The 51,799-nt window shown below is 71.4% G+C and carries 63 protein-coding genes and 1 riboswitch; of the genes, 28 read left to right on the top strand and 35 right to left on the bottom strand.

Going from position 1 to position 51,799, the window contains the following annotated elements; genetic code table 11:
• Window positions 1–2 precede the first annotated feature (2 nt).
• The 3 genes from ACFWXC_RS37260 to ACFWXC_RS37250 all read right to left on the bottom strand — a co-directional run bounded on the left by ACFWXC_RS37260 (window position 3) and on the right by ACFWXC_RS37250 (window position 3,079).
• Window positions 3–1,160 (bottom strand): ROK family transcriptional regulator, encoded by a 1,158-nt coding sequence (locus tag ACFWXC_RS37260; protein ID WP_384485858.1) that lies wholly within the window; start codon window positions 1,158–1,160, stop codon window positions 3–5.
• Window positions 1,161–1,259: 99 nt separating this feature from the next.
• Window positions 1,260–1,910: a response regulator gene (locus ACFWXC_RS37255; RefSeq protein WP_384485856.1), complete on the bottom strand. Its 651-nt coding sequence runs from the start codon at window positions 1,908–1,910 to the stop codon at window positions 1,260–1,262.
• Window positions 1,911–1,924: 14 nt separating this feature from the next.
• Window positions 1,925–3,079 carry a sensor histidine kinase gene (locus tag ACFWXC_RS37250; protein WP_384485854.1) on the bottom strand — a complete coding sequence of 385 codons (1,155 nt, stop codon included), beginning with the start codon at window positions 3,077–3,079 and terminating at the stop codon, window positions 1,925–1,927.
• 109 nt (window positions 3,080–3,188) lie between these two features.
• Here ACFWXC_RS37250 and ACFWXC_RS37245 point away from each other — a divergent pair, with 109 nt between their 5' ends.
• Window positions 3,189–4,112, top strand: a complete 924-nt coding sequence (locus tag ACFWXC_RS37245) for an ABC transporter ATP-binding protein (protein ID WP_384485852.1) — start codon at window positions 3,189–3,191, stop codon at window positions 4,110–4,112.
• A 2-nt stretch (window positions 4,113–4,114) separates the two neighbouring features.
• Window positions 4,115–4,825 carry an ABC transporter permease gene (locus tag ACFWXC_RS37240; RefSeq protein WP_384485850.1) on the top strand — a complete coding sequence of 237 codons (711 nt, stop codon included), beginning with the start codon at window positions 4,115–4,117 and terminating at the stop codon, window positions 4,823–4,825.
• Between the two features lie 31 nt (window positions 4,826–4,856).
• Here the strand turns inward: ACFWXC_RS37240 and mug are convergent, their stop codons facing one another.
• The 10 genes from mug to ACFWXC_RS37190 all read right to left on the bottom strand — a co-directional run bounded on the left by mug (window position 4,857) and on the right by ACFWXC_RS37190 (window position 15,572).
• The gene (mug, locus tag ACFWXC_RS37235; protein ID WP_384485964.1) at window positions 4,857–5,402 is read right to left on the bottom strand and encodes a G/U mismatch-specific DNA glycosylase; all 546 of its coding nucleotides are present in this window, start codon (window positions 5,400–5,402) and stop codon (window positions 4,857–4,859) included.
• Window positions 5,399–6,844: an adenylosuccinate lyase gene (purB, locus tag ACFWXC_RS37230; RefSeq protein ID WP_384485848.1), complete on the bottom strand. Its 1,446-nt coding sequence runs from the start codon at window positions 6,842–6,844 to the stop codon at window positions 5,399–5,401. The genes mug and purB overlap by 4 nt, the downstream gene beginning before the upstream one ends.
• Window positions 6,845–6,994: 150 nt before the next feature.
• On the bottom strand, window positions 6,995–7,333 hold the full coding sequence (locus ACFWXC_RS37225; protein ID WP_384485846.1) for a DUF4326 domain-containing protein: 339 nt from the start codon (window positions 7,331–7,333) through the stop codon (window positions 6,995–6,997).
• Between the two features lie 21 nt (window positions 7,334–7,354).
• Complete coding sequence (locus ACFWXC_RS37220; RefSeq protein WP_384485844.1) at window positions 7,355–8,146, bottom strand: SGNH/GDSL hydrolase family protein; 792 nt, start codon at window positions 8,144–8,146, stop codon at window positions 7,355–7,357.
• Window positions 8,147–8,205: 59 nt separating this feature from the next.
• Window positions 8,206–9,219 (bottom strand): hemolysin family protein, encoded by a 1,014-nt coding sequence (locus ACFWXC_RS37215; RefSeq protein WP_384485842.1) that lies wholly within the window; start codon window positions 9,217–9,219, stop codon window positions 8,206–8,208.
• Window positions 9,216–10,550, bottom strand: a complete 1,335-nt coding sequence (locus ACFWXC_RS37210; protein WP_384485840.1) for a hemolysin family protein — start codon at window positions 10,548–10,550, stop codon at window positions 9,216–9,218. Before ACFWXC_RS37210 ends, ACFWXC_RS37215 begins: the two co-directional genes overlap by 4 nt.
• 166 nt (window positions 10,551–10,716) lie before the next feature.
• Window positions 10,717–11,136: a GNAT family N-acetyltransferase gene (locus ACFWXC_RS37205; RefSeq protein WP_384485838.1), complete on the bottom strand. Its 420-nt coding sequence runs from the start codon at window positions 11,134–11,136 to the stop codon at window positions 10,717–10,719.
• A 124-nt stretch (window positions 11,137–11,260) separates the two neighbouring features.
• The gene (locus ACFWXC_RS37200) at window positions 11,261–12,115 is read right to left on the bottom strand and encodes an LLM class F420-dependent oxidoreductase (RefSeq protein ID WP_384485836.1); all 855 of its coding nucleotides are present in this window, start codon (window positions 12,113–12,115) and stop codon (window positions 11,261–11,263) included.
• A gap of 42 nt (window positions 12,116–12,157) precedes the next feature.
• Window positions 12,158–14,725 (bottom strand): ABC transporter permease, encoded by a 2,568-nt coding sequence (locus ACFWXC_RS37195; RefSeq protein ID WP_384485834.1) that lies wholly within the window; start codon window positions 14,723–14,725, stop codon window positions 12,158–12,160.
• Between the two features lie 4 nt (window positions 14,726–14,729).
• On the bottom strand, window positions 14,730–15,572 hold the full coding sequence (locus ACFWXC_RS37190; protein WP_384485832.1) for an ABC transporter ATP-binding protein: 843 nt from the start codon (window positions 15,570–15,572) through the stop codon (window positions 14,730–14,732).
• A 129-nt stretch (window positions 15,573–15,701) separates the two neighbouring features.
• On the opposite strand from ACFWXC_RS37190, the gene ACFWXC_RS37185 reads away from it, so the two are divergent.
• Together ACFWXC_RS37185 and ACFWXC_RS37180 are read left to right on the top strand one after the other, a co-directional pair.
• Window positions 15,702–15,953, top strand: a complete 252-nt coding sequence (locus tag ACFWXC_RS37185) for a toxin-antitoxin system HicB family antitoxin (protein WP_351698264.1) — start codon at window positions 15,702–15,704, stop codon at window positions 15,951–15,953.
• Between the two features lie 4 nt (window positions 15,954–15,957).
• Window positions 15,958–16,332: a fic family toxin-antitoxin system, toxin component gene (locus tag ACFWXC_RS37180; RefSeq protein WP_384485830.1), complete on the top strand. Its 375-nt coding sequence runs from the start codon at window positions 15,958–15,960 to the stop codon at window positions 16,330–16,332.
• A 12-nt stretch (window positions 16,333–16,344) separates the two neighbouring features.
• Here the strand turns inward: ACFWXC_RS37180 and ACFWXC_RS37175 are convergent, their stop codons facing one another.
• On the bottom strand, window positions 16,345–17,040 hold the full coding sequence (locus ACFWXC_RS37175) for a class I SAM-dependent methyltransferase (protein ID WP_384485828.1): 696 nt from the start codon (window positions 17,038–17,040) through the stop codon (window positions 16,345–16,347).
• Window positions 17,041–17,144: 104 nt separating this feature from the next.
• Complete coding sequence (locus ACFWXC_RS37170) at window positions 17,145–17,831, bottom strand: esterase/lipase family protein (protein ID WP_384485826.1); 687 nt, start codon at window positions 17,829–17,831, stop codon at window positions 17,145–17,147.
• A 116-nt stretch (window positions 17,832–17,947) separates the two neighbouring features.
• Between ACFWXC_RS37170 and ACFWXC_RS37165 the strand changes: the two genes are divergently transcribed.
• Window positions 17,948–20,128: a LuxR C-terminal-related transcriptional regulator gene (locus ACFWXC_RS37165; protein WP_384485824.1), complete on the top strand. Its 2,181-nt coding sequence runs from the start codon at window positions 17,948–17,950 to the stop codon at window positions 20,126–20,128.
• 151 nt (window positions 20,129–20,279) lie between these two features.
• On the opposite strand, the gene bioD is transcribed toward ACFWXC_RS37165, so the two are convergent.
• Genes bioD through bioB form a run of 3 tightly spaced genes read right to left on the bottom strand, consistent with a single transcriptional unit; the run spans window position 20,280 to window position 23,462 of the window.
• Window positions 20,280–20,996 (bottom strand): dethiobiotin synthase, encoded by a 717-nt coding sequence (gene bioD, locus ACFWXC_RS37160; RefSeq protein WP_384485822.1) that lies wholly within the window; start codon window positions 20,994–20,996, stop codon window positions 20,280–20,282.
• Between the two features lie 2 nt (window positions 20,997–20,998).
• Window positions 20,999–22,279, bottom strand: coding sequence for an adenosylmethionine--8-amino-7-oxononanoate transaminase (locus tag ACFWXC_RS37155; RefSeq protein WP_384485820.1), 1,281 nt, complete (start codon window positions 22,277–22,279; stop codon window positions 20,999–21,001).
• The gene (gene bioB, locus ACFWXC_RS37150; RefSeq protein WP_384485818.1) at window positions 22,272–23,462 is read right to left on the bottom strand and encodes a biotin synthase BioB; all 1,191 of its coding nucleotides are present in this window, start codon (window positions 23,460–23,462) and stop codon (window positions 22,272–22,274) included. Before bioB ends, ACFWXC_RS37155 begins: the two co-directional genes overlap by 8 nt.
• Window positions 23,463–23,609: 147 nt before the next feature.
• Here bioB and ACFWXC_RS37145 point away from each other — a divergent pair, with 147 nt between their 5' ends.
• Window positions 23,610–24,737: an 8-amino-7-oxononanoate synthase gene (locus ACFWXC_RS37145; protein WP_384485816.1), complete on the top strand. Its 1,128-nt coding sequence runs from the start codon at window positions 23,610–23,612 to the stop codon at window positions 24,735–24,737.
• 59 nt (window positions 24,738–24,796) lie between these two features.
• Here ACFWXC_RS37145 and ACFWXC_RS37140 read toward each other — a convergent pair whose 3' ends face one another.
• A complete protein-coding gene (locus ACFWXC_RS37140) occupies window positions 24,797–25,024 on the bottom strand; it encodes a DUF397 domain-containing protein (protein WP_351733794.1) in 228 nt (75 codons plus the stop codon).
• Between the two features lie 9 nt (window positions 25,025–25,033).
• Window positions 25,034–25,894, bottom strand: coding sequence for a helix-turn-helix transcriptional regulator (locus ACFWXC_RS37135; protein ID WP_351733792.1), 861 nt, complete (start codon window positions 25,892–25,894; stop codon window positions 25,034–25,036).
• Window positions 25,895–26,106: 212 nt separating this feature from the next.
• Between ACFWXC_RS37135 and ACFWXC_RS37130 the strand changes: the two genes are divergently transcribed.
• On the top strand, window positions 26,107–26,565 hold the full coding sequence (locus ACFWXC_RS37130) for an ATP-binding protein (protein WP_384485813.1): 459 nt from the start codon (window positions 26,107–26,109) through the stop codon (window positions 26,563–26,565).
• Between the two features lie 32 nt (window positions 26,566–26,597).
• Here ACFWXC_RS37130 and ACFWXC_RS37125 read toward each other — a convergent pair whose 3' ends face one another.
• From ACFWXC_RS37125 to ACFWXC_RS37115, 3 genes are all read right to left on the bottom strand, one after another.
• Window positions 26,598–27,071, bottom strand: a complete 474-nt coding sequence (locus tag ACFWXC_RS37125) for a C40 family peptidase (RefSeq protein ID WP_384485811.1) — start codon at window positions 27,069–27,071, stop codon at window positions 26,598–26,600.
• Window positions 27,072–27,074: 3 nt separating this feature from the next.
• Window positions 27,075–27,288: riboswitch (cyclic di-AMP (ydaO/yuaA leader) on the bottom strand.
• A 331-nt stretch (window positions 27,289–27,619) separates the two neighbouring features.
• Complete coding sequence (locus tag ACFWXC_RS37120) at window positions 27,620–27,928, bottom strand: hypothetical protein (RefSeq protein ID WP_046730013.1); 309 nt, start codon at window positions 27,926–27,928, stop codon at window positions 27,620–27,622.
• Between the two features lie 7 nt (window positions 27,929–27,935).
• Window positions 27,936–28,571 carry an ATP-dependent Clp protease proteolytic subunit gene (locus tag ACFWXC_RS37115; protein ID WP_384485809.1) on the bottom strand — a complete coding sequence of 212 codons (636 nt, stop codon included), beginning with the start codon at window positions 28,569–28,571 and terminating at the stop codon, window positions 27,936–27,938.
• A 151-nt stretch (window positions 28,572–28,722) separates the two neighbouring features.
• On the opposite strand from ACFWXC_RS37115, the gene ACFWXC_RS37110 reads away from it, so the two are divergent.
• The 8 genes from ACFWXC_RS37110 (at window position 28,723) to ACFWXC_RS37075 (ending at window position 35,814) form a co-directional block, all read left to right on the top strand.
• Window positions 28,723–29,001, top strand: coding sequence for a type II toxin-antitoxin system Phd/YefM family antitoxin (locus ACFWXC_RS37110; protein ID WP_362562004.1), 279 nt, complete (start codon window positions 28,723–28,725; stop codon window positions 28,999–29,001).
• A gap of 550 nt (window positions 29,002–29,551) precedes the next feature.
• A complete protein-coding gene (locus ACFWXC_RS37105) occupies window positions 29,552–29,854 on the top strand; it encodes an urease subunit gamma (RefSeq protein WP_010355509.1) in 303 nt (100 codons plus the stop codon).
• 11 nt (window positions 29,855–29,865) lie between these two features.
• On the top strand, window positions 29,866–30,177 hold the full coding sequence (locus ACFWXC_RS37100; RefSeq protein WP_384485806.1) for an urease subunit beta: 312 nt from the start codon (window positions 29,866–29,868) through the stop codon (window positions 30,175–30,177).
• Window positions 30,170–31,891 carry an urease subunit alpha gene (locus ACFWXC_RS37095; RefSeq protein WP_384485804.1) on the top strand — a complete coding sequence of 574 codons (1,722 nt, stop codon included), beginning with the start codon at window positions 30,170–30,172 and terminating at the stop codon, window positions 31,889–31,891. Before ACFWXC_RS37100 ends, ACFWXC_RS37095 begins: the two co-directional genes overlap by 8 nt.
• Window positions 31,892–31,908: 17 nt before the next feature.
• Complete coding sequence (locus ACFWXC_RS37090) at window positions 31,909–32,586, top strand: urease accessory protein UreF (RefSeq protein WP_384485802.1); 678 nt, start codon at window positions 31,909–31,911, stop codon at window positions 32,584–32,586.
• Between the two features lie 56 nt (window positions 32,587–32,642).
• Window positions 32,643–33,323: an urease accessory protein UreG gene (ureG, locus tag ACFWXC_RS37085; protein ID WP_384485800.1), complete on the top strand. Its 681-nt coding sequence runs from the start codon at window positions 32,643–32,645 to the stop codon at window positions 33,321–33,323.
• Window positions 33,320–34,081 (top strand): urease accessory protein UreD, encoded by a 762-nt coding sequence (locus tag ACFWXC_RS37080; protein WP_384485798.1) that lies wholly within the window; start codon window positions 33,320–33,322, stop codon window positions 34,079–34,081. Before ureG ends, ACFWXC_RS37080 begins: the two co-directional genes overlap by 4 nt.
• Before the next feature lie 164 nt (window positions 34,082–34,245).
• A complete protein-coding gene (locus ACFWXC_RS37075; RefSeq protein WP_384485962.1) occupies window positions 34,246–35,814 on the top strand; it encodes an alpha/beta hydrolase in 1,569 nt (522 codons plus the stop codon).
• A gap of 62 nt (window positions 35,815–35,876) precedes the next feature.
• On the opposite strand, the gene ACFWXC_RS37070 is transcribed toward ACFWXC_RS37075, so the two are convergent.
• Window positions 35,877–36,602: a lysophospholipid acyltransferase family protein gene (locus ACFWXC_RS37070; protein ID WP_384485796.1), complete on the bottom strand. Its 726-nt coding sequence runs from the start codon at window positions 36,600–36,602 to the stop codon at window positions 35,877–35,879.
• 1,059 nt (window positions 36,603–37,661) lie between these two features.
• Window positions 37,662–37,835 (bottom strand): CsbD family protein, encoded by a 174-nt coding sequence (locus tag ACFWXC_RS37065; RefSeq protein WP_384485794.1) that lies wholly within the window; start codon window positions 37,833–37,835, stop codon window positions 37,662–37,664.
• Window positions 37,836–38,218: 383 nt separating this feature from the next.
• Here ACFWXC_RS37065 and ACFWXC_RS37060 point away from each other — a divergent pair, with 383 nt between their 5' ends.
• Together ACFWXC_RS37060 and ACFWXC_RS37055 are read left to right on the top strand one after the other, a co-directional pair.
• Window positions 38,219–38,704 (top strand): SRPBCC family protein, encoded by a 486-nt coding sequence (locus ACFWXC_RS37060; RefSeq protein WP_384485792.1) that lies wholly within the window; start codon window positions 38,219–38,221, stop codon window positions 38,702–38,704.
• A complete protein-coding gene (locus tag ACFWXC_RS37055; RefSeq protein ID WP_384485790.1) occupies window positions 38,697–40,301 on the top strand; it encodes a phytoene desaturase family protein in 1,605 nt (534 codons plus the stop codon). The genes ACFWXC_RS37060 and ACFWXC_RS37055 overlap by 8 nt, the downstream gene beginning before the upstream one ends.
• A 6-nt stretch (window positions 40,302–40,307) precedes the next feature.
• Here the strand turns inward: ACFWXC_RS37055 and ACFWXC_RS37050 are convergent, their stop codons facing one another.
• Both ACFWXC_RS37050 and ACFWXC_RS37045 read right to left on the bottom strand, forming a co-directional pair.
• Entirely contained in the window at window positions 40,308–41,297 is a 990-nt protein-coding gene (locus tag ACFWXC_RS37050) for an SRPBCC family protein (protein WP_384485788.1), read from the bottom strand.
• A 3-nt stretch (window positions 41,298–41,300) separates the two neighbouring features.
• Window positions 41,301–42,149: a histone protein gene (locus ACFWXC_RS37045; RefSeq protein ID WP_384485786.1), complete on the bottom strand. Its 849-nt coding sequence runs from the start codon at window positions 42,147–42,149 to the stop codon at window positions 41,301–41,303.
• Between the two features lie 259 nt (window positions 42,150–42,408).
• Between ACFWXC_RS37045 and ACFWXC_RS37040 the strand changes: the two genes are divergently transcribed.
• Genes ACFWXC_RS37040 through ACFWXC_RS37005 form a run of 8 tightly spaced genes read left to right on the top strand, consistent with a single transcriptional unit; the run spans window position 42,409 to window position 46,200 of the window.
• A complete protein-coding gene (locus ACFWXC_RS37040) occupies window positions 42,409–42,759 on the top strand; it encodes a gas vesicle protein (protein WP_384485784.1) in 351 nt (116 codons plus the stop codon).
• A gap of 28 nt (window positions 42,760–42,787) precedes the next feature.
• Entirely contained in the window at window positions 42,788–43,270 is a 483-nt protein-coding gene (locus ACFWXC_RS37035) for a gas vesicle structural protein GvpA (RefSeq protein WP_384485782.1), read from the top strand.
• A gap of 27 nt (window positions 43,271–43,297) precedes the next feature.
• Window positions 43,298–44,011 (top strand): GvpL/GvpF family gas vesicle protein, encoded by a 714-nt coding sequence (locus ACFWXC_RS37030; RefSeq protein WP_384485780.1) that lies wholly within the window; start codon window positions 43,298–43,300, stop codon window positions 44,009–44,011.
• 10 nt (window positions 44,012–44,021) lie between these two features.
• The gene (locus tag ACFWXC_RS37025) at window positions 44,022–44,264 is read left to right on the top strand and encodes a gas vesicle protein GvpG (RefSeq protein WP_351698326.1); all 243 of its coding nucleotides are present in this window, start codon (window positions 44,022–44,024) and stop codon (window positions 44,262–44,264) included.
• A gap of 39 nt (window positions 44,265–44,303) precedes the next feature.
• Entirely contained in the window at window positions 44,304–44,711 is a 408-nt protein-coding gene (locus tag ACFWXC_RS37020; protein WP_384485778.1) for a gas vesicle protein, read from the top strand.
• Complete coding sequence (locus tag ACFWXC_RS37015) at window positions 44,704–45,561, top strand: GvpL/GvpF family gas vesicle protein (RefSeq protein WP_384485776.1); 858 nt, start codon at window positions 44,704–44,706, stop codon at window positions 45,559–45,561. Before ACFWXC_RS37020 ends, ACFWXC_RS37015 begins: the two co-directional genes overlap by 8 nt.
• Window positions 45,558–45,800, top strand: coding sequence for a gas vesicle protein (locus tag ACFWXC_RS37010; protein WP_384485774.1), 243 nt, complete (start codon window positions 45,558–45,560; stop codon window positions 45,798–45,800). The genes ACFWXC_RS37015 and ACFWXC_RS37010 overlap by 4 nt, the downstream gene beginning before the upstream one ends.
• Window positions 45,790–46,200, top strand: coding sequence for a gas vesicle protein K (locus tag ACFWXC_RS37005; protein ID WP_384485772.1), 411 nt, complete (start codon window positions 45,790–45,792; stop codon window positions 46,198–46,200). Before ACFWXC_RS37010 ends, ACFWXC_RS37005 begins: the two co-directional genes overlap by 11 nt.
• 102 nt (window positions 46,201–46,302) lie before the next feature.
• On the opposite strand, the gene ACFWXC_RS37000 is transcribed toward ACFWXC_RS37005, so the two are convergent.
• From ACFWXC_RS37000 to ACFWXC_RS36975, 6 genes are all read right to left on the bottom strand, one after another.
• Complete coding sequence (locus tag ACFWXC_RS37000; protein WP_185149093.1) at window positions 46,303–46,458, bottom strand: DUF6131 family protein; 156 nt, start codon at window positions 46,456–46,458, stop codon at window positions 46,303–46,305.
• An 88-nt stretch (window positions 46,459–46,546) separates the two neighbouring features.
• A complete protein-coding gene (locus tag ACFWXC_RS36995) occupies window positions 46,547–47,155 on the bottom strand; it encodes an alkaline shock response membrane anchor protein AmaP (RefSeq protein ID WP_384485770.1) in 609 nt (202 codons plus the stop codon).
• 31 nt (window positions 47,156–47,186) lie between these two features.
• Window positions 47,187–47,894: a DUF6286 domain-containing protein gene (locus tag ACFWXC_RS36990; RefSeq protein ID WP_384485768.1), complete on the bottom strand. Its 708-nt coding sequence runs from the start codon at window positions 47,892–47,894 to the stop codon at window positions 47,187–47,189.
• A 52-nt stretch (window positions 47,895–47,946) separates the two neighbouring features.
• Complete coding sequence (locus tag ACFWXC_RS36985) at window positions 47,947–48,360, bottom strand: Asp23/Gls24 family envelope stress response protein (protein WP_384485766.1); 414 nt, start codon at window positions 48,358–48,360, stop codon at window positions 47,947–47,949.
• Window positions 48,357–48,527 carry a hypothetical protein gene (locus tag ACFWXC_RS36980; RefSeq protein ID WP_384485764.1) on the bottom strand — a complete coding sequence of 57 codons (171 nt, stop codon included), beginning with the start codon at window positions 48,525–48,527 and terminating at the stop codon, window positions 48,357–48,359. The genes ACFWXC_RS36985 and ACFWXC_RS36980 overlap by 4 nt, the downstream gene beginning before the upstream one ends.
• An 81-nt stretch (window positions 48,528–48,608) precedes the next feature.
• Window positions 48,609–49,094 (bottom strand): Asp23/Gls24 family envelope stress response protein, encoded by a 486-nt coding sequence (locus ACFWXC_RS36975; RefSeq protein WP_384485762.1) that lies wholly within the window; start codon window positions 49,092–49,094, stop codon window positions 48,609–48,611.
• 157 nt (window positions 49,095–49,251) lie between these two features.
• On the opposite strand from ACFWXC_RS36975, the gene ACFWXC_RS36970 reads away from it, so the two are divergent.
• Entirely contained in the window at window positions 49,252–49,827 is a 576-nt protein-coding gene (locus tag ACFWXC_RS36970) for an RNA polymerase sigma factor (RefSeq protein WP_384485760.1), read from the top strand.
• Here the strand turns inward: ACFWXC_RS36970 and ACFWXC_RS36965 are convergent.
• Both ACFWXC_RS36965 and ACFWXC_RS36960 read right to left on the bottom strand, forming a co-directional pair.
• Complete coding sequence (locus tag ACFWXC_RS36965; protein ID WP_384485758.1) at window positions 49,824–50,084, bottom strand: hypothetical protein; 261 nt, start codon at window positions 50,082–50,084, stop codon at window positions 49,824–49,826. The two genes, ACFWXC_RS36970 and ACFWXC_RS36965, sit on opposite strands and share 4 nt — an antisense overlap.
• 32 nt (window positions 50,085–50,116) lie before the next feature.
• Window positions 50,117–50,287 carry a hypothetical protein gene (locus ACFWXC_RS36960; protein ID WP_384485756.1) on the bottom strand — a complete coding sequence of 57 codons (171 nt, stop codon included), beginning with the start codon at window positions 50,285–50,287 and terminating at the stop codon, window positions 50,117–50,119.
• 284 nt (window positions 50,288–50,571) lie between these two features.
• Here ACFWXC_RS36960 and ACFWXC_RS36955 point away from each other — a divergent pair, with 284 nt between their 5' ends.
• Entirely contained in the window at window positions 50,572–50,982 is a 411-nt protein-coding gene (locus ACFWXC_RS36955; RefSeq protein WP_384485754.1) for a DUF6153 family protein, read from the top strand.
• A gap of 82 nt (window positions 50,983–51,064) precedes the next feature.
• The gene (locus tag ACFWXC_RS36950; RefSeq protein WP_384485752.1) at window positions 51,065–51,679 is read left to right on the top strand and encodes a DUF305 domain-containing protein; all 615 of its coding nucleotides are present in this window, start codon (window positions 51,065–51,067) and stop codon (window positions 51,677–51,679) included.
• Window positions 51,680–51,799: the final 120 nt, after the last annotated feature.

Raw genomic sequence — 51,799 nt, 5'->3', positions numbered from 1 at the left:
GTTCAGCGGCGCGCGGTGACCGTCCCGTCCACCGCGAACAACTGCTCCTCCACATGGTCGAGGGCGAGCCGCAGCGCACCGGTCGCCACCGCCGCCTCGCCGAGGAGGGAGAGAGCCACCCTCGGCGGGCGCAGACAGTAGCGGGCGAGTTCGCGGCGCAGCGGCTCCAGGACACCGTCGAGCCCCGCCGCCCAGCCGCCTATCACCACCAGCTCCGGATCAAGGGCCAGCGCGAGCGCGGCCACGTCGTGGACCAGCCGCTGGATGAACCGGTCGACCGCGTCCCGCGCCCGCGTGTCCCCCTTCCGGGCCAGCGCGAACACTTCGGCGACCGCCTGCTCGTCCAGCGGGTGCAGCGGTTCGTCGGTGGTGGACAGCAGCGTCTCCGGGGTCACCTCCCGGCCCAGCAGATGCAGCGCGCCGATCTCCCCGGCCGCCCCGCCGTAGCCCCGGTGCAGTCGTCCGCCGATCAGCGAACCGGCGCCCGGGCTGAGCCCGGCCATCACCATCACCACGTCGTCGGACTCGGTGGCGGCGCCCTTCCAGTGCTCGGCCACGGCCGCCGCGTTGGCGTCGTTCTCCACCAGCACCGGGCACTTGAAGGACCGGCTCAGCCGCTCGCCGAGGCGCAGTCCCGTCCACTGGGGCAGTGCGGTGCCCAGCCGCACCCGGCCGTCCGCCTCGACGATGCCCGGCGTGCCGACCCCGACGGCCCGCAGCGAACTGCGCGGCACCCCGGCCCGGCGCAGCAGTTCGGCGACCGCGGTGCGCAGCCGCTCCAGCCGCTCGTCCGCGTCGGCCGTCTCGTCCACGTCCTTGGCCTGCGCCCCGAGTACCCGGCCGTCCAGATCGGCCAGCAGCGCCGCGACACGGTGCGCGCCGATCTCCAGACCCAGCAGATGCCCGGCCTCGGCCCGGAACCGGAACCGCCGCGCGGGCCGCCCCTGCCGCCGGGTGGCACCCTCCTCGGCCGCCTTCTCGACGACCAGACCGGCCTCGATGAGCCCCTCGACGACCCCCTCGACGGTCGGCCGGGACAGTCCGGTCACCCGGGTGATCTCGGTCAGGGTCGCGCAGTCCGTGGCACGCAGCGCGTGCAGCACCACCGCGGAATTGATCCTCCGCAGCAGCGACGGATCACCGCCGGTCAGTCCCGCCAACGTCCGTCCTCCCAGCCAGCCCTGCGTGTTGGGCGGATCGTACTTCGGTAGCGACGACCCCGGCGAGTGCCTGGCGCCCCCTATGTCGAGGATCCGCGATCAGCGGGGCACGACGAACCCCGACTCGTACGCCGCGATCACCGCCTGCGTACGGTCCCGCGTCCCGAGTTTCGCCAGGACGGCACCCACATGGGACTTCACGGTCTCGGTGCCGACGACCAGCCGCCCGGCGATCTCGGCGTTGGACAGTCCCTGCGTCATGAGCCGCAGCACCTCGGCCTCGCGCTCGGTCAGCCGCGCCCACCGGAGCGCGTCCCGCTCGTCGGCCCCGCCGTACCGGGCGGCGAGTTGCCGTACCGAGGCCGGGAAGAGCAGCGACTCGCCCTCGGCGACCAGCCGCACCGCGTGCACGATCTCGGCCGGCCGGGCCCGCTTCAGCAGAAACCCGTCGGCACCCGCGCGGAGCGCCTCGTACACGTACTCGTCGTCCTCGAACGTCGTCACCACCAGGATCTTCGGCGGTTCGGCGACCGTGCGCAGCACCGCGCGTGTGGCCTCGATCCCGTCCAGCAGCGGCATCCGCACGTCCATCGCCACCACGTCCGGCCGCAACTGCCGTACCAGCGGGATGACCGCCGCCCCGTCGGCGGCCTCGCCGACCACCTCGATGTCGGGCTGCGCCTCCAGCACGGCGCGCAGACCCGCCCGTACGAGGGGTTCGTCGTCGACGAGGAGAACGGTGACCGGCATCCGGCCAGGGTAGATCAGCGCACCGGCAGTTCGGCGTGCACCTGCCAGTCGCCCTCGTCCGGTCCGGTGCGTGCGCTGCCCCCGAGCAGGGCCGCGCGTTCGCGTATCCCACGCAGCCCACTGCCCCGCCCGGGCCCGGGTATCCGGCCCGGCAGCGGATTGCGCACCTCCAGCCCGAGCACCCCGTCGCCCACGGTCACGCGGACCCGTACGGGCACGGCTCCCGCGTGCCGCAGCACGTTGGTGAGCGCCTCCTGGAGGATGCGGTAGCCCTCCCTGGAGACCGGACCCGGCACCGTCTCCAGCGGACCCGTGACCTCCGCGTCCACCTTCGCACCCGAGGCCCGCGCCGACTCCAGGAGCCGGCCGGCGTCGGTGAGCGTGGGCCGTGCGTGCACCGGCTGCCGGGACTCGCGCAGTACACCCAGCACGCGCTCCAGATCCTCCAGCGCGCTCCGGCCGGTCTCCTCGATGGCCGCCAGCGCCCGGTCGGTGAACTCCGCGTTCCCTGCCGCCCGGGCCGCACCGGCCTGCACGACCGCCACCGTCAGAGCGTGCCCGATGGAGTCGTGCAGCTCGCGCGCGATACGGGTGCGCTCCAGCAGTTGCTCGGTGCGCTCCTCCAGGGCCGCGAGCCGCTCGGCGGCGGACGGGCCGAGCAGCCGCCGGGCCAGCGCGGTGACCAATTCGCCGAACCCGACGACGGCCCCGTACAGGGTGATCAGAGGGAGCGGGACCAGCAGGGCGTAGGCCCAGTGCGGCCGTGCCGTGTCGAGGAGCGGGAATCCGCCGGGCGCCTGTCCCGCCGCGAGCCGGCCGAGGTCGAACGCGATGGCCGGAAGCCACACCGAGGCCAACGCCCCCGCCGAGCCGAGGACCATCCGAGTCTCCAGCCACAGCACCGTGCGCCACCGGTCCCGCCAGGTCGCCGACGGCGCCTCGGAGATCCCCGAATCCTCCTCGCCGGGCGTGAGCAGCAGCCGCGCCTGCACGCCCTCGCCCCGGCGCACCGCGGGGATCAGCCCCACCGGAACCAGCACCAGCGCGGGCACCCACGGGGTCGACGGGTCGATGAAGAGCCACAGGCTGACGACGAGCAACGGCACCCACAGATGCAGCAGCCGCGTGTACGTCGTCCCCCGCAGCAGCGGGCGTAGAAAGCGGGCCATGCGGACATCCTGACAGCGCCCACTGACAACGGTCCTCCCCCGAGCGGGGGAGGGACTCCCCACCGGCGGGGGAGGAGCCCAACCCCATTGACCCGCCAGGGTGTTGGCCATGACCAGTATCGACGTGCACGAACTCACCAAGGAGTACGGCGGTCGCCGGGCCGTGGACCATCTCACCTTCACCGTCCGCCCGGGCCGTGTCACCGGCTTCCTCGGCCCCAACGGCGCCGGCAAGTCCACCACCCTGCGACTCGTCCTCGGCCTCGACCGCCCCACCTCCGGGACCGCCACGGTCGGCGGCCTGCCCTACCCCGAACTCCGCGAGCCACTGCGCCGGGTGGGCGCGCTGCTCGACGCCGACGCCGCGCACGGCTCCCGCACCGGACACGACCATCTGCGTGCCCTCGCGGTGAGCAACCGCATCCCGGCCGGCCGGGTCGAGCGGATGCTGGCGGAGACGGGTCTCGCCCCGGTCGCCCGGCGCCGGATACGGACGTACTCCCTGGGCATGCGACAGCGGCTGGGGATCGCCGCCGCCCTCCTCGGCGATCCCGAGGTGGTCCTCCTGGACGAGCCCGCCAACGGCCTCGACCCCGAAGGCATCGTCTGGATCCGCGAGTTGCTGCGCCGGCTGGCGGCGGACGGGCGCACGGTCCTGGTCTCCAGCCACCTGATGAACGAGACGGCGTCCTACGCGGACCACCTGATCGTCCTCGGCCGCGGCCGGCTCCTCGCCGACACCCCGATCCGGGACTTCATCCACGCGCGCGTACGGCCCGCGACGAAGGTCCGCACCACCGACGACGAACGACTCGGCGACCTTCTCGCCCGGCACGGCCACGAAGCGGAGCGCGGCCCGGACGGGACCTGGACCGTACGGCACGCGCGCGTGGAGGACATCGGCCACCTGCTGGCCGACGCGCGCCTGCCCGTCCTCGAACTCACCCAGGAGGAGGCCACGCTGGAGCAGGCCTACCTCGATCTGACGTCGGCGGAAGCCGAGTTCACCGCCGCCCGTCATCAGGAGGCCTGACCATGGCGTTCCAGCCCGTACTGCACGCCGAGTGGATCAAGATCCGTACGCTTCGCTCACTCGTGGGCGGTCTCTGCGCGGTGCCGCTCGCCACCGCCGTGTTCTCCGGCCTCACGGCCGCCGGCTCCCCCGGCTCCGACCCGCTGTTCTCCGCGTTCGCCGGCGTGTCCTTCGGGCAGATCGCCGCGGTCGCCTTCGGCGCGACGGCCGTCTCGTCCGAGTTCCAGGGCGGCGCGCTACGGCTGACCCTGTCCGCCGTGCCCGACCGGCGGCGCTGGTTCGCGGCGAAGGCCACGGCGATCGCGCTGCCGGTGCTCGCCGTCGGTCTGCTCACCGGAGTCGTCACCCTCGTCCTGGGCAAATCCCTGCTCGGGGCCGACGGGCCGACCTGGGCCGAAGGACTGCGCGGAGCCCTGGGCTGCGGCGTCTACCTGACGCTGATGGCCCTGCTCGCGGCGGGACTGGCGGCCGTCCTGCGCAGCGGGACCGCGACGCTCGGCATCCTGATCCCGTTCCTGCTGATCGTGTCCTTCGTGATCGGCGACCTCGCCGCCGGCGGCGCCGACCTGCTGCCCGACCGGGCCGGCCAGCTCGTCCTGCACAGCGCCCGGGACGGGGCCCTGGGCCCGTGGACCGGGCTGGCGGTGACCGCGCTGTGGACGGCGGGCGCCCTGCTCGCCGGAGCCCGGAGCGTGCGCCGACGGGACGCCTGAAGCCCGTAACCGCCCTTCCACCGGTGAGCGGCTAGCCCTCGGCCGCCTCCCGCAGCCGTCCGAACTCCTCCGCCATCGTCGCCGCCGTCCAGTGCGCGTTCAGCCCGCTGGGGTTGGGCAGTACCCACACCCGGGTGTCCCCGATCAGCCGCTCCTGCGGCCCCACCTGAGCCGTGCGGTCGCCGAACGCGGCCCGGTAGGCCGTGACGCCCACCACCGCCAGCCATCCGGGCCGCACCCGGGTCACCTTCGCCGTCAGCAGCCGCCCGCCCTCGGTGTACTCCGCCGCCGTCAGTTCGTCGGCGCGCGCGGTCGCCCGCGCCACCACGTTCGTGATGCCGAGCCCGTACGACAGCAACTCGCCCTGTTCCGCGGGCTTCAGCAGCCTCGGGGTGAACCCGGACAGGTGCAGCACCGGCCAGAATCGGTTGCCGGGACGGGCGAAGTGGTGGCCCGTGGCCGCCGTCATCAGGCCGGGGTTGATGCCGCAGAAAAGGACGTGCAGGCCGTCCGCGATCACGTCCGGGACGAGACGGTCGCGGGCGGCCTCCAGCTCCGCCGCTGTGAAGCGGCTCAGAGGATCGCTCCGGGGGTGTAGCCGGCGGCCTCCGGGTGCTGCTTGGCGATCTCCTCGATCCGGCCGACGACGGCACCGACCTGCGCGGCGGCCGCGCCCGTGAAGGACAGCTTGTCGGCCATCAGGGCCGTCAGCTGCGCACGGTCGAGCGGCAGCCGCTCGTCGGAGGCCAGCTTGTCGAGCAGGTCGTTGCGTTCGGCACCCTGCTCACGCATCGCCAGCGCGGTGGCGACGGCGTTCTCCTTGATCGCCTCGTGCGCGACCTCACGTCCGACACCCGCCCGCACCGCGCCCATCAGCACCTTGGTGGTGGCGAGGAAGGGCAGGTAGCGGTCCAGCTCGCGGGCGATGACGGCGGGGAACGCGCCGAACTCGTCGAGGACCGTCAGGAAGGTCTCCAGCAGACCGTCCAGCGCGAAGAACGCGTCCGGCAGGGCCACCCGGCGCACCACCGAGCAGGACACGTCGCCCTCGTTCCACTGGTCGCCCGCCAGCTCGCCGGTCATCGAGGCGTAGCCGCGCAGGATCACCATCAGGCCGTTGACGCGCTCGCAGGACCGCGTGTTCATCTTGTGCGGCATCGCCGAGGAACCGACCTGGCCCGGCTTGAAGCCCTCGGTGACCAGCTCGTGCCCGGCCATCAGCCGGATGGTCTTGGCCAGCGAGGACGGCGCGGCCGCCAGCTGCACCAGCGCGGTCACCACCTCGTAGTCCAGCGAGCGCGGGTACACCTGGCCGACCGACGTGAACGCCTGCGAGAAGCCCAGGTGCCGCGCGATCCGGTCCTCCAGCTCGGCCAGCTTCGCCGCGTCCCCGCCCAGCAGGTCCAGCATGTCCTGGGCCGTACCGACCGGGCCCTTGATGCCACGCAGCGGGTAGCGGCCGAGCAACTCCTCGACCCGGCCGTACGCCACCAGCAGCTCGTCGGCGGCGGTCGCGAAGCGCTTGCCGAGGGTGGTGGCCTGCGCGGCCACGTTGTGGGAGCGGCCGGCCATGACCAGCTCCGCGTACTCACCGGCCAGCTTGCCCAGCCGCGTCAGGACGGCCACCGCACGGTCGCGCACCAGCTCCAGCGAGAGCCGGATCTGCAGCTGCTCGACGTTCTCCGTCAGGTCGCGGGAGGTCATGCCCTTGTGCACGTGCTCATGCCCGGCGAGGTCGTTGAACTCCTCGATCCGCGCCTTCACGTCGTGCCGCGTGACCTTCTCGCGCTCGGCGATGGAGGCCAGGTCGACGGTGTCGAGGACCCGCTCGTAGTCGGCGATCGCCGCGTCCGGCACCTCGATCCCGAGGTCCTTCTGGGCCCGCAGCACGGCGAGCCAGAGCTGCCGCTCCAGCTTCACCTTCTGCTCGGGAGACCAGAGCGTGGCGAGTTCGGCGGAGGCGTAGCGTCCGGCGAGGACGTTCGGGATGCGGGGCTTGGCGGGGGCGGCAGAAGTCACGTGTACGGATTCTACTGGCGGTTCCTGCAGGCCAACGCCACAGGTCCGCTCGTGCGAAGCTACGAGAGCCGTGTCACGGCCAGGCCGTGTCCTCCGGACCGGCCGGGCGGCACGGGCCGGCGGCACCGGCCCTGCCCGGCGGCACGGGCCCTAGGAGACCTCGGCCAGCTCCGCCAGGACGTCCGCGTGGCACAGCTCGGGCGCGCACCAGCACGCCAGGGTCTTCCCCCGCAGCTCGGCCACCAGCTCCAGCAGTTCGGGTCGCTCCAGCAGATACGCCCGGTACATCGCCATCACCTCGGCCCGGGTGCCGTCCCGCTTCTTCCTCGGGGTGTCGTAGGCGAAGGGGTTGCGGAGCGGGTGGCGGGGCAGGTCCCAGCCGCCCATGGTCCAGCGGCGGCCGACGTAGACGACGTCTGCGGGGGCGTGTTCCAGCCGGGGGCCGAACTCATGGATCCGGCCCCTGACACTGATCACCCGCGTGGACACGGGACCCATGCCATGCCCCCGCTACGCCTCGTACGGCAGCAGCTCCGGCCGCTTCGGCGCGCGGCCGTCGCCGGAGGAGCGGCCGGTCAGGCGGCGGCCTATCCACGGCAGCAGGTACTGCCTGGTGAAGCGGGCGTCCTCGACCCGGCGCGCGACCCAGCCCGGCGGCGGTGTGGCCGGCATCGGCGTGTGCCACTCGCTGTCCTCGGCCTCGTAGCCGAGGGTCTGCCAGACCGCCTCGGCGACCCGGCGGTGCCCCTCGGCCGTCAGGTGCAGCCGGTCCACGTCCCACATCCGGGGGTCGGCCAGCGAGGGGGCGCCGTACAGGTCGACCACGAGGGCGCCGTGCTGCCCGGCGAGGTCCTCGACGCAGGCGAACAGCTCCTCCATGCGCGGCCGGAACCGTTCCAGGACCGGGCCCTGGCGGCCGGGGCTGCGCATCAGCACCAGCTGCTCGCAGGCCGGCGCCAGCCGCTCCACCGCCTCGGTCAGCAGGTCCCGGACCCGGACCATGTCGCACTTGGGGCGCAGGGTGTCGTTGAGACCGCCGACCAGCGTGATCACGTCCGGCCGCATCGCGACCGCCACGTCGACCTGCTCCTCGACGATCTGCCCGATCAGCTTGCCGCGCACCGCGAGGTTGGCGTAGCGGAAGCCGGGGGTGCGGGCGGCCATCCGGGTGGCGAGGACATCGGCCCAGCCCCGGTACGAGCCGTCGGGTTGCAGGTCCGACATGCCCTCGGTGAAGGAGTCGCCGACCGCGACCAGGCTGGAGTGGGTGGGAAGCGCAGGGTGCACAGGGTTCTTCTGCATGGCGACAGAGATGGTATCCCGAGGCGCATACCCGTCAGTCGGTCCCTCCTCGAAGAGGGCTACGCGTGCTGCCCGAACAGCTCCCGGAGCACGTCCTCCATCGTCACCAGCCCCGCCAGCCGTCCGTCGTCGCCGAGTACGCCCGCCAGATGGGTGCGGCTGCCGCGCATCGCGGTGAGCACGTCGTCCAGCGGGGTGTCCTCCCGCACCCGCGCGATGGGCCGCATGTCCCGCAGCCGGAACGCCTCGTCCCGGGGCGAGGCGTCCAGCGCGTCCTTGACATGCAGATAGCCGACGATCCGCCGCCCCTCGTCGACCACCGGGAACCGGGAGAACCCCGACTCCGCCGACAGCCGCTCCAGCTCCTCCGGGGTGACGCCCACGCGCGCGTAGACGACACGTTCCAGCGGCACCACCACGTCCCGGACCGGCCGGCGGCCCAGCTCCAGGGCGTCGTGCAGGCGTTCCTGGGCCCGGTCGTCGATCAGGCCCGCCTCGCTTGCGTCCCTGACGATCTCGGCGAGTTCGGTGTCCGTGAAGGTCGCCGCGACCTCGTCCCTGGTCTCCACCCGCAACAGCTTGAGCAGCCCGTTCGCGAAGGCGTTCACCGTGAAGATCACCGGACGCAGCGCCCGGGAGAGCGTGACCAGGGGCGGTCCGAGCAGCAGCGCGCTGCGCACGGGCTCGGCGAGCGCCACGTTCTTCGGCACCATCTCGCCGAGCAGCATGTGCAGATAGGTCGCCAGGGCCAGCGCGATCACGAAGGACACGGCATGGCCGGCCCCCTTGGCCACGCCGACCGCGTGGAACACCGGCTCCAGCAGATGGGCGATGGCCGGCTCGGCGACCACACCCAGGACCAGCGTGCACAGGGTGATGCCGAGCTGGGCGGCGGCCAGGAGCGCGGACACGTGCTCCAGGCCCCACAGCACGCTTTTGGCGCGCCGGTCGCCCGCCTCGGCGTGCGGCTCGATCTGGGAGCGGCGCACGGAGATCAGTGCGAACTCGGCGCCCACGAAGAAGGCGTTGACGACCAGCGTCGCGAAGCCGATCAGCAGCTGTACGACGGTCACCGGCGCCCCTCCTGCTCCTGCGCGTCGGCGAGCGGCGCGTGCAGCAGCACCCGGGCCGCCCGTCGCCCCGACGCGTCCACCACGTCGAGCCGCCACCCGGCGACCTCGACGCCGTCCCCGGTCTCGGGTATCCGCCCCAGCTCGGTCGCGACCAGCCCGGCCAGCGTCTCGTACGGCCCCTCGGGCGGCCTCAGGCCGACGCGCGCGAGCTGGTCCATACGGGCCGCGCCGTCCGCCGAGTAGAGCGTGCGGCCCTGCTCGTCGGCGCCCGCGGGGGCGAGATCGGGCGTCTCGTGCGGGTCGTGCTCGTCGCGGACCTCGCCGACGACCTCCTCGACGATGTCCTCCAGGGTGGCGACCCCGGCCGTACCGCCGTACTCGTCGATGACGACGGCCATGGTGCGCCGGCCGCCGAGGCGGTCCAGCAGGCGGTCGACGGTGAGGGACTCGGGGACCAGTAGCGGCTCGCGCATCACCTCGGCCACCCGGACACGCGCCCGCTCCGCCACGGGCAGGGCGACGATGTCCTTGATGTGGGCGGTGCCGACGACCGAGTCCAGGCTGTCGCGGTAGACCGGGAAGCGGGACAGCCCGGTCGCCCGGGTCGCGTTCGCCACGTCCTCGCAGGTCGCCCGGACCTCCAGGGCGACGACCTGGACGCGCGGGGTCATCACGTTCTCCGCGGTGAGGTCGGCGAGGTTCAGCGTGCGTACGAACAGCTCTGCGGTGTCCGCCTCCAGCGCGCCCGCCTTGGCGGAGTGCCGGGCCAGCGCGGCCAGCTCCTGGGGCCCGCGCGCGGAGGCCAGCTCCTCGGCGGGCTCCACGCCGAACCGTCGTACCGTCCGGTTCGCGGTGTTGTTCAGGTGCGTGATGAACGGGCGGAAGGCAGCGCTGAACCAGCGCTGGGCGTTGCCCACCCGCTTCGCCACGGCCAGCGGCGAGGAGATCGCCCAGTTCTTGGGCACCAGCTCGCCGACGACCATCAGGAACACCGTGGACAGCGCGGTGCCGATCACCAGCGCGAGCGAACTCGCCGCCGACCGCGCGATGCCCACCGCCTCCAGCGGACCGGCCAGCAGCTTGGCGATCGACGGCTCGGCGAGCATGCCGACCACCAGATTGGTGACCGTGATGCCGAGCTGCGCCCCCGACAGCTGGAAGGTCAGCTGCCGTACGGCCTTGAGGGCGCCCGCCGCCCCGCGCTCGCCGCGCTCCGCGGCCCGCTCCAGTTCACCGCGACCCACCGTGGTCAGCGAGAACTCGGCCGCGACGAAGGCACCGCAGGCGAGCGAGAGCAGGATCGCCACCAGCAGGAGGAGCACTTCGGTCATCGGGTCACCTCCGTCCCATGATCGGACAGGGTGGCCGGGACCGCGCGGTAGTGCCGGGACAGAGGATCGGGAGGCTCGCCCATGGGCGGACGCTCACGCACCTTTCATCGGGGAACGGGACGACCCCTCAATAGTAAAGGATCGGCAAAGCGTGCCCACTCGGAAGCTACAGGGGCTTCACCCAGCGTCGCCAGTGGTCCTCGCGGTGGTAGCCGGCGGCGGCCCAGGCGTGGTGTGCCTGTTCGTTGGCTTCCAGGACCATGGCGTCGACGCGTCGCCCGCCCAGGGCGGCGAAGCGTTGTTCCGCGGCTTCCAGCAGGGCGGTGGCGATGCCTTGCCGGCGGTGGTCGGGGTGTACGGCGAGTCGGTAGGCGGAGCAGCGCCATCCGTCGAAGCCGGCTATGACGGTTCCGGCGAGGAGGCCGTCGCGCTCGGCGAGGAGCAGGGCTTCGGGGTCTCGGGTGAGGAGCCGGGTCACTCCTGCGTGGTCGTCGCTGATGCTCGTTCCTTCCGCGGCTTCGCGCCAGAACCGCAGCACGGTGTCGATGTCCGAGAGGGTGGCGCGGCGGATGTGCAGATCGGTCATGGGGTGAGCCAATCAGGGCGCTCGTCCGACTGGCGAACGGGTTTTGGGGACCTGCCTCTGGAGCCGCGAACCGTGAGCCGCGAACCCGTCGGCCGAATCCTCCCGGTGGCCCGGGTGGATTCCCCTATGCCGACAGTTCCGCCAGCACCGGCGCGAACGCCTCCATGTACGGCTCCAGGACGGTCAGATAGGAGAACCCGTACCGCTCGCGCAGCCCCCGCACCCGCCCGGCGACCTCCTCCACGGTGCCGACGAGGACCGTGGGCAGGGCGAGGGCCTGTGCCAGGGTCAGTTCGGGCCGCCGCTCCAGGAGCGGGCCGAGCGCGGACTGCGGGTCGTCGGTGATCGCCACGATCTGGATGAGCAGGTTCCGTTCAGCGGGTTCCCCGCGGTCCGTCGCCAACTCCCCGTAGCGGGCCACCCGTTCGTCGAGCTCCGCCGCGGTGACCGGCTCCAGGCGGCCCTCCGTGTTTCCCGGTACCAGGCGGGCCCCGGCGAAGGCCGCGATGTCCGCGTGTTCGGCGGTCAGCCGCAGCATCCGGTCGCCGTTGCCGCCGATCAGCAAGGGCACCCGGGCCTCGTCCGACTTCAGCAACTCCTCGACCGTGCGCCGCAGATGGTCCACCCGCTCGCGCGGCGAGCCGAACGGCAGCCCGGCTCGGTCGTGCTCCGCCTGCACATAGCCGGTGCCGAGACCGAGTTCGAGACGGCCGCCGGTCAGCGCGGCGGTCGTCGCCACCTCGCGGGCCAGCAACACCGGGTTCCAGAAACCCGCGTTGAGCACGAACGTGCCGAGGCGGGCCCGCTCGGTCGCGTCGGCCGCCGCGACCAGCGCCGGGAAGGGCGCCGGCATGCCGAGATGGTCGGGGACGAGGAGCACGTCGTACCCGAGTTCCTCGGCGCGCCGGCACTTCGTGCGCCACTGGCCGGCCGATGCGGGCGTGAGCAGGTTGACTCCGAAGCGGAACGGACGCGACATGAACTCTCCTCGGCGGTCCGGGACGTGAGAGCCACGATTCCATCACTCGTGCGCGATGGCCGCCAGCACATTCATGCGCGATGCACGCAACGCCGGCAGCAGCGCCGCCACGATGCCCACGACCGCCGAGCCGATCACCACCGCGACGATCGTGCCCCACGGGATCGCCAGCGCCTTCATGCCCTGGAGGGCCAGCACCTGCTGGGTGCACACGCCCCACACCAGGCCGAGCGCGAGCCCCAGCACCGCGCCGAACACCGCGATCACCACCGACTCCAGCCGGATCATCCGGCGCAGCTGCCGCCGGCCCAGCCCGATCGCGCGCAGCAGCCCGATCTCCCGGGTGCGCTCCACGACCGACAGGGCAAGGGTGTTGACCACGCCGAGCACGGCGATCACGATCGCCAGCCCCAGCAGCGCGTACACCAGGTAGAGCAGCACGGCGATCTGGTCGTGGACGAGTTTCTTGTAGTCGGCCTGGTCGCGGACCTGCACCTGCGGGAACGGTGCGAGGGTTTTCTCCAGGTTCGCGCGGAGCCGGTCCGCACTCGTGCCCGCGGCGTGGTTGACGTACAGCGAGGAGTCCTGGCCGCCGGGGACGTACTTCTCCACGGTGGCGATGCCGAAGAACAGCCCGCCCTGGGTGCCGAAGCCGCTGCCGCTGTCCTGGTCGGTGAGGGCGCCCACCTTCATCTCGGCGCTCTTCCCGCCCTGGAACTCGACCGGGAGCACGCTGCCGAGGCGCACCTTGTGGTCCGCGGCGAAGGTGGCGTCCATGCCGATACTGCCGTCGGCCAGCGCGGCCGCGGTGTCGCCGCCCTTGTAGGCGACATGGGCGACCTCGTCGACCTGCCGGTCGTACCCGGCGGCGGTCGTGGTGACCCGCTTGCCGTCCGGCAGCCGTACCGCCACCGGCGCGAACCGCTGCCGTACGACGAGACCGACGCCCTCGGTGCCGCGCACCTTGTCGGTGACCTCCTGGGTGAACGGGAGGAAGTTGCCGTTCTGGACGATGAAGTCGGCGCCCAGCGTCTTGTCGATCTGCTGGTCGAAGGACTTGGACATGGAGGCGCTGGCCACCGACATCCCGCCGACCAGGGCGAGCCCCACCATGAGCGCGGCGGCGGTGGCACCGGTGCGGCGCGGGTTGCGCAGGGCGTTGCGCTGGCTCATCCGGCCCACCGAGCCGAAGAGCGCGGGGAAGGCCCCGCCGAGGACACGGATCACCGGGCGTACCAGCAGCGGGCCCGCGATGACCGTCGCGAGCAGCGTCAGCACCACCCCGAGGCCCAGCAGCGAGGCGGCCGAGGCGGTCTTCGTGGCCGTCGCACAGCCCGCGAGGGCCGCCGCCCCGAGCGCCCCGACGACCGCGCCGACGATCGCGCGCGTCCTCAACGGCTTGCCCACGCCGGCGATCTCGGCGTCCGCGAGCGCCGCCATCGGCGACACCGTGGCCGCCCGCCGGGCGGGCAGATAGGCGGCGACGAAGGTGACGCCGACCCCTACGACGTAGGCGGCGACGGGGGTGCCCCAGCCGATGACCATCTCGGTGGTCTTGAGGTTCATCCCGAACGCGCTCATCAGCTTGATCAGCCCGAGCGCCAGCCCGATGCCGGCGCCCAGACCCAGCGTCGAACCGACCAGCCCCAGCAGCATCGCCTCGGTGAGCACGGACCGCCGCACCTGACGCCGGTCGGCGCCGAGCGCGCGCAAGAGGCCCAGCTCGCGGGTGCGCTGGGCGATCAGCATGGAGAAGGTGTTGACGATCAGGAAGACGCCCACGAGCGTGGCGATGCCGGCGAATCCCAGCATCACGTACTTGATGACGTCGAGGAAGCCGCCGAGGTCCGCCGCCGAGGACTTCGCCTGCTCGTCGGCGGTCTTCAGGTCGTACGTCCCGGTCCCGATCGCCGCGCCGATACGGCCCTTCAGCTCCGCGTCGGTCACGCCCTGCGCCGCGTCCACCGAGATGCTGGTGGCCCGGTCGGCGGAGCCCAGCAGTTCCTTCGCGGCGACCGACGGGTCGAGGAAGACCAGGGCGGCACCGGGGTTGGTGGTGGTGAAGGTGGCGATGCCGACGATCTCCACCTCGAAGGTGCCGGGCTGGGCCTGCACGGTCAGGGTGTCGCCGATCGCCACGTGCTTCTTGTCGGCGGTGTCCGCGTCGAGCAGCGCCTGGCCCGCACCCTGCGGGGCGTGCCCCGAGGTGAGCTTCACGGGGCTGCGGTCGGTGAGGTACCAGTCGGTGGCGATGGTCGGGGCGCCGGTGGTCGGGCCGACCGACTTGTTGTGGCTGTCGACCACCACGATGTTCTCCACGGAGACGTCCGCGTGGGTGTCCGCGACCCCGTCGACCTTGGCGACCTGTGCCTTCAGCGCGGCCGGCACGGTCTGGACGGCGCCGGTCGGCACCGACGACTTGAGGTCCTCCTTCGGCTCCACGGTCACGTCGGCGGAGGTGGAGGCGAAGAGCCGGTCGAAGGTACGGGTGACGGTGTCGGAGAAGATCAGGCTGCCCGCGACGAACGCCACGGACAGGACGATGGCCAGCGCGGACAGCAGCAGCCGTCCCTTGTGGGCCAGGAAGCTCCGCAGGGTTGCCTTGAGCACCGGGTCAGTCCTCCTCGGGCCCCGAGGACCCGCTTCCCGCGTCGGAACCGGGGGGCTCGGGCCGCGCGGCGGAGCCGCCGGTGTCACCGCTCCCGGGGAAAAGGCGCATGCGCTCGAGTACGGCGTTCGCCGTCGGTCCCTCCATCCGGTCCACCACCCGGCCGTCCGCGAGGAAGAGCACCAGGTCGGAGTGGGCGGCGGCGCCCGGGTCGTGGGTCACCATGACGACCGTCTGCCCGAGCTGGTCGACCGCGTCCCGCAGAAAGCCCAGCACCTCGAGACCGGCTCGCGAGTCCAGGTTGCCGGTCGGTTCGTCGGCGAAGATCAGCTCCGGCCGGGAGGCCAGCGCCCGCGCGCAGGCCACCCGCTGCTGCTGCCCGCCGGACAGCTGCGCGGGCCGGTGCTTGAGCCGGTCCCGCAGCCCCAGGGTGTCGATGACCTGGTCCAGCCATTTCCCGTCGGGCTTCCTGCCCGCGATGTCCATGGGCAGGGTGATGTTCTCGGCCGCGTTGAGCGTCGGTATCAGGTTGAACGACTGGAACATGAACCCGATCCGGTCCCGGCGCAGCCGCGTCAGTTCGCGCTCCCGCAGACCCGTTATCTCGGTGCCGCCGAGCCAGACCTGACCGGCCGACACGGTGTCCAGCCCCGCCAGACAGTGCATCAACGTGGACTTGCCGGAGCCCGACGGGCCCATGACCGCGGTGAAGCGGCCGCGTGCGATGTCCACGTCCACCGAGTCCAGTGCGAGCACGGCCGTCTCACCCGCGCCGTACGCCTTGGTCAGCCCCCGTGCCCGGGCTGCTGTCCCCTCGGCGGCGGGTGCCTCCGCAGCAGGTGTGGCCAAGACTGCCTCCTCGCTAGCGCGGGCTCTTCGTCCGGGTCGAGCGTAGTGTGACGCGTCCCACAGGCGGTATCACTTTTCGGTTCCGATGCGCGCTTGCCGCTGCTAGCACAACCGCGCTAGCGTCTAGGTATGGCGAAGACCCAGCTGAACGTGCGCGTGGACGAGGGCACCGCCAAGGCGGCCCGTGAGCGCGCTCTGGCACGCGGCATGAGCGTCAACCGCTACATAGAGGAACTGGTCATGCAGGACACAGGTGAAGCGGGCCGGACGTTCGTCGAGGCCGCCGCCGATTTCATGAAGCAGTACGAGTCCGTCTTCGCGGAGGAGTTCGGCGAAGCGCAGGGTCCCGATACGTCTGACAAGACCGAAGGCCGTCACTGATCCCTTGAGCGACCTGACCATCGACCTCGCCTGGCTCCTCATGCTCGCCGAGCAGAAGACCCCCGGAGACCCCCAGGTCACCGACTGGGGTGCGCTGATCGCGGCCGTCGCCAGGCACCAGGCCGAGATATTCGACGTCCCCGTCTACGACACCCCGCATGCCCGCGCCGCCGCCCTGCTCCAACTCCTCATCCACGTACCGGCCCTTGAGCGTTCGAACGCGCTCTTCGCGTCCTCGGTCGCCTACGCCTACCTGGTCGCCAGCGGCCTCAAGGTCGCCACCTCGCCCGAACAGGTCCGCGATCTGGCCCGGTTGGTGAAGACCGGCGAGGCGAGCGTGTCCGACATCGCGGAGGAGCTGCGCCGCTGGAGCCTGTGAGCGGGTTCCCGGTCAGGATTCCGCTCGGGACTCCGGGGGCTTGCGCGCGACGCCCAGCACGCAGTAGGAGGACGGCAGCCGCAGGCCCTTCTCCGGCAGGAACACCCGCCGGTACGGGCCGAGTTCGAACCCGGCCGCGCGCAACTCGGCGACCGGCTCCCGGGACAGATGACAGCCGCCGCTCAGCAGTGGCCACACCGTCCGGTCCAGCGTCCGCTGAGTGAACAGCATCGCCGGGCCGCCGCCCCGCCCGTGCTCGAAGAACCGCAGCTCACCGCCCGGCCGCAGCACCCGCCGTACCTCCGCGAGCGCCCGCTGCACATCCCGCACGCTGCACAGCACCAGCGAGAGCACCGCCGCGTCGTACGCCTCGCTCTTCACCGGCAGCGCCTCCGCCGCGCCCGGCACCACGTCCACCGGGACCTCGGCGCGGACCGCGGCCTGAGCCGCCAACTGCCGCAGGGAACGCTCCGGTTCGATCGCGACGACCTCCGCCACCGCCCCGGGGTACCGCGCGAAATTGAGCCCGTTGCCCGCGCCGATCTCGATCACCCGCCCGGACAGCCCGGAGAGCAGCCGCTCCCGGGTCGCGGCCATACCGAGCCTGGTCTCGGCGGCCACACTGCAGCGGGCGTAGAAACGGGCGAACAACGGGTGGTGGACGGGATCCCGTGCCGGTGTCCCGGCGCCGGCGGACATCAGCCGCATGACGACCTCCAGACGGAAGCAGGTCTACGGTGATTGTCCCCCGTACGGGCCCGTCGCACCCCCCGGCCACACGATCGGGCGGAGAACCGCCCCCCGGACGGGCCCTAGGCGATGAAGTCGCGCACCTGCTGGTAGACACCGTCGTCGTCGTTCATGTCGGTGTGCGAGATGCAGCCGACGCCGACGTTGGTCGCGCCGCTCAGCAGCGCGGAGGAGTCCGGGTCGATCGCCGCGTCGCAGTTCGACCAGTACGCGGCGTACGAGACGCTGCCGGGCGTCTCGTCACTGGAGTTCAGGGCGGTCAGGAAGGAGCTGCCGGTCGTCATCTCCTTGCAGGACGTGTACAGCCACCCGCACAGCGAGGCGACGCTCGTCCCGTGGTTCACCCCTGCGACCGACACGAAGTCGTCCACGTACGAGGTCCCGCCGAGGTTCTTGAGGTAGTAGCGGCTGTTGAGCGCGCCCATGGAGTGGACCACCAGGTCCACCTTCGAGGCGCCGGTCTGGGAGAGGACGGACTGGATGTAGGTCGACAGCTGCGAGGCGGTGGTGACGTTCGACTTCGTCCAGTCGTACGACCAGGCCCACAGCTCCGACGAGGTGTACCCGTCGGCCTTGAAGTCCGCGATCCAGCTGTCCCAGCTGCTGGAGTCGCTGCTGAGGCCGTGCACGAAGACGACCGGGTTGTGGCTCGCCGCCTGCGCGGGAGTCGTGGCCAGGGGGAGTGACAGAAGGAGCGAACCGGCTATCGCCGTCAGAGCGGTTGCGATGCGACGCGTGGCGCGCTGCATGATGCCTCCTGAAACGGGTGGGGTTGTTCAGGAGTGTCGGGACGGGTCTACGCGCGCCGCATCGGTGAAGTCGCCAGTCTTTACGAGTCAACTAACTCGCCAGTAACGTCTTTCGTGTGGTGATACCGGTGAATCCCCCACCTCTTGACCGCACTTCGCCACCGCAGACGCCCGACGCGGGGCCATGCCCGGCTTCGGCGCTCCCCGAGGGCGTACGCGCCCGGGTGCGACGCGTCGTATACGAAGATCAGCGCGCCGTGGCCGAACTCGTGCCGCGTCTCACCGAACGGCAGACGGCGGGACTCGACCCGCTGCCGGCCGAACCGGCCGAACTCGCCCCGCGGCTGCTCCATGCCCTGCGCCGGGAGATCCGCGGCCTGCCCGACGACACCCGTCGGCTGCTGCTCCTCGCCGCGGCCGACCAGTACCCGGTCGCCACCCACGCCTTCCTGCGCGCGGTCACGGCCGGCCGGCTCGACACCCGCCCCCTGGAGGCCGCCGAGACCGCCGGGGTCGCCCACGCCGGTGCCGGCGGGGTGTTCTTCCGGGACGCCTGGACCCGGATCGCCGCGTACGGGACCGCCTCACCGGCCGACCGGCGCGAGGCCCACCAACTGCTCGCCCGGGTGCTGGGCGGCAAGGGCGAGGCGACCCGCCGCTCCTGGCACCGGGGCGCCGCCGCACTCGGCCCCAGCGCCCGGCTCGCGGCGGAACTCCGGACCGCCGCCGACCGGGCCCGTACCGAGGGCAGACCCGCGCTCGCCCGCGCCCTCGCCGAACGCGCCGCCGAACTCTGCCCGGACCCGGTGGCGGAGGCCCGGCTGTTCGCCCTGGCCGCCGCCGACGCCTGGCGCTCCGGAGAGCCCGACCGGGCGAGACGGCTCGCCGCCCGTACGGACGACTCCGCTCTCGACGGCGTCCTCGCCCTCAGAGCCGGCAACGCCTCCGAGGCCTTCGACGCCCTGCTCACCGCCGCCGTCCGGCAAAAACGTTCCGTCGACTCCGCCGAACTCCTCGCCCTCGCCACCGAGGCCGCCGTCTACACCGGCGACCTGAGACGCTGCCGCGAGGCCCATGACCTCGCCCGGTGGCTGGGCCTCTCCCCGCCCGGCATCCTCGCCGGACTCACCGCCGCCGTCGAGGGCCGCTACGACGACGCCCGGATCCTCCTCAAGGGCACCGCCGGCCGCTGCGGCCCCGGCGGCGACCCCGATCTGCTGATCCACTCCGGGATGGCCGCGCTGATGCTCGGCGACCACACCCGCGCCGCCACCGCCACCCTCCGGGCCGCCGCCTCGGCCCGCGCCCACGGCATCCCGGCGACGGCCGCACAGGCCATGGAGTTCCGCGCCTACGCCGACTTCTGGACCGGCCGCACCCGGGCCGCCGAGGCCGCCGTCCAGGACGCCCTGGGCCAGGCCCACGCCACCGGGCAGGACAACGGGGCCTGCCACCTCCAGGCCGCGCTCGCCATGTTCGCCGCCGTCCGGGGCGACGAGGAGGCCTGTCGGGAGCGCACCGCCGCCGTCCGCTCCCACGCCCTGGCGCACGGGCTCGGCCTGCCCGCCGCCCTCGCCCAGTGGGCGCTCGCCTTCCTCGACCTCACCAACGGACGCTTCCCCGCTGCCGCCGCCCGGTTGCGCGCCCTCGCCGGGTTCGGCCCCGGACACGGCCACCGGGCCATCCGGCACCTGGCCACCCCGCACTACGTCGAAGCCGCCGTCCGCACCGGAGACACCCGGGTCGCCCGCGCCGCGCACGCCGACTACCACCGCTGGGCCACCGCCGTCCGCAGCACCGACGACCTCGCGCTCAGCGCCCGCTGCCGGGCCCTGCTCGCCCCCGGCGTCGAGGCCGTCCAGCACTACCGTGCCGCCCTCGACCTGCACGCCCGGGGCACCCGGGACTTCGAACGCGCCCGCACCGAGCTGCTGTTCGCCGGAGCGCTGCGCCGACTGCGGCAGCGCCCCGAGGCGCGCGACCGGCTGCACAGCGCGCTGGCGGCCTTCGAATCCTTCGGCGCCCCGCACTGCGCCGCCCAGGCCCGCGCCGAACTCCGGGCTCTGGGCACGGCGTTGACACCTGCCACCACCGGCGCGCCGGACCCGGCCGGCGTCCTCACCGCCCAGCAGCTCATGGTCGCCCGGATGGCCGCCGAGGGCGCCACCAACCGCGAGATAGCCGACCGCCTCAACCTCAGCCCGCGCACCATCGACCACCACCTGCGGGGGGTCTTCAGCCGGTTGGGGATCCGATCCCGGATCGAACTGGTACGGCTGCTCGGCGAGTCGCCCTAGGTCCGTCGGTCGGGTGCGGCGCCATCGTGGCTGGTGGCGCAGTTCTCCGCGCCCCTGAAGGGGCGTTCCACCGGCGCCCCCGAAGGGGCGCGGGGAACTGCGCGATCAGCCCCCACGCAGCCGCACCCGACCGACGTGGCCTGCCCCGGCACTAAAGCGCTTCCCGCTCCCGGAACGCCTCCGCGGCCCAGCTCCCGTCCAGCCGCGCCGACAGCCAACCCGGCGCCGCCGCACGGAAGTCGGCGGGCGCCAGCGCTCCGGCCCCGGCGGGCAGCGCACCGAGCAGCGGAGCCCCGGCCACCTCCGGAAGATCGGCGACATTGCAACGCGACGCCAGATCCGGGGACTCGGGCCAGCTGCCGATCACCACACCCAGCAACTCCAGCTCACGGGCCCGCAGTTCACGGGCCGTCAGCTCGGTGGTGTTGAGGGTGCCGAGCCCGGCCGGCGCCACCACCAGCACCGGCGCGTTCAGCAGCCGGGCCGCGTCCGCCAGGGTGCCGCCCGCCGCGTCGAACCGCACGAGCAGCCCGCCCGCGCCCTCGACCAGCACCAGTTCGTGCTCGGTGGCCAGCTTGGCGGCGGCCTCCGCCACCTCGTGCGGACGCACGGGGGCCAGCCCGGCCCGCCGGGCCGCCGTGCCGGGCGCCAACGGCTCCGGGAAGCGGGCGAGTTCGGCCGCCGTCACCGGGCCCGCGAGCCGCGCGACCTCGTCCGCGTCCCCGCGCTCGTCCGGTCCTACCCCGGTCTGCGCGGCCTTCAGGACCGCCACCGAGCGGCCCGCCGCGAGCGCCGCGGCGGCGACGGCGGCCGTGGTGACCGTCTTGCCGACCTCGGTACCCGTCCCCGTGATCATCAGGATCGGCATGTTCATCCTTCCCGCGCCGCGGCGCACACCGCGCGCGCGATCCGTGCCACGTCCGCGTCGCCGGTGACGTACGGGGGCATCGTGTAGACCAGATCGCGGAACGGCCGCAGCCACACACCCTCGCGTACGGCGGCGGCCGTGGCGGCCTTCATGTCCACGTCGTGGTCGAGCTGGACGACCCCGATGGCCCCGAGGACGCGGACGTCCCGTACGCCGGGGATCTCCCGGGCCGGCGCCAGGCCGTCCCGCAGGCCCGTCTCGATCCGCTTGACCTCCGTCTGCCAGTCCTGGCCCAGCAGCAGCCCGAGCGAGGCGCAGGCCACGGAGGCGGCCAGCGGATTGCCCATGAACGTCGGGCCGTGGGCCAGCACCGGCACCTCGCCCCGCGAGATGCCCTCGGCCACCCGGGGCGTGCACAGGGTCGCCGCCATCGTCAGATAGCCGCCGGTCAGCGCCTTGCCCACGCACATCACGTCCGGGGTGACGGCCGCGTGGTCCGCCGCGAACAGCGCCCCCGTACGGCCGAAACCGGTCGCGATCTCGTCGAACACCAGCAGCACGTCGTGCGCGTCGCAGGCCTCGCGCAGCACCCGCAGATAAGCGGGGGAGTGGAACCGCATCCCGCCCGCGCCCTGCACCACCGGCTCCACGATCACCGCGGCCAGTTCGTGCGCGTGGCGCTCGATCAGCGACCGCAGCCGGTCGGCGTACGACTCGTCGTACTCGGCCGGCGGCGCGTCCGCGAAGACCTGGCGGGGCAGCACCCCGGACCACAGCTCGTGCATCCCGCCCTCGGGGTCGCACACCGACATGGGCTGCCAGGTGTCGCCGTGATAGCCGCCCCGCCAGGTCAGCAGGCGCTGTTTCGCGGGGCGGCCGAGGGAACGCCAGTACTGCAGGCACATCTTGACCGCGACCTCGACCGACACCGAGCCGGAGTCGGCGAGGAAGACGTGCTCGAGCCCGTCCGGCGACATGTCGACAAGGAGCTTCGCCAGGCGTACCGCCGGCTCGTGGGTGAGCCCGCCGAACATCACGTGGCTCATCCGGCCGAGCTGGTCGCGCGCGGCCTCGTTGAGCACCGGGTGGTTGTAGCCGTGGATCGCCGACCACCAGGACGACATCCCGTCGACCAGTTCGCCCGAGCCGTCCGCGAGCCGCAGCCGGACCCCGCTCGCCGACTCCACGACGAGCGGTTCGGCCCGGCCCGGCATCGGTCCGTACGGATGCCAGACGTGCCGCCGGTCCAGCTCCAGCAGCTCGGGGACGCTCAGGTCAGGCATTGGGCGCGAGATCCGTTCCGGCGCCCCGGCGGCGGACGGCGACCAGGTCGGTGCGCGGCTCGTTGACATGAGCGGCGGCGTCCTCGTGGGAACCGCAGACGCCCGACCCGCACCCGGCCTCGGCATGCGACCCGCACCCGGCCTCCGCGTGCGACCCGCAGCCCCCGGCCGCGACCTCCGAGCGGTGCTGCGGCAGCGTCACCTCGTCGGCGCCCTCGACCACGAACCCGGCGTCCGCGATCATCTCCAGGTCGGCCTGGCCGGCCTGGCCCTCGGTGGTCAGGTAGTCGCCGAGGAAGATCGAGTTGGCCAGGTGCAGCGCGAGCGGCTGCATGGTGCGCAGATGGACCTCGCGGCCGCCCGCGATACGGACCTCGACGTCCGGGCAGACGAACCGCACCATCGCCAGGATCCGCAGACAGCGCTGCGGGGTGAGGTTCCACTCCTTGGCCAGCGGGGTGCCCTCGACCGGGATCAGGAAGTTGACCGGCACCGAGTCGGGGTCCAGCTCGCGCAGCGAGAAGACCACGTCGACCAGGTCCTCGTCCCGCTCGCCCATGCCGGCGATCAGACCGGAGCAGGCCGACAGACCCGCCGCGTGCGCCTTGTTGACGGTGTCCACCCGATCGGCGTACGTGTGCGTGGTCGTGATGTCCCCGTACGTCCCCTCGGACGTGTTGAGGTTGTGGTTGTAGGCGTCCGCGCCCGCCTCGCGCAGCCGCTCGGCCTGGCCGTCGGAGAGCAGACCGAGGCAGGCGCACACCTCGACACCCTCGTTCTGCTCCTTGATCGCCTTGATGGTGCCGGCGACCCGGTCGACGTCCCGGTCGGTCGGGCCGCGTCCGCTCGCCACCAGGCAGACACGCTTGGCGCCCCCGGCCAGACCGGCGGCGGCCGCCTTGGAGGCCTCGTCCGGTTTCAGCCAGCTGTACTTGAGGATCCCCGTCGAGGAACCGAGGCGCTGCGAGCAGTAGGAGCAGTCCTCAGGACACAGGCCCGACTTGAGGTTGACCAGGTAGTTGAGTTTCACGCGCCGGCCGAACCAGTGCCGGCGCACCTTGCCGGCCGCGGCCACCACATCGAGCACGTCGTCGTCGGAGGTCGCCAGCACGGCGAGCGCTTCCTCGCGGGTCGGCAGCTCGCGCCGAAGCCCCTTGTCCACCAGCGTGTTCAGCAGGTCCATGAGAGCCGATCCTGTACTACGAGGCTGCTCCGGGCCAAGGAGAGTTTGCACAACCCTGTCAGTTCGACGTGTGGGTATTGCCACACAGTGGGTGGCTGGTGCTCCCGCTAGGGTCTGTCCACTGCCTACAAATTCTCCGGAGGAGCCATGGCGTTCGGCTGGATCGACGAACAGGCGGAACTGCGCCGCCGCGCCGGACTGGTACGGACCCTGCGCCCCCGGCCCGCCGACTCGCCGCTGCTGGATCTGGCGAGCAACGACTACCTGGGCCTCGCCCACCATCCGGAGGTCGCCGAGGGCGCGGCCGGGGCGGCCCGGACCTGGGGCGGCGGCTCCACCGGCTCCCGGCTGGTGACCGGCACCACCGAACTCCACACCGAGCTGGAGCGCGAGCTGGCCGAATTCTGCGGGTTCGAGGCGGCCCTGGTCTTCTCCTCCGGCTACGCCGCCAACCTCGCCGCCGTCACCACCCTCGGCCCGCACGGCTCCCTGATCGTCTCCGACGCCCTCAACCACGCCTCCCTGATCGACGGCTGCCGGCTGGCGCGGGGCGCCACCCAGGTCGTCGGACACGCCGACCCGGACGCCGTACGCAAGGCGCTCGGCACCCATGAGGGGCCCGCGGTCGTCGTCTCCGACACGGTGTTCTCGGTGGACGGCGACGCGGCTCCGCTGGCCGCCCTGGCCGCGGCCTGCCGGGAGCGCGGCGCCGGGCTGCTCGTGGACGACGCCCACGGGCTCGGGGTCCTCGGGGACGGCGGGCGGGGCGCGCCGCAGGCGGCCGGGCTGTCCGGCGCCGAGGACGTGGTGGTCACGGCGACCCTGTCCAAGTCGCTGGGCAGCCAGGGCGGCGCCGTGCTCGGCCCGGCCCGGGTGATCGACCATCTGGTGAACGCGGCCCGGACCTTCATCTTCGACACCGGCCTGGCCCCCGCCGCGGCGGGAGCGGCCCTGGCGGCGCTGCGGCTGCTGCGCCGTGAGCCCGAACGTGCGGTGCGGGCCCGTGAGGTGGCCGCGGAGCTGCACGCACGGCTGACCGCCGCGGGTCTGGAAGCGGTGCGTCCGGACGCCGCGGTGGTCTCCGTGCGGGCCCCGTCCCCGGAGGGGGCCGTGCGGTGGGCGGCCGACTGCCGTACGGCAGGCCTGGCCGTGGGCTGTTTCCGTCCGCCGTCCGTGCCGGACGGCATCTCACGGCTGAGGCTGACCGCCCGGGCGGACCTCTCCGGGGCCGAGATCGAACGCGCTGTACAGGTGATCGGTGAGACACGACCATGAGTCGGCGTGACACGGCCGGGCCTTGTCCGAATGCGGATACGGAGTCGGTTACGGGCTGATCAGCCGGTGAGCGCCGACAGGAACCCCGCCCAGCTCCCGGGGGAGAAGAGCAGCGCGGGTCCGGCCGGATCCTTGGAGTCGCGCACGGCGAGCAGTCCGGTCAGCCGACCGGAGCGCGGCCGTGCCGTCTCCACGCAGTTGTTCGCTCCGGTGCTGTAGCTGCTGCGCAGCCACCGCAGTCCGTGCAGATCAGCACTTGAAGGTACGTTCCGAGGCAGTGCAGTCATGGTGCCTCCTTACGCGCCGTCACCTATCCCGGCGATGTAATCCAACGAGTCCTCGGGCGAAAGGGCGTGGATCTGAAGGGTGTTGAAGGCCTCCGCGTAGGCCTGGAGGTCTTCTTTCCGTTCGAGGTAGAGGCTACTCGTCAACTGGTCGAGAACAACCACATCCAGATCAGAAGTGCTCGGGAATGAGAAGATTACGAAAGGCCCGGTGATGCCGATATGGGCTCCGGCCGAGAACGGCAACACCTGGAGCCGTACCTGGGGCAGCCGGGCCGCCTCCACCAGCCGCTCCAGCTGTCTGGCCATCACGCCGGGCCCGCCGACCTCCCGGCGCAGCACCGCCTCGTCCAGCACCGCGCTCAGCTCCAGCGGTGGATGGTTGCGCAGTACGTCCTGCCTGGCCAGACGCACCTTCACGAGGGCGTCCAGGGCCTCGTCGTCGAGCCCGTCGACGGCCGCCCGGGTCACGGCACGCGCGTACTCGGGGGTCTGCAGCAGCCCCGGTACGACCGAGGTCTCCAGCGTGCGCATGGCGCTGGCCTGCGACTCCAGACTGATGAAATCCCGGTAGGTGGGCGGCAGTACCCCACGATAGGCGTGCCACCAGTGGTGCCGTCCGGCGGTGTCCTCCGACCCCGCCAACACCAGCAGCAACTCGCGCAGTTGCCCCTCGATCACGCCGTAGGCGTCGAGGAGTAACCGCACATCGGCCGGTTTCACACCGCTGGCGCCGGTCTCGATCCGGCTCACTTTCGACTGATGCCAGCCCACCAGACGGGCGGCCTCACCGCTCGTGAGGCCGGCGCCGGTGCGCAGTGTGCGCAGTTCGGCGCCCAGTTTCCGGCGGCGTACCGCGGGACCGTTCTGCATGGGCTACTCCTTACTCCTTCCGAGCCGCCCAAATACGCTCTGGGGTAGCAGAGTTCACCGCATCGAGCGACAGATATATGCATATCTTGGTGGATCGCTCCCCTGACCGTCCTGGTAATGGCAGTCTGACGAAGAAGCACCAGTCCGGGACCGTACTCGAACCATCCGCACCGTGTCGGGCTCCGGTCCCGTGGGAAAGGGACGACGTCGCCATGGCAGACCACCTGGAAGCATCCATCACTCTGCCGAGCGATCCCGCCTCGGTCTCCGCGGCCCGCTCCTATGTGCTGGGCACTCTCGCGGAATGGGGGCTGCCACCGGAGACGGAGACCGCGGACACCATCCGCCTCATCGTCTCCGAACTCGCCACCAACGCGGTGCAGCACACCTTCGGACAGTCACCCACCTTCACGGTGGGCCTCGTCCTCGACCGTGACGAACAGCTGCGCATCGGCGTCACGGACAGCCATCCGCGCTTCCCCAAGAGACTCCCAGCCGCGGTCCAGCAGGACAACGGGCGCGGCATGGTCATCATCCGCTGGCTCACCGCGGAGTGCGGCGGCAAGCTCCGGGTGCGCCCCACCCGGGAGGGCGGCAAGACCGTCTTCATCGAACTGCCCTGGGCAGTCCCGGCCGGCACGGTCACCGCCGCCGGCCAGCAGGAACCGTAGCCCCGAGTTCCCGCCGGCCGACTGCTGGTGGGTCAGCTGACCCGGCCGTACCAGACGCTCCGCGTCCAGATCTTCTGGAGCTTCACCACGTCCCCGGTCTTCGGGGCGTGCCAGATCTTTCCCTTCCCGGCGTAGATGCCGACGTGGTACACGCTGGAACCCGAGTGGAAGAAGACCAGGTCCCCGGCCTTGCGTTTGCCGGCCGAGATGTGACGGGTCTTGTTGTACTGCTGGGCCGCCGTACGCGGGAGCTTCTTGCCCGCCTTCTTGAACGAGTACAGCGTGAGCCCGGAGCAGTCGAACCGGTTCGGTCCGGTGGCGCCCCACCGGTAGGGCGAGCCCTTCTTCGAGGCCGCGACCTGGAGTGCTTTCGTCCCCATCGTGGCGGCCGAGGCGTCGGAGGCGACACCGGGGATCACGATGGAGCCGCCCACGGCGGCGATGGTGAGCGCCGAGGCCGTGCCGGCCCGCGCCATCAGCGACGGGACACGATTGAGCGCAGTCATGCGCAACCCTTCGTCAGCCGCCTGTGAAGGATGACCTGTCGGATTCGGGCTGGCGAAGTTGCCCGGCCGCGTTGTCACGGCTTCACCCCAAGGGCTGCGCGGTCCGGTCATGGTGCGACCGTTCCGGCGACCCGTCGTGCTCGGGTCCTCCACTCCTGCCGATCCACTTCCGTCGACCGGGCATCCGGGCGGCGGCAGGACTCGGCGTCCGCACGGATCGCCCCGCCGTTGTGGCGGGGGCTTGTCGTCAGACAGGGATCTTCACTCACCCCTGTCCGAAAATCCCAACGGAACCGAGGATTTGTGGGGTTACTCACCACCCACCCGTTCGGGTGGACAGCGCTCTGTTCGATTAACCGTCAACTGCCCGACGTAGCCCCGGACCTGCACCGAAGCCCTCCGCGGGCACCTTTGAGCCCGCACCTTGAGCGGCTCCGGCGGTCAGGTAAAACCACGCCATCCTCCGCCGAACGGCGGTAACCCCTTTGGGTCGTTTCAACTCCGGCCCGGTCAACCGGTGGACGCGTCGCTCCGGACTTCGCCGGGCGTCACCGTACGCAGTCGGGCGGGAGTGCGACGCGCGCGGTCCGGCGCTCACCGTCGAGCACCCGCAACGCCCGTGCCAGCGTGTCCCCGTGAAGCTCCGTCTCGCCCCGTCGATGCATCAGGGCGAGCGCGTCGCGCAGCTCGGACGCCGCGCGCACCAGCGCCTGCGCGGCGCGCAGCCCACGATAGGTGTCCTCGTTCTGCGCCGGGTTGATACGGCCCAGCAGGTCGACCACGTCCAGGTAACGGTCGATCAACTCGCCCTCGGCGCGGGTCAGTGCGGGCAGCGGCGGCAGCTCCGGTGGCAGCATCGGGCGCTCACCCCGCGTCCGGCAGGCCGAGCGAGGCCCTGCGGCTGGGCACGATCCGGTCCACCAGCCCGTACGCCAGCGCCGCCTGCGCGTCCAGCACCAGATCCCGCTCGAGGTCCTGGTGGACCTGGGCCGGTGCCCGCCCGGTGTGCCGGGCGAGCATCTCTTCGAGCAGCGCGCGGGTCCGGTCCAACTCCGCCGCCTGGATGACCAGATCACTCGGCTGGCCCTGCACCGGCTGCGGCAGCGACGGCTGCCGGAGCACGATGCGCGCACCCGGCAGCACGGACCGCTTGCCCGGTGTGCCCGCCGCGAGCAGCACCGCGGCCGACGCCCCGGCCTGCCCCAGGCAGATCGTCTCCACGTCGCAGGTGACGTACTGGAGGGTGTCGTAGATCGCGGCCATCGCGCTGAACGAGCCGCCCGGCGAGTTGATGTACAGCGAGATGTCCCGCTCCGGAGCCGCGTGCTCCAGGTACATGAACTGCGCCATCACGTCGTTGGCCGAGATCTCGTCGACGGGTGCGCCGAGGAAGACGATCCGCTCCTCCAGCAGCTTCGAGTACGGATCCAGGGTGCGTTGCCCGGTGCTGGTGCGTTCGGTGAACTCGGGCAGGACATAGCGGGCGGACGGTCGGGTCATGGCGTGCCCCTCCTCGCGGCTGAGCTGTCTCAGCGGCCGGACTCTCCGTAAGAAATGTACAGGACGTACAGAACCTTGGGTGGGTGTCGCGAGGGGATTCCGCTGAGGCCGAACAAGATGTGATGTCCGAGGTGCCCCGTAAGCTGGGGGCATGGCCTACGAGATTCCGGTGACGCAAGCCAGGGCTGAGCTCGCCGAACTGATCAACCGGGTGGTGTACGGCGGTGAGCGTGTCGTCGTGACGCGGCACGGCAAGCCTCTGGTCGCCCTCGTCTCCGCCGCCGACCTCGAACGCCTCGAAGAGCTCTCGGAAGCCGCCGAGGACCAGGTGGTCAGCGCGGTCTCCACGGTCCGTGAGAGCGCGGCCGTACGCCCGGAGCGCGGCCGCTTCGGCATCGCGGCCGAACACCGGGGCGCCGCGGGCTCCTAGCCCCGCCATGACATCGGCCCTTCTCCGGAAGCGTCCGGGGGAGGGCCGACGAGTGTGCCGACGGCGCCCGTCGGCAGGGTGTTCACCCGTACGGGCGTGGACGCGCCGGCGAGAGGCGACACGATCCGTTCGGCGGTGCCGGCGGCCGATGCGACGGTCACCGTCCCGGCCGGCGGCGACTGTGCCGTGGAGGCGGCGACCGTGTCGTGGAGGTGGCGACCGGCGTGATCGAGCCGGTCGGGCCGCGCGTGCCGGTCGGGTCGATGGGCGAGGCCTGCTCGATCACGCGCCCTTGAGCGAGACGGCGGGCGGCGGCGGGGCCGCAACCGCCGGTGCCGGCGGTGCGCGCCGTGCGCCGGGACACGCCCTCATGCACCGGTCATCAGATGATCAAGGTCCGGTTAACGTCGTCGAAACTCCGGCAAACTAGCCTGCCGATCCACGCCACCAGGGGTTTTCGTATCCGGATCGGGTTCCTGAGCCTGCTCTGTCGCGGTGGCTGCGGCAACCGGACCCCGCACGGTCCGGAGCGAGGACTGTGAGGTGGGACGTGCAACTGACCCCGCACGAGCAAGAGAGGCTGCTGATCCATGTGGCGGCCGACGTGGCCGAGAAGCGCCGGGCCCGCGGGCTGAAGCTGAACCACCCCGAAGCGGTCGCCCTCATCACGTCGCACATCCTCGAAGGCGCCCGTGACGGCCGTACCGTCGCCGAACTCATGGCCTCCGGACGCAAGCTCCTCACCAGGGACGACGTCATGGAGGGCATCCCCGAGATGATCCACGACGTCCAGGTCGAGGCGACCTTCCCGGACGGCACCAAGCTCGTCACCGTCCACGACCCGATCGTCTGAGGGGGCCGCCGATGATTCCCGGAGAGATCCTCTTCGCCGACGGGCCCATCGTGTACAACGAGGGCCGTGACATCACCCGGATGACCGTCCTCAACGCAGCCGACCGGCCCGTCCAGGTCGGCTCCCACTACCACTTCGCCGAGGCCAATCCCGGACTGGAGTTCGACCGGGGCGCCGCGCGCGGAAAGCGGCTGAACGTCGCCGCCGGCACCGCGGTCCGCTTCGAGCCCGGCATCCCCGTCGACGTCGAACTCGTCCCCCTCGCCGGGGCCCGTGTCGTACCCGGGCTGCGCGGGGAGACCGGAGGTGCCCTCGATGCCTGAGATCTCCCGTGCCGCCTACGCGGACCTGTTCGGACCAACGACCGGTGACCGGATCCGGCTCGCCGACACCGACCTGATCGTGGAGATCGAGGAGGACCGTTCCGGCGGGCCCGGGCTCGCCGGTGACGAGGCCGTCTTCGGCGGCGGCAAGGTCATCCGCGAGTCCATGGGCCAGTCGCGCGCTACGCGCGCAGACGGCACCCCCGACACGGTCGTCACCGGCGCGGTGATCATCGACCACTGGGGCATCGTCAAGGCCGACGTCGGCATCCGCGACGGCCGGATCACCGGCATCGGCAAGGCGGGCAACCCCGACACCATGGACGGAGTCCACCCGGACCTGGTGATCGGCCCCGAGACCGAGGTCATCGCGGGCAACGGGCGCATCCTGACCGCCGGCGGCGTCGACGCCCACGTGCACTTCATCTGCCCGCAGATCGCCGACGAGGCGCTGTCCGCGGGGGTCACCACCCTGGTGGGCGGCGGTACCGGCCCGGCCGAGGGCTCCAAGGCCACCACCGTGACACCGGGGCCGTGGCACCTCGCCCGGATGCTGGAGGCGATGGAGCAGTACCCGCTCAACATCGGCTTCCTCGGCAAGGGCAACACCGTCTCGCACGACGCGATGCTCTCGCAGATCCGGGGCGGGGCCCTGGGGCTGAAGCTGCACGAGGACTGGGGGTCCACCCCGGCGGTCATCGACGCGGCCCTCACCGTCGCCGACCGCACCGGTATCCAAGTGGCCATCCACACGGACACGTTGAACGAGGCCGGGTTCGTCGGTGACACCCTCGCGGCGATCGGCGGGCGCGGGATCCACGCGTACCACACCGAGGGCGCGGGCGGCGGGCACGCCCCGGACATCATGACCGTCGTCTCCGAGCCGCACGTCCTGCCGAGTTCGACGAATCCGACGCGGCCGTACACCGTGAACACCGCCGAGGAACACCTCGACATGCTCATGGTGTGCCACCACCTCAATCCGGCGGTGCCGGAGGATCTCGCCTTCGCCGAGTCACGGATCCGGCCGTCGACCATCGGCGCCGAGGACGTCCTTCACGATCTCGGTGCGATCTCCATCATCTCGTCCGACGCACAGGCCATGGGGCGGGTCGGCGAGGTGATACTGCGGACCTGGCAGACCGCGCACGTGATGAAGCGACGGCGCGGCGCGCTGCCGGGCGACGGGCGGGCCGACAACCACCGGGTACGGCGCTATGTCGCCAAGTACACGATCAACCCGGCGCTCGCCCAGGGGCTCGCCCGTGAGATCGGGTCCGTCGAGAGCGGCAAGCTCGCCGACCTCGTGCTGTGGGAGCCCGCGTTCTTCGGGGTCAAGCCGCACCTCGTCCTCAAGGGCGGCCAGATCGCCTATGCGCAGATGGGCGACGCCAACGCGTCGATCCCGACGCCCCAGCCGATTCTGCCGCGCCCCATGTACGGGGCGATCGGACGGGCGCCGGCCGCCAACTCCTTCAACTTTGTCGCCCCGCTCGCCGTCGAGGACGGGCTGCCGGAGCGGTTGCAGCTCGGGAAGCGGTTCGTCGCCATCGAGTCGACCCGTGGGGTGACCAAGGCGGACATGCGGGAGAACGACGCGCGTCCGAGGGTACGGGTCGACCCCGACAGCTTCGCCGTGTACATCGACGGAGAGCTGGTCGAGGCGACACCGGCCGCCGAACTGCCCATGGCCCAGCGCTACTTCCTGTTCTGAGAGCCGGAGTGGTCCTGATGTCTCGGGCAGCGTTGCTGGTACTGGCCGACGGCCGCTTTCCCGCCGGAGGGCATGCGCACTCCGGCGGGGCGGAGGCCGCCGTCAAGGCCGGGCGGATCACCGGAGCGGCGAGTCTGGAGGAGTTCTGCCGGGGGCGGTTGCACACGGCGGGGCTGGTGGCGGGTGCGCTCGCCGCGGCCGCGGTACTCGGTGTGGAGGTACGGGAGTTGGACGCGGCGGCCGACGCACGGACGCCGTCGCCCGCGCTCCGGGGGGTGGCGCGCAGACTCGGGCGGCAGCTGCTGCGGGCCGCGCGGGCGACCTGGCCCGGTGCCGAACTCGACGCCCTGGCAAGGGAGTTCCCCAAGGGGGCCCATCAGCCGGTGGTGTTGGGGGTGGTGGCCAGGGCCGCGGGGCTCTCGGCCGAGGACGCGGCCTACTGCGCGGCGTACGAGTGCGTGAGCGGGCCGGCCACGGCGGTGGTGCGGTTGCTGAGTCTGGACCCGTTCGAGGCGACGGGGGCGCTGGCCCGGCTGGCGCCCGAGGTGGACCGGGTGGTGGACCGGGCGGTGGAGGCGGCGCGGCGGGCGGCCGCGGGGGGCGGGGTGGACGAGCTGCCCGCCGGGTCGGCGCCGTTGCTGGAGATCGGGGCGGAGTGGCATGCGGGGTGGGCGGTGCGGTTGTTCGCCTCGTAGGGCTGAAGTTGCAGAACAGGCCGTTCAGAAGGCCACGTATTCACAGGGAGCCGCACATGCATCTCGACCACGACCACCACCACGGCCCGGCCGCCGTCAGCGCCGACGCCCGTCGTCCCGACGGATCCCGGCGTGCCCTGCGCGTCGGACTCGGTGGGCCCGTCGGGTCCGGCAAGACCGCTACGGTCGCCGCCCTCTGCCGGGCCCTGCGTGAGGAGCTGTCCCTCGCCGTCGTCACCAACGACATCTACACGCGTGAGGATGCCGAGTTCCTGTTGCGGGAGGCCGTGCTGCCGCCCGAGCGGATCACCGCCGTCGAGACGGGGGCCTGTCCGCACACCGCGATCCGGGACGACATCTCGGCCAACCTCGAAGCCGTGGAGGATCTGGAGGACGAGGTCGGGCCGCTGGATCTGATCCTCGTCGAGTCGGGCGGCGACAACCTCACGGCCACCTTCTCGAAGGGGCTCGTGGACGCCCAGATCTTCGTGATCGACGTGGCCGGAGGCGACGACATTCCGCGGAAGGGCGGTCCCGGTGTCACCACGGCCGACCTGCTCATCGTGAACAAGACCGACCTGGCACCCTACGTGGGGTCGGACCTCGCGCGGATGGCCGCCGACGCGAAGGCGCAGCGGGCCGAACTGCCCGTCGTCTTCCAGTCGTTGCGCAGCGAGCCCGGGGTCGGGGACGTCGCCCGGTGGGTCCGGGAGCGGCTCGTCGCGTGGACGGCATGACCGCCACCGGGGTGCGCGCGCACGCACGGATCGTCGCCCGGAGCGACGGGCGGGGCGGTACCTCGCTTCCCGTGCTGGAGGGGGAGGGGCCGCTCGCGCTGCGGCGTACCCGGGGGAGCGGGGCCGAGGCCCGGGTGATGATCGTCGGGGCGATGAGCGGGCCGCTCGGCGGGGACCGGTTCGGGATCGAGGCCCGGGCGGAGGGCGCGGCCCGGCTGTCCGTCGGATCGGCCGCGGCGACCATCGCACTGCCGGGGCAGCTGAAGGGCGAGGCCCGGTACGACGTGCGGCTCGATGTCGCCGACGGTGCTGAACTGCGCTGGCTGCCCGAGCAGTTGATCTCGGCCAAGGGGAGCGACCTGTACGTCTCCACCCGCGTCGACGTCGAGGCCGGCGGCCGGCTGGTGTTGCGGGAGGAGCAGGTGCTCGGACGGGTGGGGGAGGAGCCCGGGCGGCTCACCAGCCGGCTCACGGTGCGCGTGGCCGGAAAGGCGCTCCTCGACCAGGAGCTGGCCTGCGGACCCGGGGCGCCCGGTGGCTGGGACGGGCCCGCCGTGCTGGCGGGGCATCGCGCGGTGGGCCAACTCGTCGTCGTACGGCCGGAGTTCGCGGCGGAACCGGTGGCGGCGCGGATGCTGGGGGAGGGTGCGGCACTCACTCCGCTCGCCGGGCCCGCCGTGCTCGTGACCGCGGTGGCCGGTGATGCTCTGCGGCTTCGGCGGCTGCTGGACGAGGCGTTGGGCCACCTCGGCGGCTGATCCGCTCAGCGGGACGTGATCGTCCGGTTATCGGATTGGTAAAGACGGCTGCCACACCCTGTTCTCAGGAGCCTCACAGCCGGAAGGATCTCCCCTGACTATTTCGTAACCAAGTACGGGGAGGGGCCCACTTGAGGGACAACTTCAGATCGAGGAGCCGGGTACTGGCGTTCGGTACGGCCGGGGCGCTCGTCACCGCGAGCCTGATCACCGGTGCGCTCGCGGCGCCCGCGTCCGGCGCCGAGGCCCGGCACGGGCAGGACCGCGAGCAGCAGGGCGCGGCCGTCGCCGCCGCGCATGCCGCCAAGGCGGGGATCGACTGGGCGGACTGCCCCGCCGACTGGGCCCTGACGAAGCCCGTCCAGTGCGGCTGGGTCAGCGTGCCGCTCGACTACGCGAAGCCCTACGGCAAGCAGATCAAGCTCGCCGTCGACCGAATAGGCAGCACCGGGACGAAGGCGGAGCGCCAGGGCGCGCTCGTCTACAACCCCGGCGGCCCGGGCGGCTCGGGAATGCGCTTCCCGCTCCGGGTCACCACCAAGAACCCCCTGTGGGTCAACACCTCGAAGGCGTACGACTTCGTGGGCTTCGACCCGCGCGGTGTCGGCCACTCGGCGCCCATCTCCTGCCAGGACCCGCAGGAGTTCGTGAAGGCACCCAAGGCCGACCCGGTGCCGGACACCGAGGCGGACAAGACCGCGCAGCGCAAGCTCGCCAAGGAGTACGCGAAGGGCTGTGCCGAGCGCACCGGCCGGGCGATGCTCCAGCAGATGACCACCGCCAACACCGCTCGCGACCTGGACGTCATCCGGGCCGCGCTCGGCGAGAAGAAGCTCAACTACCTGGGCGTCTCCTACGGCACCTACCTCGGCGCCGTGTACGGGACGCTGTTCCCGGGCCACGTCCGCCGGATGCTCGTCGACAGTGTCGTCGACCCGTCGCGGGAGAAGATCTGGTACCAGGCCAACCTGGACCAGGACGTCGCCTTCGAGGGCCGCTGGAAGGACTGGGAGGACTGGGTCGCCGCACACGACTCCGCCTTCCACCTGGGGACCACGCGCGACGCCGTCCAGGCCAAGTGGCTCCAGCTGCGCGCCACCGCCAAGGCGAACCCGATCGGCGGGGTCGTCGGACCGGCCGAGCTGATCGGCTTCTTCCAGAGCGCGCCGTACTACGACTCCTCGTGGGTCCCGGTCGCCACGGTGTTCAGCAAGTACGTCGCCGGTGACACCCAGGCCCTGGTCGACGCGGCCGCCCCGGACCTGACCGACACCGCGGGCAACATCACGTCGGAGAACGGCACCGCCGTCTACACCGCCGTCGAGTGCACCGACGCCAAGTGGCCCACCAGCTGGAAGAAGTGGGACCGCGACAACACCGAGCTCAACAAGCAGTACCCCTTCATGACCTGGGCCAACGCATGGCTGAACCTGCCGTGCGCCACCTGGCCGGTCAAGCAGCAGACCCCGGTGGAGGTCACGACCCACAAGGGTCTGCCGCCGGTGCTGATCGTGCAGTCCACCCGTGACGCCGCCACCCCGTACCCGGGCGCCGTCGACCTGCACAAGCGCTTCAAGGGCTCGCGTCTCATCACCGAGCAGGGCGCCGGCTCGCACGGTGTGACCGGCCTGGTCAACCCGTGCATCAACAGCCGTGTCGACACCTACCTGCTCACCGGGAAGCTGGACGGCGCGGACGTCACCTGCACGCCGCACGCGACACCGCAGCCGTAATCCCTCCGGAACGGCGACGAGGGGCGGCGGGAACACTCCCGCCGCCCCTCAGCCGTACGACGTCAGCTCAACGGCGCCCGCGGGAACCTGCGCTCCTTCGCGCTCTTCACCGCCGCCTGCCCGGCCTTCACGACGGCCGCGTACTCGTCGACGTACTCCTGCTCGGAGAGGGTCAGGATGGCGTACATGATCTCGTCGGTGATCGCGCGCAGGACCGCCTTCTCGTTCTCCATGCCGGCGTAGCGGGAGAATTCGAGGGGCTTGCCGAAGCGGATCACGACGGGGTGGACGTTCGGGATGACCTTGCCGGGCGGCTGCGCCTCGAAGGTGCCGATCATCGCGCAGGGGATCACCGGGACACCGGCCCGCAGCGCCATCACGGCCACGCCGACCTTGCCCTTGTAGAGCCGGCCGTCGTGCGAGCGTGTGCCCTCCGGATAGATGCCGAGCAGTTCGCCCCTGTTCAGCACCCCGAGCCCCTCCCGGATCGCGGCCTGGCCGGCCTCCTTGCCGGAGCGGTCCACCGGGATCTGCCCGGCGCTGCGGAAGAAGAACGCGGTCAGCCGGCCCCGCACCCCCGGACCCGTGAAGTACTCGGCCTTGGCGAGGAAGGTGATCCGCCGCTTGAGGACGGCCGGCATCAGGAAGTGGTCGGCGAAGGAGAGATGGTTGCCGGCGACGATGGCCGGGCCCGACGCGGGCACATGTTCCAGACCGTCGATCCGGGGCCGGAACACCAGCCGTAGCAGCGGCCCCAGAAGTACGTACTTGAGCAGGTAGTAGAACACGGCTCGCCCCTCACTTTGCCAGCTCCCCTGCGAGCTGGTGTTGTCCCAGGTCGGTATTGCTTGCACGGCGGTTGGCCCAGGTGTGCCCGTGGTCATCTGTCGCCGTGTTCGGTCGGCCTCGTGCCGGCCCTTTGCCGACTTGTTTGACGGTTCGTCAGTTATATCCCGGTGTGGCGCTGGTCGACAGATTGCCGCTTCGCGGGCTTCGGTGCTCCTAGGAGTGAGGCATCAAGCGGGCCGGATCGCAATGGTCTTGCCGTATTCCCCGAGCATCTGTCCGCGCCCCTTGTCGGTGCATGTGAGCGCGGTGCCCGAGCGGCAGCGATTGCTTCCTGTGGTGCACGTGGCTCTCGCGTCCTCACGTCATTGGCCGGGTAATGGGCGGGACTCCGGCGGCGGCCGTCGTCGCGTGTGCCGGACCTGGGGTCCGGGCCTGGTCGGGGGGAGCCTCAATGTACCTGGGAGATGCGCAGCCGAGTATTTCTTGGCCCTTCGGCCCAGTGCCTCGTCGTCTGCCCGCAGTTGTTCTCCCTCCCGCAAGCCGGGTGCCGCAGGCGGATCCTTCACCATCACCTGGGTGCAAGCGGACTTTGAGGGCGCTTCGGGCATGTGCGGCCGCTCCGTCGAGCGTCAACGTCGGTGACGGGAACGGGACTTGAGGCGGCGGCCTGCGCGGCGCCGTCTCTTTGGCCTGTGCGTATGGCCTTTCGGCAGCTTTACGCTCGTGCTCGTTGGTGCGGCTGAATGTCCCAGGAATGTCCCAGGAATGTCCCGGGGATTTCCACCGCTGTGACGGCCACTGTTTCGGGTCTGTGCAGGGTGGGATGGTGCAATGTGGGCGTTGGGCCCGCCAGGTCCGGCAGATCGTGAGGACTCCGGGCAGGGTGCGGCTGCTCCGGAGCGGGAGGCGCGGCGCCGTGAGCGCAGGCGGTCGAAGACGGCGATCGCCCCGGGGCTGTAGTCGGCGACGGGTGCCCGGCGGTCGGCCGGTCGCAGGTGGACGTCACGGCACAGAGGAGCGGGATCCCCGATATGGGATCCCGCTCGGCATCCGTCTTGTCAGTGCTTGAAAACGTCCTTCGTCTTCTCCTTGGCCTGACGGGCCGCACCCTTCGATTTCTTGGCCTGTCCTTCGACCGCCATCTGCTCGTTGCCCACGGTACGGCCGACCGTCTCCTTGGCCTTTCCCGTGGTCTCTTCCATCTTGCCCTTCGCCTTCTGCCCTCCGGCCATTGCCGATCACTCTCCTAGGCCCGTGGGAAATCGTGCACCTCTCTCGAGTACCCCATATGGGGCGGTAAAACGGGGTGGCGTTGAATTTGTGTGACACTTCGGTGCTTCGCGGCTCGACATCGCCGCCTCTTCGCAGCCGGCACAGATGACCGGCTGTCCTGCCCGGCCCCCGGCGGGCACCGCGCCGCACTCTGGTCCGGCCCGGGTGAGATGCGAGGGCATTCGAGTACGCGCACCATGGCGGTGACACCGCATGGCGGATGTAGACGTCAGCCCTGCCCCGGGTGTTCCGGCCCTGTGGCTGCGAACGCAGGCAGGCGCTCCGGGTGCCGCGTGACGCGGCTGTGTGAGACATCGTCCGTACCCGCAGAAGGGGCTTCTCCGTGGCCGTCCTTCATCAGCTGATCCGGCGCCCCCCGCACGCGGTATGGGCGGTGCTGGCCGATCCGTCTTGTTACGGAGAGTGGGTGGTGGGTCCCACCAGGTCCGTGCCACTCGACCAGACCTGGCCCGCTGTCGGATCCAGGCTCCGCTACACCGTGCGGCTGGGTCCCTGGTCGGCCGACGGGGTGACGACGGTCCGCCACCAGGAATCCGGAAGGGAGCTGGAGCTGGAGGCTTCGTTCCATCCGCTGGGCACTGCCAGGATCTTCCTCCAGCTCAGGCCGTGGGGCGAGGAGGAAACCCTCGTCATCTGTGACGAGCACCCCCTGCGCGGCCTGGGAGGCACCCTGCACAACGCTGCGAGTGAAGCGCTGTTCCTGATGCGGCACCGGGGCATGCTGGCCCGCCTGGCCAGGTTCGTGGAACAGGGTTCCGTCGAGCAGGGTCACGCCGAGCAGGGTCACGCCGGGACCCGCCATGCCTGACGCGGTGGTGATCGGCGCCGGTCCCAACGGGCTGGTGGCGGCCAATCTGCTGGCCGATGCCGGGTGGAGCGTGGAAGTCCTGGAGGCGCAGCAGGAGCCTGGAGGCGCCGTGCGCAGCGATCGCGGTGTCCACCCCGACTACGTCTCCGATCTTTTCAGCGCCTTCTACCCGCTGGCCGCCGCGTCCCCGGTCCTCGCCCGCCTGGATCTCGCCGCGGAGGGACTGCGCTGGAGCTACGCCCCGCGCGTGCTGGCCCACCCGCTGAGGGACGGGAGGTGCGCCGTGCTGGAGCGCCGGGTGCAGGAGACCGCGGCGGGGCTGGACGGGTTCGCGTCGGGTGACGGCGATGCCTGGCGGGACATGTACGCGGCATGGAGGCGTGTCGGGCAGGACCTGGTGCAGGCCATGTTCACGCCTTTCCCGCCGGTCCGCTCCGGGCTCCGCCTGGCGGCGAGGTTCCGGGCCGCGGGCGGACTGCGGCTGGCCCGGAACCTGGCCCTGCCGGTGCGCCGCCTGGGCGAGGAGGAGTTCCGGGGCGAGGGGGCACGGCTTCTGCTGGCCGGGAACGCCCTGCACGCCGACCTGGCCCCCGAGGCGGTGGGCAGCGGCGGATTCGGCTGGCTGATGTCGATGCTCGGACAGAGTCACGGCTTCCCGGTACCCGTCGGCGGGGCGGGCGCCCTGACCGCGGCGCTCGTGAGCCGGCTGCGGCACCGCGACGGCGTCCTGCGGTGCGGGGAGCGCGCCGTGTCCGTCGTCGTACGGGGCGGCAGGGCGGTGGGCGTCAGGACGGCCGGCGGCGAGACCGTCGGCGCGCGCCGCGCAGTGCTCGCGGACACGTCGGCGCCGGCCCTGTACCGGGAGCTCGTGGGCGAGGAACACCTTCCCTCCCGTCTCCTGCGGGACCTGGAACGCTTCCAGTGGGATTTCGCGACCTTCAAGGTCGACTGGGCGCTGACCGGCCCGGTGCCGTGGACGGCCCCGCAGGCTTCCGGCGCCGGCACGGTCCACGTGGCCGACGGCATGGACAGCCTGACCCGGTTCGCTTCGCAGATCGCCATGGGACAGGTCCCCGACGAGCCGTTCGCCCTGTTCGGACAGATGACCACGGCCGATCCCAGCCGCTCGCCCGTCGGCACGGAGTCGGCGTGGGCCTACACCCATCTCCCACAGCACATCACCTCCGACGCCGGCCCCGACCGCATCACCGGCCGCTGGGACGCCCGCGAACAGGAAGCCATGGCGGACCGTGTCGAGGCCCAGGTGGAGCGGTTCGCGCCCGGCTTTCGCGCCCGGATCCTCGCCCGCCGGATCCTGGCCCCCACCACCCTCCAGGCCATGGACGAGAACCTCCACAACGGCGCCATCAACAACGGCACCACCGCCCTGCACCAACAGGCCGTCTTCCGTCCCGTCCCCGGCACGGGCCGACCCGAGACCCCCGTGAAGGGCCTCTACCTCGCCTCCGCGGCCGCCCACCCCGGCGGAGGAGTCCACGGAGCTCCCGGAGCGAACGCGGCCCGAGCCGCGCTACGGCCCTACGGGCTGCAGACCCTCCTCCACCGTGCCCAGCGGATCCGAACCGCCGAGATGTGAGCCGCGTCAGCGCTTGTTCTCGGCGGCCTCCTCGTCGTACTCGCCCTCCGGCTCCTCTTCGTCGTACTCCTCCTCCTCCTCTTCCTCTTCCTCTTCTTCCTCGTCTTCGTCGGGTGTCTCCCCGTCCTCGTCCTCTTCGGCGTACTCCTCCTGGTCCTCGGCCTCCCCTGCCGCTTCCTCCTCTTCCAGCGCCTCCTCGTGGCTGCGGACCACCTCGCCGTCTCGGATCTCCCCGCGCCAGCCCTCGACTTCCTCGTCGGCGAACGTGACATAGCGCTGGAAGTTCTTGAAGTCCAGCCGCAGGCGGCGGCCTTGGGCGCGCCACAGGTTGCCGGTCTTCTCGAAGAAGCCCGAGGGGTAGTACTCGACGACGAGCACGACGCGCGTCAGGTCAGGCGTGAGTTCGTGGAAGCTGACACAGCCGTGGGTGGTGCCTTTCGCGCCCTCGGAACTCCACACGATGCGCTCGTCCGGCACCTGCTCCTCAACTGATGCCTTCCAGCCGCGGGTCGACGGACCGACCTTCACCTTCCAGGTGCTGGCGACCTCGTCGTTCTTGGACACGCTCCGTACGCCTTTGGTGAAGCCGCTGAACTCCTCGTACTGGGTCCAGTAGTTGTACGCCGTGCGGATCGGGACTCCCACGTCGAGCACTTCGATGATGTTCATGACCTTGGTGCTGCCGGCCTTGCCACCGCCCCCTCCGCCGAAAAGGCCCTTGACCTTGCCCATCACGTTGTCTTTGAGCCCCTTGGCCTTCTGGCCCACGAATGCCTTCAGCGGGGAGTCGCCCTGGAGCATCCGACCGCCGACACCGGCGAGCGTTCCCCCGTTCTCGGCCGCGTCGAGAAGGTGGTCGGTGACATCCCCCAACTTGTCCCCTGCCTTGTCGGCGAGGTGTCCCACCTGAGCACCGAGGTAGTCGACGAGTTCTTCGCGCAGCAGGTCCAGCCCCGAGCTCTCTTCGCTTTTGGTGTCACGTACTTTGCCGGCCATGACCTACCTCCGCCGCGCGGTGGTCTTCTTGGCGGCGGCCTTCCTCGCCGGAGCCGACTTCCTTGCCGGGGCCTTCTTCGCGGCGGTCCTCTTCGCCGTCGTCTTCTTGGCAGTGGGCCTCTTCGCAGGGGCCTTCTTGGCGGGCGGCGGAGCCTTCTTCGCAGTCTTCTTCGCCGACGCCGCCTTCTTGGCGGGCGGCCTGTGCGCCGCGGTCTTCCTCGCCGGGGCCGCCTTCCTTGCAGAAGCAGCCCTCTTGGCGGACCTCTTGGCAGCCTTACGGGGAGCGGGTTCGTCCGGGCGCTTCCTCGCCGCGGTTCCCGCGCGCCGGCGGCGGCGCAGCGGCCGTTCCTCTTCGGCCTCTTCCTCGGCTTCCTCCTCCTCGGGTTCCTCCTCGGGCTCTTCCTCCAGTTCTTCCTCCGGTTCTTCGTCCTCGCCCTCTTCCGCTTCCTCTTCCTCCTCGTAACGCCCCTCGCCCTCCTCCGGCTCCTCCTCGTATTCGTCTTCGTCCTCTTCGTACTCGTCTTCGTCTTCGTCCTTCTCCTGGCCAATGCGCTGCGTCCGCTCGTGCAACGAGTCGGCGAGGTCGGTGAGGCGCCGATCGGCCGCGGCTGCCAGGGCTTTGCGGCCGGCATCCAGCAGTTCGCCGCGTACCTGCTCGTTCAACTCGGCGACCCCTGGTACATCACCGATCTTGCGGAGTCCGGTCGTCATCAGCTGCTGGGGGTCGAGCCCAAAGCGGCGGCCGGCGAGGTAAGTTGCCATGGCGAAGGCGAGGCGCGCTTTCTTCGTACGTCCGAGCACATAGCCCGCTGCGACGGCGGCGGCGAGGCCGACCTTGGTCGTGTCGTTCATAAGCCGGTTCCCTTCACACAAAGGGCAGGTGAAGACGCCCGCGTCGGGACCAACGTCCCGGTCCCGAAACCGCGATGGAGACAGAAAGCGGATCGCACGCGCACCGTGCCTCACTGCCCGCTGTGTCGCAGACACACCATGCGACCATCGGGAAGGTCCCCGCGAAGTCATCCACACCAGGACGATATGTGTCCCTATGTGATGAAATTATAGGGTTCGTGGATGGAATATGGCGCCCGCTCCGACCATCGGAGAGATCATGGCCGCACCAGAACCCCGGAGGCGATCCAGCGGTCGGAGCCGCGGCTCCGACGGGGACGGCGCGAGCGGTTCCCGTCGCCGCTCCGGCCAGGGCAACGCCGCTTGGGCCATACGCTCCGCCGTCGGACAGCTTCAGGAGTTGCTCGGCCGGGCTCCCGAGTCCGTCTCGGCACTGAAACCGACCGAAACCGGTTGGGAAGCCGATGTCGAGGTACTCGAATTGGAGCGCGTCCCCGAAACCACCAGCGTGATGGCCACCTATCGAGTGACGCTCGACGAGGAAGGCGATCTGGTGGGATACGAACGGAAGCGCCGCTATACGCGCGGCCAGATCGACCGGCGGGGCTGAGACAGCACAGCCGGTGAAGGGAGGCACCATGACGGTGGTGCCGCAAAGTGGAGGCGGTGTCGCTCGCGGTGGCGGGACCGGCAGTCTCTACGACGTCCTGGAACTCATTCTCGATCGCGGGCTTGTCATCGACGTGTTCGTCCGCGTTTCGCTGGTGGGGATCGAAATCCTCAAGATCGACGCTCGCATCGTCGTGGCCAGCGTCGACACCTATCTGCGTTTCGCCGAGGCGTGCAACCGTCTCGACCTCGAATCCGGGAGGAAGGCACCCGCCCAGTTGACCGACATCGTCGGAGACACGGTCGAGAGCGGAGCCAAAGGCAAATCCAAGGGAGCCCTCTCCGGCGCGGCGGAAGCGGTCACCGATTCCCTCAAGGGGATCACCGGCCGTGACGACGCAGAAGAAGCCGCAGAAGAAGAGCCCGAGGAAGAAGACGAGGGCAAGGAAAGGGAACCCGTGGAGAGGCGGCGGCGGCCGGTTCGGCGCACCTCCCGACGTGAGCGCGCATGAGGCTCGCCGCGCGAGAAGGAAAGAGCCATGGCCGTATACATCTACTCCATCACCGGCAAGCAGCATCCGCTCCGCCTCGACGGTCTCAACGGCGTCGGTGAACCCCCGGCGGGCTTGCGGACAGTGACGGCCGGACCGCTGTGTGCGGTCGTCAGCGACGCGCCGGAGGATCTGCGCCCCAAGCGCCGCGACATCATCGCGCACCAGGAAGTACAGGAGCGCCTCATGGCGGACGGCACGGTGCTCCCCATGCGGTTCGGCCTCATCGCCGAGAACGACGAGGCCGTGCTGGCGGCCCTGGAGCAGAATGCCGCGGACTACACGGACCGGCTTCAGGCTCTGGAGGGGTGCAGCGAGTACCACCTCAAGGCGTCGCAGGACGAGGACGCGCTGCTGCGGCAGATCCTGCAGGAGTCGGACGTGGCACGAGAGCTCAATGAGGAGATCCGCGGCGGCAAGGCCGCTCCCGACGCGCCGCTGCGACTGGGTGAGCTGGTCACCCAGGAGGTACAGGCACGGCAGGAGGCGCTGGCGGCGGGTGTGGTCGAAGCACTGCGCCCCTTCGCCAGGACGATCGAGTCGTCCCAGCCGACGGGTCCGGACTTTCTCAACGTGTCGTTCCTGGTGACCGAGGACCGGGAAGAGGGATTCCTCACCACGGAGTTGAGTGTCGCCCATCAGATGGGTGACGACTTCGACTTCCGTCTCAACGGCCCCCTGCCCCCTTACAGCTTCGTCTGAAGGAGTTCTCATGGGCCTGTTCACCCAGCTCGTCACCCTCCCCCTGGCCCCCGTGCGCGGTGTCGTATGGGTCGTCGAGCGGGTCCGGGAGGAAGCCGAGAACCAGTACTACGACCCCGCACCGGTGCACCGCGAACTCGCCGAGCTCGAACGTCTCCTCGTCGCGGGAGACATCGACGAGGAGACGTTCGACCGGCGCGAGGACGAACTGCTCGACCGGCTGGAGGAGATCCGTGCCTATCGGCAGGGCTGACACTCCTGATCCGGCACGACGGAATTCGAGGCCGCAACCGTGACTGAACCCCTGGCCAACAGGCTCGGTTCCTACCCGTCCCGAGCGGCGCCGCCCTATGGGCAGGGCTCCTCCGCCAATCTCGCCGACATCCTTGAACGGGTCCTCGACAAGGGCATCGTCATCGCGGGCGACATACAGATCAACCTTCTCGACATCGAGCTGTTGACCATAAAACTGCGCCTCCTGGTCGCCTCCGTCGACAAGGCGAAGGAGATGGGCATCGACTGGTGGGAGCACGACCCCGCGCTCTCCTCCCGGGCCAGGGGTGAACCGTCACTGGCCGAGGAGAACCGCCGGCTGCGGACCGAGATCGAGGCTCTCCGCCAGGGCGACGCCCTCCCCGCGGAGGAGGAGACGCCCCGGGTCACGGGCGGCCGTCGCCGGGGAAGTGCTCGCGATGAGTGACCTGCTGACGTACGCGTATGCGGTGGTACGGGACACCGAGGGACTGCAGGAGGCGGCCGCGCCGCTGCGGGGCGTCGCCGACGCTCCGGTCGGCCTCGTCGCCGGCACCGGCGACGATCAGCCGGCGCTGGTGGTGAGCCGCGTGCCCGCACAGGACTTCCAGGAACACGCACTGAAGCAGCATCTCGAGGACCTGGAATGGCTGGAGGCGGTGGCCCGCGCACACCACGGCGTCATCGAGGCCCTGGCCGAGCGCACCACCGTCCTCCCCTTCCGCCTGGCGACCGTCTACCTCGACGACCAGCGGGCCCGGCAGGTACTGGAAGCAGGGCGGACCGTGTTCGCCGAGCGCCTGGCCCGGCTCTCCGGACATGTCGAATGGGGGGTCAAGATCTATGCCGAACCGTCCGCGGTCCCCGCGGCCCCGGCCGTTCCCGCGGGGGACCTGACCCCCGGGCGCGCCTATCTGCGCAACCGCCGGCAGCAGCAGAATGTACGCGACACCGTGTACCAGGCGGCGCAGAAAGCCGCCGAGCGGGTGGAGACCGCGGGCCGCAGGCACGCCTCCGACCGGGTCCGGCACCGCGTACAACAGGGCCCTCTCGCCGAAGCGGCCGGAAGCGCCGGAAGCGCCGGAAGTGCAGGCGGCGCCGGCACCGCAGGCGAGAACGTCGTCAATGACGCCTACCTTGTGCACCTGAAGCGTTGCGACGCCTTCCTGGCCGACGTGACGCGCGCCGCCGACGGGCTGGACGGGGTACGGGTCGAGACCACCGGCCCCTGGGCTCCGTACTCCTTCGCCATGCCACCCGGTGAGTCCGAGCGTGCGGCGGAGGGAGCACCCCCGTGATCACACCCGGCCCGCCACCCGAGACGGAGCGTCTGCCCCAGCGGCAGGTCGCTCTCATCGACCTGCTGGACCGGCTGCTGACCGGCGGCGTCGTCCTCACCGGTGACGTTGTGCTGTCCATCGCCGACATCGATCTGGTCCGCATCTCACTGCGTGCCCTGATCGTTTCCATCAGCGAGCAGAACCCCTCGCCATGGGCGCACACCAGCCCGCCGCAGGGCGGCGACCATGACGGCTGAGGGTGAGAGGCGGCCGCCGTGCCGGGCCGACGAAGTCGCGGAGGCCGCAGCCCGCGCCTTCCGGCTGTTGCCCGCCGCCCCACGCGACCTGGACCTGCCGGCCGGAAAAGGCGCACGTTCCCCGGCCCGGCGGATCAGCTCCGACCGCGACACCGTCGAACGGGACCTGCTCAGGCTCGTCCTCACCCTCGTGGAACTGCTGCGACAGCTCATGGAACGACAGGCCCTGCACCGCGTCGACCAAGGAGACCTCACCGACGACCAGGAAGAACGCCTGGGCACGACCCTCCTGCTCCTCCACGACCGCATGAGCGACCTGTGCGCCCAGTACGGCCTGACCATGGAGGACCTCAACCTCGACCTCGGACCGCTCGGCACGCTGCTCCCGCCCTCCGACTGAACCCCCGGTGGCCGGCGGGGGCCGAAAACGAGACAGCGCCTGAGCCGGACGAAGCCGGGTCGGGCGCTGCACACCAGGTCGGAGGGGTACCCCGTGGGGCGATCACCAGTAGTGGCGTCGACCGGCGACGGCGTGTCCCATCCCGCCGACGATCCACAGGACGGCTCCGATGACCGCCAGGATGATCCCGATGGTCCACAGGATGGATATCCCGGTGACGAAGCCGACGACGAGCAGAATGATGCCGAGGATGATCATGATCTCTCCATGGGGGAGTGGTGCCAGCGCCTCAGCGAACGGCGAGAGACCGCAAGAAGGTGTGACACGGGGGTGGGTGGTCTTCTCCTTACTCCGCGCGGTGCGGTTTGTGGCCGGCGACCTGTAGGCGGACCTCGGTGGGCAGGTGCGAGGAGCCGGTGGACCGACGGGCGGTGCGGAGCGGGCCTTCGCACAGGGCACCGAGGACGGTGCCGGGTGCCGCCTGAGAGCTGAGAGTGAGTCCGACGCGGGTGCGGGGACGGGCAGGACGGCCGGTGATGCGTACGGCCGTGTGCTCAACGCCCGGCAGGGCACCGGCTTCGGCGGCGATGGCGTCGCTGAGCGCGCGATCTCGCAGTTCGATGCCTTCCTGCGGGGGTGTGCCGCCGACGTGCAGCATTCCGGGTTGGCGTCGGCGCAGTTGGGCGAGCAGCCACCACAGGGCGAGCAGGACGACGAGAGCGAGGGCGGCGATCACCGCGGGCCACCACCACCAGCCCTGGCTGCTCCAGCGGGCCCGGTCGGCGGAGCCGAGCAGGACGTCGTCCGGGGTGGTCAGGGGCCAGCCGGCGGGCGGTACCAGATGGTGCGGCCGGTAGATGTCGAGCCCGGCGAAGAGGATCAGCAGGCCGCCGCCGAGCAGTACCAGCCCGGCGAGGGCCAGCAGACTGCGGTTGACTACGGGTTGCGGCGTCATGGTGCGGACTCCGGTGCTGCTGGTTTTTCGGTCAGTCGGTGCGTCGCCGTACCCGTACGACGATGCGGGGAGGGCGGGCGAGGGCGAGTTGGTCGCACTCGTCGCCGAGGACGGCGGTGAGGTCGTCCTTCACTTGTCGGGGTTCGCGGAAACGGACGTCCGCGCGGGCTTTGACGCGGTGGCGGCGCACCCGGACGCGAGCCTTACGGACCCCGGGTACCCGCATGGCGGCGTCGCGTATCAGATCGGCGGCTCCGTCCCGGTCCAGGGCGGCCCGCAGCCCGGGTGCGGGGGAGCGCAGGGGCAGCCAGTGGCGTAGGCCGGGAGTGAGGGCCAGCACGATCAACCAGACGCCGACGGCGGCCGCCACAGCGGCGCCCGTGAGCATCCACACGTCGTCCACCGGGCGGGTGGCCAGTTCGGCCGCAAGGTGCCGACGCCAGGCTGCCGCAGGGCGTCCCGCCCGTACGGCGACGACGTCGACCAGTGCAGCGCCCGCCGCCACGAGAACCAGCGAGGCGACCAGCGCGGCCGGAAGACGGCGCGCGGACCACGGCCGGTGGGTTGGGTGCCCTCTGCCGGGCTCACCGGCCGTCAGGCTCGCTGGGGACGCGCCGTGTTCGGGCGCACCGGGCGGTGTCGGCTCCCTCGGCTTCTCCGGTTCCTTCGTCAGCGGCACCGTGGCGGGGTGCGCGGAGGGCGCGGAGTTGCTGGTGGGAGGGTCCGGTTCGGGTGTCATTCCGGTCCTCCTTCCTGCGTGGCGTGACCGGCGGCGCCGGTCACGGGGCGGCTCACCGGACCCGTCCCCGGTTCGCGCCGGCGGCGGTCACCAGCCGTTGGACGGTGAGCGTGACCTCTCCTACCTTCAGACCGGTCAGCTGAGCCACCCGTTCGGCGACGTCCTGCTGTATCCGCTCGCAGACCTGGGGGATGTCGGCGGGGTAGGGCAGGTCCATGGCCAGGTGCAGGCGCACCGATCCGGTACGGGTGACCGCGGAGGCGGTGGGCGCCGCCGGTCGGTCCCGGTCCGGCGGTACGGCGGCGCGCCGGGACTGGGCCGCACGGGCGGCTTGGACGGCGATACGGGCGACCACCCTGTCCGGTATGACGGTGGCGCCCCGCTCGGCCGGAGGCGGCAGGCCGACGGCCCGCGCCGGTGGGCCGGACCCTTCGCCGGGGGGCGGGGCACCGGGCCGGGTGTTCACCGCTGCCTCCGCGCATGGAGGTCGAGATCGCCCTGCACGGCGAGGCCGACGATCAGCCCCGCCGTCCCCAGGACGAGAATGAGCAGGAATGCCCAGAAGCCGCCGAAGTAACCGGCGAAGCCCAGGGCCATGCCGGCCGCGAGGCCCGTCGTCGCTGCGTTCATCATGCACTCACCCGTCTCGCGAGCGTCCCTGTCGCCGTGATCACCCGCTCATGCCCGAGGGCACGGCGGTGGTCACGGCAGCGGTCACCGCACCCGGCCCTCGTCCTGTTCGGTCTGCTCCTCCGCGTCGTCGGGGAGGTCGACATCGTCGACCACGACGTTCACCTCGACGACCTCAAGCCCCGTCATCCGTTCCACGGCGCTGATCACGTTGGTGCGTACGACGCCGGCGACGTCGACGATGGAGACGCCGTACTCGACGACGACATCCAGGTCCACCGCGGCCTGCCGCTCGCCGACCTCGACCTTCACTCCTCGCGTGACACCTCCGCCGCCGCCGGGGACGCGTTCCCGCATGGCGCCGAAGGCCCGGGCCATCCCCGCTCCCAGGCTGTGGATGCCCGGTACCTCGCGGGCGGCCATGCCCGCGATCTTGGCCACCACGCCGTCCGCGATGGTGGTCTTCCCCCGTGTCTCGGCCGGAGTCCCGGCCCCGGTACGGCCCTTCAGCGCGCTCACGCCCGCATCGGCCCGGCCGCCCCCGCTGACGCTGGTGATGTTGTCCGTCATGGCGGTCGCCTCGATCGGTCAGTGGGAGACACCTGCGTGGTGCCGTCGAAAGGTTGGACACACGCGGCGGCGTACTCCTCACACGCATCGCATGTGACGTGTATCACATTGCCGCGTGCGGGTACCTGCTCATTCCGAGCCCTGTGCGGGAGTTGTCATGATCGAACGCGTTGCTTCGTCACGGTTGGAATGCGACCTGCCGGACGGAGTGCTGGCCGTACGGGCGGCCGAGGGGGACGAGGACTCCTTCGCCGTTCTCGTCCGACGGCACAGCCGGTCCCTCCTGGCCCTGGCCCATTGCATGCTCGGCAACCCCCAGGACGCCGAGGACGCTGTGCAGGACGCCTTCGTCAGCGCCTGGCGGCGACTGCCGGAATACCGCCACAGCGCGGATTTCCATACCTGGATGTACCGGATCACCGTCAACCGTTGCCTGACCATGCGCCGGCGCCGGCTGTCGCCCCTCTCCCTGAACGCCGTTGTCGAGCCCGTGGCAGGCGACGCGTGGAGCCAGCCCGACCGGTACGCCGAGCGGGACGCGGCCACCGCCGCCCTGACCCGCGCACTAGCCGAGCTGGACGCCGGGCAGCGGATCTGCTGGATCCTGAAGGAGGTGCAGGGCCTGCCCTACAAGGAGATAGCCCACGTGACGCGGACCAGCGAGCCGACGGTGCGCGGCAGACTGTTCCGGGCACGCCGATCCCTGCAGGAGGCGATGGGTCCATGGCGCTAGACGACCCGCACAGGCAGCTCCCCGGACATCGACCTGCGGTACGAGGGTGTGACCGTACGGCTGATCACGATCACGGACGACTGCTGGGGGCGACCGAGCGGCACATCGAGTTGGTCCGGCAAGTCCAGGTGGAGGCGAGGCGGGGCGCTGCCGCCTGTGGTGAAGTACTGGTAGCCGACCGCCCAAGTGCCGTCCAGGGAAAGCCTGTTGACCGGAACGCCGTTCGGGAAGCGGTAGGTGTCGGTCTTGTCGTCCAAGTCGACCGCAAGTCGTCTCGCGGACGCCGACCTCACGGGGGCACATCAAGGACACCTCGGAGTTCGACCGCGAGCAGCATCTCGGCGACCTGGGGTACCGCGACGAGCAGGGCGCCCACTACGGCACGGGCGGCGCCCCGTTCGGCGGTCCGCACGCCTGCCGCAGGGCCCGCTCTGAGCATCGCGGCCCCGGGACTCGTCAAAGAGTCACATCGCCTATGGCCGAATCCGGTGTGAGGCTCCGGCGCCTGGATGATCGTAGAAGTGTCCGTTGTGCCGAGTGAGGTCCGTTGCGCCGGGCACTCGGAGCAGCGACGTCTCGGGCAGGTATGCCCTACGAGGCTCGTCCGTGAAAGTCGGCCCGTCTTCGCTGAGAAGGAACGGCAGTGACACCGCGTCGGCGGAGGGCGTTCCTGGAGGGGGCATGAGCAGGGTCGGGGGCGTGCCCGTGCCGGTTCGTTCTCAGGCCGTGCATAGGATGACCCCGATGCGCCCCGCCGAGCAGCCCACCCCGCCCCCGCCGCACCGGCGGTGGCGAGCCCTGCTCGTGCTGGGGCTGCTGGCCGGACTGCTCGGCATGCACGCGCTGGCACCCGGCGGTGCCATGGGGCCCGGCGGGCAGAGCGGTCATGAGCGGGTCTCGCACATGACGGTGATGGTCACCGCGTACGACGGCTGCTCCGGCGACGACGGCCACTGCGGCGGCGACCACGCGCACCACGCCGACGCGACCTGCGCCTCGGGCGCGGTGAGCGGCGGACCGGCGCTGCCCGCGCTCGTTCCGGACCCGGTACCGGTCCCCGCGGCCGCCCACCCGGCCGGCTCCCGCCCGGCCACGGCACCGGACGGCGCCCGCGCGCCCCCCGATCTGGCCGAACTCCAACTCCTGCGGATCTAGCGGCACCAGAGCCGGCCGTGCGCGCACCGCGCCCCGGTCGTGCTCCCGTGTGCCCCCTCCCACCCACCGCAGGAGATCCAGCATGACCACCACACGTACCCGTGCCGCCCGTGCCGTCCTCGTCGCGCTGACCGCGACCGCCGCCCTCGCCCTCACCGCGTGCGGCAGCGGCGACGACACCGCCCACGGCGGCACACCGGCCGGCGCGTCCGCGTCGGCCACCACCGCCGGCGCGCACAACGCGCAGGACGTGGCCTTCGCGCAGCGCATGATCCCCCACCACCGGCAGGCCCTCCAGATGGCGGCCCTCGCCGCCGGCCGGGCCTCCTCGGCCCGGGTCGAGGATCTCGCCGCCCGGATCGAGAAGGCCCAGGACCCGGAGATCACGACCATGACCGGCTGGCTGAAGTCCTGGGGCGAGGACGTGCCCATGGCGGGCATGGACCACGGCGGCCACGCCGGCATGGCCGGGATGATGGACGACACGGACATGGCCGCCCTGAAGAAGGCCACGGGGACGGACTTCGACAGGATGTTCCTGACCATGATGGTCGAACACCACCAGGGCGCCGTCGAGATGGCCACCACCGAGCGGTCCAAGGGCGCCTACGCTCCGGCCACCCGCCTGGCCGGCGACATCGTCACCGCCCAGAACGCCGAGATCAAGGAGATGAACCAGCTCCTCGGCAAGGGCTGACCAGGGACGGGTCGGCCGCGCCCGGCGGGTGCGGCCGACCCCACGCACAGACCGCCAGCAACTTCTCCAGCAACCCGAGCGCCCAGCGCAGTTGCACCGCCGTGAAGGTCAGCGGCGGGG

It is taken from the genome of Streptomyces sp. NPDC058683 (genome assembly GCF_042716195.1).
Classification (GTDB): domain Bacteria; phylum Actinomycetota; class Actinomycetes; order Streptomycetales; family Streptomycetaceae; genus Streptomyces.
Note: the sequence above shows the minus strand (reverse complement) of the source record. Positions and strands in the feature narration are given on the sequence as shown.

Bases quoted from the DNA above. Each gene is read 5' to 3' on its own strand.
- ACFWXC_RS37025 (WP_351698326.1), top strand. From the start codon at position 44,022: ATGGGCCTGTTCACCCAGCTCGTCACCCTCCCCCTGGCCCCCGTGCGC.
- ACFWXC_RS37095 (WP_384485804.1), top strand. From the start codon at position 30,170: ATGCCTGAGATCTCCCGTGCCGCCTACGCGGACCTGTTCGGACCAACG.
- ACFWXC_RS37255 (WP_384485856.1), bottom strand. From the start codon at position 1,910: ATGCCGGTCACCGTTCTCCTCGTCGACGACGAACCCCTCGTACGGGCG.
- ACFWXC_RS37210 (WP_384485840.1), bottom strand. From the start codon at position 10,550: ATGACCGAAGTGCTCCTCCTGCTGGTGGCGATCCTGCTCTCGCTCGCC.
- ACFWXC_RS37155 (WP_384485820.1), bottom strand. From the start codon at position 22,279: ATGCCTGACCTGAGCGTCCCCGAGCTGCTGGAGCTGGACCGGCGGCAC.
- ACFWXC_RS36990 (WP_384485768.1), bottom strand. From the start codon at position 47,894: ATGACACCCGAACCGGACCCTCCCACCAGCAACTCCGCGCCCTCCGCG.
- ACFWXC_RS36955 (WP_384485754.1), top strand. From the start codon at position 50,572: ATGCGCCCCGCCGAGCAGCCCACCCCGCCCCCGCCGCACCGGCGGTGG.
- ACFWXC_RS37030 (WP_384485780.1), top strand. From the start codon at position 43,298: ATGGCCGTATACATCTACTCCATCACCGGCAAGCAGCATCCGCTCCGC.
- ACFWXC_RS37035 (WP_384485782.1), top strand. From the start codon at position 42,788: ATGACGGTGGTGCCGCAAAGTGGAGGCGGTGTCGCTCGCGGTGGCGGG.
- ACFWXC_RS37145 (WP_384485816.1), top strand. From the start codon at position 23,610: ATGGCGTTCGGCTGGATCGACGAACAGGCGGAACTGCGCCGCCGCGCC.
- ACFWXC_RS37200 (WP_384485836.1), bottom strand. From the start codon at position 12,115: ATGTCGCGTCCGTTCCGCTTCGGAGTCAACCTGCTCACGCCCGCATCG.
- ACFWXC_RS37050 (WP_384485788.1), bottom strand. From the start codon at position 41,297: ATGGCCGGCAAAGTACGTGACACCAAAAGCGAAGAGAGCTCGGGGCTG.
- bioB (WP_384485818.1), bottom strand. From the start codon at position 23,462: ATGGACCTGCTGAACACGCTGGTGGACAAGGGGCTTCGGCGCGAGCTG.
- ACFWXC_RS37055 (WP_384485790.1), top strand. From the start codon at position 38,697: ATGCCTGACGCGGTGGTGATCGGCGCCGGTCCCAACGGGCTGGTGGCG.
- ACFWXC_RS37220 (WP_384485844.1), bottom strand. From the start codon at position 8,146: ATGCAGAAGAACCCTGTGCACCCTGCGCTTCCCACCCACTCCAGCCTG.
- ACFWXC_RS37175 (WP_384485828.1), bottom strand. From the start codon at position 17,040: ATGCGGCTGATGTCCGCCGGCGCCGGGACACCGGCACGGGATCCCGTC.
- ACFWXC_RS37170 (WP_384485826.1), bottom strand. From the start codon at position 17,831: ATGCAGCGCGCCACGCGTCGCATCGCAACCGCTCTGACGGCGATAGCC.
- ACFWXC_RS37000 (WP_185149093.1), bottom strand. From the start codon at position 46,458: ATGATCATCCTCGGCATCATTCTGCTCGTCGTCGGCTTCGTCACCGGG.
- ureG (WP_384485800.1), top strand. From the start codon at position 32,643: ATGCATCTCGACCACGACCACCACCACGGCCCGGCCGCCGTCAGCGCC.
- ACFWXC_RS37185 (WP_351698264.1), top strand. From the start codon at position 15,702: ATGGCGAAGACCCAGCTGAACGTGCGCGTGGACGAGGGCACCGCCAAG.
- ACFWXC_RS37240 (WP_384485850.1), top strand. From the start codon at position 4,115: ATGGCGTTCCAGCCCGTACTGCACGCCGAGTGGATCAAGATCCGTACG.
- ACFWXC_RS37115 (WP_384485809.1), bottom strand. From the start codon at position 28,571: ATGACCCGACCGTCCGCCCGCTATGTCCTGCCCGAGTTCACCGAACGC.
- ACFWXC_RS36980 (WP_384485764.1), bottom strand. From the start codon at position 48,527: ATGATGAACGCAGCGACGACGGGCCTCGCGGCCGGCATGGCCCTGGGC.
- ACFWXC_RS37205 (WP_384485838.1), bottom strand. From the start codon at position 11,136: ATGACCGATCTGCACATCCGCCGCGCCACCCTCTCGGACATCGACACC.
- ACFWXC_RS37120 (WP_046730013.1), bottom strand. From the start codon at position 27,928: ATGCTGCCACCGGAGCTGCCGCCGCTGCCCGCACTGACCCGCGCCGAG.
- ACFWXC_RS36975 (WP_384485762.1), bottom strand. From the start codon at position 49,094: ATGACGGACAACATCACCAGCGTCAGCGGGGGCGGCCGGGCCGATGCG.
- ACFWXC_RS36950 (WP_384485752.1), top strand. From the start codon at position 51,065: ATGACCACCACACGTACCCGTGCCGCCCGTGCCGTCCTCGTCGCGCTG.
- ACFWXC_RS37080 (WP_384485798.1), top strand. From the start codon at position 33,320: ATGACCGCCACCGGGGTGCGCGCGCACGCACGGATCGTCGCCCGGAGC.
- ACFWXC_RS37250 (WP_384485854.1), bottom strand. From the start codon at position 3,079: ATGGCCCGCTTTCTACGCCCGCTGCTGCGGGGGACGACGTACACGCGG.
- ACFWXC_RS37065 (WP_384485794.1), bottom strand. From the start codon at position 37,835: ATGGCCGGAGGGCAGAAGGCGAAGGGCAAGATGGAAGAGACCACGGGA.
- bioD (WP_384485822.1), bottom strand. From the start codon at position 20,996: ATGCCGATCCTGATGATCACGGGGACGGGTACCGAGGTCGGCAAGACG.
- ACFWXC_RS37045 (WP_384485786.1), bottom strand. From the start codon at position 42,149: ATGAACGACACGACCAAGGTCGGCCTCGCCGCCGCCGTCGCAGCGGGC.
- ACFWXC_RS37140 (WP_351733794.1), bottom strand. From the start codon at position 25,024: ATGACTGCACTGCCTCGGAACGTACCTTCAAGTGCTGATCTGCACGGA.
- ACFWXC_RS37015 (WP_384485776.1), top strand. From the start codon at position 44,704: ATGAGTGACCTGCTGACGTACGCGTATGCGGTGGTACGGGACACCGAG.
- ACFWXC_RS36970 (WP_384485760.1), top strand. From the start codon at position 49,252: ATGATCGAACGCGTTGCTTCGTCACGGTTGGAATGCGACCTGCCGGAC.
- ACFWXC_RS37100 (WP_384485806.1), top strand. From the start codon at position 29,866: ATGATTCCCGGAGAGATCCTCTTCGCCGACGGGCCCATCGTGTACAAC.
- ACFWXC_RS37135 (WP_351733792.1), bottom strand. From the start codon at position 25,894: ATGCAGAACGGTCCCGCGGTACGCCGCCGGAAACTGGGCGCCGAACTG.
- ACFWXC_RS37040 (WP_384485784.1), top strand. From the start codon at position 42,409: ATGGCCGCACCAGAACCCCGGAGGCGATCCAGCGGTCGGAGCCGCGGC.
- ACFWXC_RS37090 (WP_384485802.1), top strand. From the start codon at position 31,909: ATGTCTCGGGCAGCGTTGCTGGTACTGGCCGACGGCCGCTTTCCCGCC.
- ACFWXC_RS37005 (WP_384485772.1), top strand. From the start codon at position 45,790: ATGACGGCTGAGGGTGAGAGGCGGCCGCCGTGCCGGGCCGACGAAGTC.
- ACFWXC_RS37125 (WP_384485811.1), bottom strand. From the start codon at position 27,071: ATGACTGCGCTCAATCGTGTCCCGTCGCTGATGGCGCGGGCCGGCACG.
- ACFWXC_RS36995 (WP_384485770.1), bottom strand. From the start codon at position 47,155: ATGACGCCGCAACCCGTAGTCAACCGCAGTCTGCTGGCCCTCGCCGGG.
- ACFWXC_RS37130 (WP_384485813.1), top strand. From the start codon at position 26,107: ATGGCAGACCACCTGGAAGCATCCATCACTCTGCCGAGCGATCCCGCC.
- ACFWXC_RS37110 (WP_362562004.1), top strand. From the start codon at position 28,723: ATGGCCTACGAGATTCCGGTGACGCAAGCCAGGGCTGAGCTCGCCGAA.
- ACFWXC_RS37245 (WP_384485852.1), top strand. From the start codon at position 3,189: ATGACCAGTATCGACGTGCACGAACTCACCAAGGAGTACGGCGGTCGC.